The sequence below is a fragment of the Mycobacterium sp. NGS68 genome, from assembly GCF_059812195.1.
In genome coordinates this window covers 1-57,671 of sequence record NZ_JCALCE010000025.1, presented here as the reverse complement: position 1 = coordinate 57,671, position 57,671 = coordinate 1, and the positions used below count along the sequence as shown (strand labels likewise).

At 69.4% G+C, this 57,671-nt stretch carries 32 protein-coding genes (1 of these 32 running past the window's edge); 16 read left to right on the top strand and 16 right to left on the bottom strand.

Translation table 11 applies throughout. The annotated features are described in order from the left end of the window. The 7 genes in view from AC5Y5V_RS23210 to AC5Y5V_RS23180 are tightly spaced (at most 27 nt apart) and all read left to right on the top strand, a layout consistent with a single transcriptional unit that may run on beyond the window. A protein-coding gene (locus tag AC5Y5V_RS23210; protein ID WP_499940268.1) for a type I polyketide synthase crosses the window boundary here: on the top strand, positions 1 to 1,369 show its 3' portion. Its footprint begins 5,162 nt before the window's first position; only the last 1,369 of its 6,531 coding nucleotides appear in the window; its start codon lies beyond the left edge, outside the window; its stop codon occupies positions 1,367 to 1,369. Further along, on the top strand, positions 1,366 to 6,777 hold the full coding sequence (locus tag AC5Y5V_RS23205; RefSeq protein WP_499940267.1) for a type I polyketide synthase: 5,412 nt from the start codon (positions 1,366 to 1,368) through the stop codon (positions 6,775 to 6,777). Before AC5Y5V_RS23210 ends, AC5Y5V_RS23205 begins: the two co-directional genes overlap by 4 nt. A 27-nt stretch (positions 6,778 to 6,804) precedes the next feature. Then, on the top strand, positions 6,805 to 11,214 hold the full coding sequence (locus tag AC5Y5V_RS23200) for a type I polyketide synthase (protein WP_499940266.1): 4,410 nt from the start codon (positions 6,805 to 6,807) through the stop codon (positions 11,212 to 11,214). 10 nt (positions 11,215 to 11,224) lie between these two features. Further along, a complete protein-coding gene (locus AC5Y5V_RS23195) occupies positions 11,225 to 12,220 on the top strand; it encodes an ATP-binding cassette domain-containing protein (RefSeq protein ID WP_499940265.1) in 996 nt (331 codons plus the stop codon). Continuing rightward, entirely contained in the window at positions 12,220 to 13,068 is an 849-nt protein-coding gene (locus AC5Y5V_RS23190; protein WP_499940264.1) for an ABC transporter permease, read from the top strand. The genes AC5Y5V_RS23195 and AC5Y5V_RS23190 overlap by 1 nt, the downstream gene beginning before the upstream one ends. Positions 13,069 to 13,072: 4 nt before the next feature. Then, a complete protein-coding gene (locus AC5Y5V_RS23185) occupies positions 13,073 to 13,906 on the top strand; it encodes an ABC transporter permease (protein WP_499940263.1) in 834 nt (277 codons plus the stop codon). Between the two features lie 24 nt (positions 13,907 to 13,930). Beyond that, positions 13,931 to 15,181 (top strand): phthiocerol/phthiodiolone dimycocerosyl transferase, encoded by a 1,251-nt coding sequence (locus AC5Y5V_RS23180; protein ID WP_499940262.1) that lies wholly within the window; start codon positions 13,931 to 13,933, stop codon positions 15,179 to 15,181. Between the two features lie 352 nt (positions 15,182 to 15,533). Here the strand turns inward: AC5Y5V_RS23180 and AC5Y5V_RS23175 are convergent, their stop codons facing one another. Next, entirely contained in the window at positions 15,534 to 16,730 is a 1,197-nt protein-coding gene (locus AC5Y5V_RS23175; protein ID WP_499940261.1) for an HNH endonuclease signature motif containing protein, read from the bottom strand. Positions 16,731 to 17,133: 403 nt separating this feature from the next. Beyond that, positions 17,134 to 23,391, bottom strand: a complete 6,258-nt coding sequence (gene pks2 / locus AC5Y5V_RS23170; RefSeq protein WP_499940260.1) for a sulfolipid-1 biosynthesis phthioceranic/hydroxyphthioceranic acid synthase — start codon at positions 23,389 to 23,391, stop codon at positions 17,134 to 17,136. A gap of 318 nt (positions 23,392 to 23,709) precedes the next feature. On the opposite strand from pks2, the gene AC5Y5V_RS23165 reads away from it, so the two are divergent. The 3 genes from AC5Y5V_RS23165 (at position 23,710) to AC5Y5V_RS23155 (ending at position 28,389) form a co-directional block, all read left to right on the top strand. Further along, complete coding sequence (locus AC5Y5V_RS23165) at positions 23,710 to 25,458, top strand: AMP-binding protein (RefSeq protein ID WP_499940259.1); 1,749 nt, start codon at positions 23,710 to 23,712, stop codon at positions 25,456 to 25,458. An 80-nt stretch (positions 25,459 to 25,538) separates the two neighbouring features. Further along, entirely contained in the window at positions 25,539 to 28,100 is a 2,562-nt protein-coding gene (locus AC5Y5V_RS23160; protein ID WP_499940258.1) for an MMPL family transporter, read from the top strand. A 4-nt stretch (positions 28,101 to 28,104) separates the two neighbouring features. Next, positions 28,105 to 28,389, top strand: a complete 285-nt coding sequence (locus AC5Y5V_RS23155; protein ID WP_499940257.1) for a hypothetical protein — start codon at positions 28,105 to 28,107, stop codon at positions 28,387 to 28,389. A 116-nt stretch (positions 28,390 to 28,505) separates the two neighbouring features. Here the strand turns inward: AC5Y5V_RS23155 and AC5Y5V_RS23150 are convergent, their stop codons facing one another. From AC5Y5V_RS23150 to AC5Y5V_RS23125, 6 genes are all read right to left on the bottom strand, one after another. Further along, the gene (locus AC5Y5V_RS23150) at positions 28,506 to 29,201 is read right to left on the bottom strand and encodes an LppX_LprAFG lipoprotein (RefSeq protein WP_499940256.1); all 696 of its coding nucleotides are present in this window, start codon (positions 29,199 to 29,201) and stop codon (positions 28,506 to 28,508) included. 64 nt (positions 29,202 to 29,265) lie between these two features. After that, on the bottom strand, positions 29,266 to 35,577 hold the full coding sequence (locus tag AC5Y5V_RS23145; RefSeq protein ID WP_499940255.1) for a type I polyketide synthase: 6,312 nt from the start codon (positions 35,575 to 35,577) through the stop codon (positions 29,266 to 29,268). A 16-nt stretch (positions 35,578 to 35,593) separates the two neighbouring features. Continuing rightward, entirely contained in the window at positions 35,594 to 37,666 is a 2,073-nt protein-coding gene (locus AC5Y5V_RS23140; RefSeq protein ID WP_499940254.1) for a p-hydroxybenzoic acid--AMP ligase FadD22, read from the bottom strand. 69 nt (positions 37,667 to 37,735) lie between these two features. After that, a complete protein-coding gene (locus tag AC5Y5V_RS23135) occupies positions 37,736 to 38,368 on the bottom strand; it encodes a chorismate--pyruvate lyase family protein (RefSeq protein WP_499940253.1) in 633 nt (210 codons plus the stop codon). An 82-nt stretch (positions 38,369 to 38,450) separates the two neighbouring features. Further along, on the bottom strand, positions 38,451 to 40,259 hold the full coding sequence (locus tag AC5Y5V_RS23130; protein WP_499940283.1) for an AMP-binding protein: 1,809 nt from the start codon (positions 40,257 to 40,259) through the stop codon (positions 38,451 to 38,453). 635 nt (positions 40,260 to 40,894) lie between these two features. Next, positions 40,895 to 42,160, bottom strand: a complete 1,266-nt coding sequence (locus AC5Y5V_RS23125) for a glycosyltransferase (RefSeq protein ID WP_499940252.1) — start codon at positions 42,158 to 42,160, stop codon at positions 40,895 to 40,897. A 147-nt stretch (positions 42,161 to 42,307) separates the two neighbouring features. Here AC5Y5V_RS23125 and AC5Y5V_RS23120 point away from each other — a divergent pair, with 147 nt between their 5' ends. Beyond that, complete coding sequence (locus AC5Y5V_RS23120) at positions 42,308 to 43,111, top strand: TylF/MycF/NovP-related O-methyltransferase (RefSeq protein ID WP_499940251.1); 804 nt, start codon at positions 42,308 to 42,310, stop codon at positions 43,109 to 43,111. Between the two features lie 12 nt (positions 43,112 to 43,123). Here AC5Y5V_RS23120 and AC5Y5V_RS23115 read toward each other — a convergent pair whose 3' ends face one another. Further along, complete coding sequence (locus AC5Y5V_RS23115; protein ID WP_499940250.1) at positions 43,124 to 44,269, bottom strand: LLM class flavin-dependent oxidoreductase; 1,146 nt, start codon at positions 44,267 to 44,269, stop codon at positions 43,124 to 43,126. A gap of 139 nt (positions 44,270 to 44,408) precedes the next feature. On the opposite strand from AC5Y5V_RS23115, the gene AC5Y5V_RS23110 reads away from it, so the two are divergent. The 4 genes from AC5Y5V_RS23110 to purU all read left to right on the top strand — a co-directional run bounded on the left by AC5Y5V_RS23110 (position 44,409) and on the right by purU (position 48,872). After that, positions 44,409 to 45,221, top strand: a complete 813-nt coding sequence (locus tag AC5Y5V_RS23110) for a phthiotriol/phenolphthiotriol dimycocerosates methyltransferase (RefSeq protein ID WP_499940249.1) — start codon at positions 44,409 to 44,411, stop codon at positions 45,219 to 45,221. An 8-nt stretch (positions 45,222 to 45,229) separates the two neighbouring features. Then, positions 45,230 to 46,486, top strand: a complete 1,257-nt coding sequence (locus AC5Y5V_RS23105) for a saccharopine dehydrogenase family protein (RefSeq protein ID WP_499940248.1) — start codon at positions 45,230 to 45,232, stop codon at positions 46,484 to 46,486. Between the two features lie 32 nt (positions 46,487 to 46,518). After that, positions 46,519 to 47,703 (top strand): permease, encoded by a 1,185-nt coding sequence (locus AC5Y5V_RS23100; protein WP_499940247.1) that lies wholly within the window; start codon positions 46,519 to 46,521, stop codon positions 47,701 to 47,703. A 272-nt stretch (positions 47,704 to 47,975) separates the two neighbouring features. Then, positions 47,976 to 48,872, top strand: a complete 897-nt coding sequence (gene purU, locus AC5Y5V_RS23095) for a formyltetrahydrofolate deformylase (protein ID WP_499940246.1) — start codon at positions 47,976 to 47,978, stop codon at positions 48,870 to 48,872. Positions 48,873 to 49,020: 148 nt separating this feature from the next. Here the strand turns inward: purU and coaD are convergent, their stop codons facing one another. From coaD to AC5Y5V_RS23065, 6 genes are all read right to left on the bottom strand, one after another. Beyond that, positions 49,021 to 49,503, bottom strand: coding sequence for a pantetheine-phosphate adenylyltransferase (coaD, locus tag AC5Y5V_RS23090; protein WP_499940245.1), 483 nt, complete (start codon positions 49,501 to 49,503; stop codon positions 49,021 to 49,023). A gap of 24 nt (positions 49,504 to 49,527) precedes the next feature. Then, entirely contained in the window at positions 49,528 to 50,082 is a 555-nt protein-coding gene (rsmD, locus tag AC5Y5V_RS23085) for a 16S rRNA (guanine(966)-N(2))-methyltransferase RsmD (protein ID WP_499940282.1), read from the bottom strand. Then, positions 50,079 to 53,462, bottom strand: coding sequence for a pyruvate carboxylase (locus AC5Y5V_RS23080; RefSeq protein ID WP_499940244.1), 3,384 nt, complete (start codon positions 53,460 to 53,462; stop codon positions 50,079 to 50,081). Before AC5Y5V_RS23080 ends, rsmD begins: the two co-directional genes overlap by 4 nt. Before the next feature lie 14 nt (positions 53,463 to 53,476). Continuing rightward, the gene (locus AC5Y5V_RS23075; protein ID WP_499940243.1) at positions 53,477 to 54,085 is read right to left on the bottom strand and encodes a vitamin K epoxide reductase family protein; all 609 of its coding nucleotides are present in this window, start codon (positions 54,083 to 54,085) and stop codon (positions 53,477 to 53,479) included. Continuing rightward, positions 54,082 to 54,864: a DsbA family protein gene (locus tag AC5Y5V_RS23070; protein ID WP_499940242.1), complete on the bottom strand. Its 783-nt coding sequence runs from the start codon at positions 54,862 to 54,864 to the stop codon at positions 54,082 to 54,084. Before AC5Y5V_RS23070 ends, AC5Y5V_RS23075 begins: the two co-directional genes overlap by 4 nt. Positions 54,865 to 54,941: 77 nt before the next feature. Continuing rightward, on the bottom strand, positions 54,942 to 56,060 hold the full coding sequence (locus AC5Y5V_RS23065; protein ID WP_499940241.1) for an alpha/beta hydrolase: 1,119 nt from the start codon (positions 56,058 to 56,060) through the stop codon (positions 54,942 to 54,944). A 218-nt stretch (positions 56,061 to 56,278) separates the two neighbouring features. Here AC5Y5V_RS23065 and AC5Y5V_RS23060 point away from each other — a divergent pair, with 218 nt between their 5' ends. Further along, complete coding sequence (locus tag AC5Y5V_RS23060) at positions 56,279 to 57,124, top strand: aldo/keto reductase (protein WP_499940281.1); 846 nt, start codon at positions 56,279 to 56,281, stop codon at positions 57,122 to 57,124. Here AC5Y5V_RS23060 and AC5Y5V_RS23055 read toward each other — a convergent pair. Further along, positions 57,121 to 57,671: HNH endonuclease family protein (locus AC5Y5V_RS23055; RefSeq protein ID WP_499940240.1), on the bottom strand; the 551-nt coding region annotated here is incomplete at its 5' end. The genes AC5Y5V_RS23060 and AC5Y5V_RS23055 overlap by 4 nt on opposite strands.

The window sequence follows — 57,671 nt, the reverse complement described above, 5'->3', positions numbered from 1 at the left end:
GCTGCAACACATCCTGGGCCACGTCGCCGACGGCAAGCTCGAGGTGCTGCCCGTCACCGAGTTCAGCCTGCACGACGCGGCCGACGCGTTCCGGCTGATGGCGTCGGGCAAGCACACCGGCAAGATCGTGGTCTCGATACCGGATTCCGGCAGCATCGAGGCGATCGCCGCGCCGCCGCCGCAGCCGCTGGTGAGCCGCGACGGCGGCTACCTGATCGTCGGCGGCATGGGCGGCCTCGGCTTCGTGATCGCCCGCTGGCTGGCCGAACAGGGCGCGGGACTGATTGTCCTGAACGGACGTTCGGCACCCGAGGCCGACGTGGCGGCCGCCATCGCCGACCTCAACGCGGCGGGCCACCGCATCGAGGTCGTCACCGGCGACATCGCCGAGCCCGGCACGGCCGAGGCGCTGGTGCGGGCCGTCGACGACGCCGGCTTCCGGCTGGCCGGTGTCCTGCACAGCGCGATGGTGCTGGCCGACGAGATCGTGCTGAACATGACGGAATCCGCCGCCCGGCGCGTGTTCGCGCCGAAGGTCGCCGGCAGCTGGCGACTGCACCAGGCCACCGCCGCGCGGGACGTCGACTGGTGGCTCACGTTCTCCTCGGCGTCCGCGCTGCTCGGTACGCCGGGGCAGGGCGCCTACGCGGCCGCGAACTCGTGGGTGGACGGCCTTGTCGCGCACCGGCGTTCGGCGGGCCTGCCCGCCGTCGGGATCAACTGGGGCCCGTGGGCCGAGGTCGGGCGGGCGCAGTTCTTCAAGGATCTCGGCGTCGCCCTGATCTCCGTCGAGGACGGTCTGGCCGCGATGCAGACGGTGCTGGCCGCGGACCGGGGCCGCACCGGCGTGCTCACCCTCGACGCCCGGCAGTGGTTCCAGTCCTTCCCCGCGGTGGCCGGATCGTCGCTGTTCGCGAAGCTGCATGACGCCGCCGCGCTGAAGGCGGGGGCTCGGCGTGGCGGCGGCAAGATCCGGGCGCAGCTGGACGCCCTCGAACCGGCCGAACGGCCCGGACACTTGGCGGCGGCGATCGCCGACGAGATCCGCGGCGTGCTGCGCTCGAGCGATCCCATCGACCACAACCGGCCGCTGGAGACGCTCGGTCTCGACTCGCTGATGGGCCTCGAACTGCGAAACCGGCTGGAAGCCAGCCTGGACATCACCCTGCCGGTGGCGCTGGTGTGGGCATACCCCACGATCAGTGATCTCGCGACCGCGCTGTGCGAGCGGATGGACTACGCGACGCCGGCGACCGTGCAGGAGGCGGCCGAAGATTCCGAGCCCGAGCTGTCGGACGAGGAGATGGACCTGCTGTCCGACCTGGTAGACGCCAGCGAGCTGGAAGCCGCGACGAGGGGCGAGTCATGACAAGTCTGGCGGAGCGCGCGGCGCAGCTGTCGCCGAACGCGCGGGCGGCGCTCGCCCGCGAGCTGGTCCGGGCGGGCACGGCCTTCCCGACCGACATCTCGGAGCCGATCGCGGTGGTCGGCATCGGGTGCCGCTTCCCGGGGAATGTCACTGGGCCGGAAAGCTTTTGGCAACTGCTGGTCGACGGCGTGGACACCATCGCCGAGGTGCCGCCGGACCGCTGGGACGCCGACGCGTACTACGACCCGGACCCGGCCGCGTCGGGGCGGATGACCACCAAGTGGGGCGGGTTCCTCACCGACGTCGACGCGTTCGACGCCGACTTCTTCGGCATCACGCCGCGCGAGGCGGTGGCGATGGACCCGCAGCACCGGATGCTGCTCGAAGTCGCCTGGGAGGCCCTCGAACACGCGGGCATCCCGCCGGATTCGTTGAGCGGCACGCGAACCGCCGTGATGGCGGGGTTGTCATCGTGGGACTACACGATCGTCAACATCGAGCGCATGGCCGACATCGATGCCTACCTGAGCACCGGAACCCCGCACTGCGCGGCCGTGGGGCGGATCTCCTACCTGCTGGGGCTGCGCGGTCCGGCCGTCGCCGTGGACACCGCCTGCTCGTCGTCGCTGGTGGCGATTCACTTGGCGTGTCAGAGCCTGCGGCTGCGGGAGAGCGACGTGGCCCTGGCCGGCGGGGTGCAGCTCACGCTGTCGCCGTTCACCGCCATCGCGCTGTCCAAGTGGTCGGCCCTGTCGCCGACCGGGCGCTGCAACAGCTTCGACGCCAACGCCGACGGCTTCGTGCGCGGCGAAGGCTGCGGCGTGGTGGTGCTCAAGCGGCTGGCCGACGCGGTCCGCGACCAGGACCGGGTGCTCGCCGTGGTCCGCGGTTCGGCGACCAACCAGGACGGCCGGTCCAACGGCATGACCGCCCCGAACGCGCTGGCGCAGCGCGACGTGATCACCACCGCCCTCAAGCTCGCCGACGTGACCCCCGACAGCGTGAACTACGTCGAAACACACGGCACCGGAACCATTTTGGGTGACCCCATCGAGTTCGAGTCGCTGGCCGCGACGTACGGTCGCGGCGAAGGTTCGTGCGCCCTGGGCTCCGTCAAGACCAACATCGGCCACTTGGAGGCCGCCGCCGGCGTCGCCGGATTCATCAAGACGGTGCTGGCCGTCGAGCGCGGGCGCGTCCCGCGCAACCTGCACTTCAACCGGTGGAACCCGGCGATCGACGCGTCGGGGACGCGGCTGTTCGTGCCCACCGAGAGCGGCGCATGGCCGGCCGGCACGGGTCCGCGCCGGGGAGCCGTGTCGTCGTTCGGGCTCAGCGGGACCAACGCGCACCTGGTGATCGAGCAGGCCCCCGACGTGACCGCGCCGGCACCCGTCGGGACGCAGCCCGTTTCGGTCCTCACGGTGTCGGGCAAGACCGCGGCGCGGGTGGCGTCGGCCGCCGCGGCGCTGGCGGACTGGCTGTCCGGGCCGGGCGCGGGCACCCCGCTCGCCGACGTCGCGCACACGCTGAACCGGCACCGCACCCGGCACCCCAAGTTCGCCACCGTCGTCGCGCGCGACCGCGCCGAGGCGGTCGCCGGTCTGCGCGCGCTGGCGGCCGGACAGCCTTGCGTCGGCGTGGTGGGTTGCGACCAGCACGCCAGCGCGCCCGGCCGCGTCTTCGTGTATTCCGGTCAGGGATCACAGTGGGCGGGGATGGGGCGGCAGTTGCTGGCCGACGAGCCCGCATTCGCCAAGGCGGTGGCCGAGCTGGAGCCGATCTTCGTTGCCCAGACCGGCTTTTCGCTGCAGCAGACGCTGCTCGACGGCGACGAGGTGGTGGGCATCGACCGCATCCAGCCGGTGCTGGTCGGGATGCAGCTGGCGCTGACGGAGCTGTGGCGCTCCTACGGCGTAACGCCGGACGCCGTGATCGGGCATTCGATGGGCGAGGTCGCGGCCGCGGTGGTGGCCGGCGCGCTGACCCCCGAGCAGGGCCTGCGGGTGATCGCCACCCGGTCGCGGCTGATGGCCAGGCTGTCGGGGCAGGGCGCGATGGCCCTGCTGGAGCTGGACGTCGAGACTGCCGAGGCGCTGCTCGCCGACTACCCGGACGTGACGCTGGCGGTGCACGCCTCCCCGCGCCAGTCGGTGATCGCGGGGCCGCCGGAGGCGGTGGACGCGGTGATCGCGGCGGTGGCGGCGCAGAACCGGCTGGCGCGCCGCGTCGAGGTCGACGTCGCCTCGCATCACCCGATCATCGACCCGATACTGCCCGAGTTGCGCAGCGCGCTGGCGGATTTGACTCCGCAGCCGCCGAGCATCCCGATCATCAGCACCACACTCCCCCGCGCCGACGAGCACCCGCGGCCGGTCATGGACGCCGACTACTGGTCGGCCAACCTGCGCAACCCGGTGCGCTTCCACCAGGCCGTCGCCCAAGCGGGAGGCGCGAACCACACGTTCGTCGAAATCAGCCCGCACCCCGTGCTCACCCACGCCATCACCGACACGCTCGGCGAGGGCAGTCACCTGGTCACCCATACCGTTTTGGGCGCGATGAACCGCGACGCCGACCAGACCCTGTTCTTCCACGCCCAGCTCGCCACCGTCGGCGCCGGCGCGTCCGACGCCACCGTCGGCCGCCTGGTGGACCTGCCGCCCGCACCGTGGCAACACAGCAGGTTCTGGGTCGCGGACCGCTCGGCGATCGCCCAGCTGACCTCCGGCCACCCGCTGCTCGGCGCGCACATCGAAACGCCCACCGGAGCGCATGTCTGGCAGTCCGACGTCGGCACGGACGTCAGTCCCTGGCTGGCCGATCACAAGGTGTTCGGTCAGGCCATCATGCCGGCCGCCGGGTTCGCCGAGATCGCTCTGGCGGCGGCCACCGAGGCGCTGGGCGGAACCGTCTCGATCCACCAGCTCGAGGTCGAGCAGATGCTGCCGCTGGACGGCCACACCCAGCTGACCACGCAGCTGATCCGCGGGGCGGACGGCAAGAGCCACATCGAAATCTATTCCCGCACGGCCACCGGCGAATTCACCCGGCACGCCACCGCGCGGGCGGAGCAGACCCAGCAGGCCGCGCCGGGCCGCGACGACGCCGGGCGCGCTTCCGGCGGCCAAACCGTGTCGCCGGCCGACTTCTACGCCCTGCTGCGGCAGACGGGACAGCACCACGGCCCCGCCTTCGCGGGCCTGACCCGCATCACCCGGCTGCCCGACGGTTCCGCCGAAACCGAGATCACGGTTCCCGACGAGGTTCCCCGGCATCCCGCGTACCGGCTGCACCCCGTCGTGCTGGACAGCGCCATGCAGAGCGTGGGCGCCGCGATACCCGACGACGAGGTCGCCGGTTCGACCGAAACCAGCTACCTGCCAGTCTCGTTCGAGTCCGTCCGGGTGTACCGCGAGATCGGCCGGCACCTGACGTGCCGCGCCCGCCTGACGAACCTCGACGGCGGCGCCGGCAAGCTGGGCAAGGTCGTGCTGGTCGACGACTCCGGCTCGGTCGCGGCCGAGGTCGACGGCATCTATCTGCGCCGCGTCGAACGCCGCGCGGTGCCACTGCCGCTGGCGCAGAAGGTCTTCGACGCCGAATGGGTCGAGAACCCGATCACGGCAGCGGATTCGGCGGCGGCCCCGGAAGCCGCACCCGGAAGTTGGCTGGTGCTCACCGATCCGGCGCTGGGCGCGTCGGGCAAGGCGGGGGCCGACGAGTTCGCGCAGCGGTGGCGCTCACCGCAACGTCCGGTGCACACCGCCGACCTGCACAACGAGTCGGCGATGCTGGCGGCGTTCGCCGAAACGGCGGGCGACCCGGACCATCCCCCCGCCGGCCTGGTGGTCTTCGTCGGCGGTGCCTCGACCGGACTCGACGACGGGCTTTCGGCCGCGCGCGACACGGTGTGGTCGATCGCGACCGTCGTGCGCGCGGTGGTCGGCACGTGGCACGGTCGATCGCCGCGGCTGTGGCTGGTCACCCGGGGCGGGCTCGCGGTGACCGACGACGAGCCGGTGACCCCGGCGACGGCCGCCCTGAAGGGCCTCGTTCGCGTCCTCGCCTTCGAGCACCCGGACCTGCGCGCGACACTGCTGGATCTGGATGCGGCGCAAGACACCTTCGCCGCACTGACCGCCGAACTGCACGACACCGGCGGCGACGACGTCATCGCGCGCCGCGGTGAGCGGCGGTTCGTCGAACGCCTGGCGCACGCCAACCTCGACACCGGCAAGCACAACCCCGTGGTCCGCCAGGGCGCGTCCTACATCGTCACCGGTGGTCTCGGCGGCCTCGGCCTGGTGGTCGCCAAATGGCTGGTGGACCGCGGAGCCGGCCGGGTGGTCCTCAACGGCCGCAGCGAGCCCAACGACGACGCGCGCAAGGTGCTGACCGAGTTGGAAACGCGCGCCGAAATCGTCGTCGTCGCAGGCGATGTGGCCGCGCCCGGGGTTGCCGACCGGCTCATCGAGGCCGCCGGGCAAACCGACCTGCGCGGAATCGTGCACGGCGCGGCCGTCATCGAAGACAGCCTGGTGTTCTCCATGACCAAGGAGAACCTGGACCGGGTGTGGGCCCCCAAGGCCGCCGGCGCGCTGCGGATGCACCACGCCAGCACCGGCTGCGAGCTGGACTGGTGGCTCGGATTCTCCTCCGTCGCTTCGCTGTTGGGCTCCCCCGGGCAGGGGGCTTACGCCTGCGCCAGCGCGTGGCTCGACGCACTGGTCGCGTGGCGGCGGGCCGCCGGCCTGCCCGCGGCGGCGATCAACTGGGGACCGTGGTCTGAGGTGGGCGTCGCCCAGGCCCTGGTGGGCAGCGTGCTCGACACCATCACGCCGGCCGAGGGCATCGAGGCGCTCGACACGCTGCTGGCCGCCGACCGCGGCCTGACCGGCGTGGCGCGGCTGCGTGCCGACCGGGCGCTGGTCGCCTTCCCCGAGATCCGCGGCATCGGCTACTTCACCCGGGTGGTCGAGGAGCTGGACACCGCGGGCGACCTCGGCGACTGGGCCGGCCCCGACGCGCTGCGGGACCTGGACCCCGCGGAGGCGCAGCGCCTGGTGACCGAGCGGATGTGCGCGCGCATCGCCGCGGTGATGGGCTACGCCGACCGATCGGCCGTCGACGCGGGCATGCCCCTGACCGAGCTGGGCCTGGATTCCCTGATGGCCGTGCGGATCCGCAACGGCGCGCGGGCCGACTTCGGGGTGGAGCCGCCGGTGACGCTGATCCTGCAGGGCGCCTCCCTGCGGGACCTGACGGCCGACCTCATGAGTCAACTCGGGCTCTCGAGTCCCGACGAGGGCACACAGAAGACAGACAGTGTTCGCGACCGGGCGCAGCAGCGCGCCGCGGCGCGCCAGGGCGCAGCGATGCGGCGCCGACCCAGACCTCCTACCTAGACCTGAAGTACCGAGAGGACAAGACCAGTGAGCATCCCCGACAACGCGATCGCGGTGGTCGGCATGGCCGGCAAATTCCCCGGCGCCAACGACGTTTCGACCTTTTGGAGCAATCTTCGGCGCGGCAAGGAATCCATCGTCACCCTGTCCGAGCAGCAGCTGCGCGACAACGGGGTCAGCGAGCAAACCTTGGCCAACCCGGCGTACGTGCGCCGCGCGCCGCTGCTCGACGCGATCGACGAGTTCGACGCCGAGTTCTTCGGCTTCCCTCCGCTGGCGGCCCAGGTGCTGGACCCGCAACACCGGTTGTTCCTGCAGTGCGCGTGGCACGCGCTCGAGGACGCCGGCTGCGACCCGGCGCGCTTCGACGGCTCGATCGGCGTATACGGAACCAGCTCTCCCAGTGGCTATCTGCTGCACAACCTGCTGTCGCACCGCGACCCGAACGCCGTGCTGGCCGAGGGCCTGAACTTCGACCAGTTCAGCCTGTTCCTGCAGAACGACAAGGACTTCCTGGCCACCCGGATATCGCACGCGTTCAACCTGCGCGGGCCGAGCATCGCGGTGCAGACCGCCTGCTCGTCCTCGCTGGTCGCGGTCCACCTGGCCTGCCTGAGCCTGCTGTCCGGCGAATGCGACATGGCGCTGGCCGGCGGGTCGTCGCTGTGCGTCCCCCATCACGTCGGCTACTTCGTCTCACCCGGATCGATGGTGTCCGCCGTCGGCCACTGCCGGCCCTTCGACGTGCGCGCCGACGGGACGGTCTTCGGTAGCGGCGTCGCGATGCTGGCCCTCAAGCCCCTGCAGGCCGCGCTCGACGCCGGGGACCGCGTGCACGCCGTGATCCGCGGATCGGCGATCAACAACGACGGTTCGGCGAAAATGGGCTACGCGGCGCCCAATCCGGCCGCGCAGGCCGACGTCATCGCGGAGGCCCACGCGGTGGCCGGCGTCGACGCCTCGACCATCAGCTACGTCGAATGCCACGGGACGGGCACCGCGCTGGGCGACCCGATCGAAATCCAGGGCCTCCGAGCGGCATTCGAGGTCTCCGACACGCCCCGTCCCGGCCCGTGCGTGCTGGGCTCGGTGAAGGCGAACATCGGCCACCTGGAGGTCGCCGCCGGCGTCGCCGGCCTGGTCAAGACGATCCTGTGCCTGAAGAACAGGGCCCTGCCCGGCACCCTGCACTACACCAGCCCCAACCCCGAACTGCGGCTGGACCAAAGCCCCTTCGTCGTGCAGAGCAAATACAGCCAATGGGAGTGGGACGGTGTGCTTCGCGCCGGCGTGAGCTCGTTCGGCGTCGGCGGCACCAACGCGCACGTCGTCGTCGAGGAGGCGCCCGCTCATGCACCCGAGCCCGCCCCGGCCGGCCCGCAGGTGCTGCTGCTCTCGGCGCAAACCGCTGCGGCACTGGCGGACTCGCGGGCCGCGCTGGCCAACGCGCTGGAGCGCTCCGACGGCCCGAAGCTGTCCGACGTCGCGCACACCCTGACCCGGCGCCGCAAGCACAAGGTCACGCTGGCCGCCGTCGTGCACGACCGCGAGCACGCGGCCACGGTGCTGCGGGCCGCCGAGCACGACAACGTGTTCGTCGGTGAATCGGCCGACTCCGAGTCAGCCACGGAACGTGTCGTGTTCATGTTCCCCGGCCAGGGGGCCCAGCACGTCGGCATGGCCAAGGGGCTCTACGACAGCGAGCCCGTCTTCACCGAGCACTTCGACGCTTGCGCCGCCGGCTTCCGCGAGGCGATGGGTGTCGATCTGCACAGCGAGATCTTCGGTGGCAACGCCGCGGATCTGGAGCGCATCGACCGCTCGCAGCCGGCGCTGTTCACGGTGGAATACGCGCTCGCGCAACTGGTCGACAGCTACGGGGTGCGCGCCGGGGCGTACATCGGCTACAGCACCGGCGAGTACATCGCGGCCACCCTGGCCGGCGTGTTCGATCTCGACACCGCGATCAAGACGGTGTCGTTGCGGGCCCGCCTGATGCACGAGTCGCCGCCCGGCGCCATGGTCGCGGTCGCGGTGGGCCCGGACGACGTCGCGCAGTACCTGTCGGGCGGTGTCGAGTTGTCCGCGGTGAACGACGCCGGCAACTGCGTGGTCGCCGGCCCCAAGGACGAGATCCGCGCGTTCAGCCAGCGGCTGACCGAGGCGGGCATCCCGGTGCGGCGCGTGCGCGCCACGCACGCGTTCCACACCAGCTCGATGGAACCGATGCTGGCCGAGTTCAAGGAGTTCCTGTCCGGCCAGCAGTTGAAGACCCCGCGCACCCGGCTGCTGAGCAACCTGACCGGGACCTGGCTGACCGACGAGCAGGTGACCGACCCGGAAACCTGGACGCGGCAGATCAGTTCGACGATCCGGTTCGCCGACGAACTCGACGTGGCACTCGCCGAGCCCGGCCGCATCCTGGTCGAGGTCGGACCCGGCGGCAGCCTGAGCGGCTCCGCGATCCGGCACGCGAAATGGCCCAACGGCCACCGCGCGGTCCGGCTGATGCGCCACCCGATCCAGAACGCCGACGACCGCGACACGTTCCTGCGCGCCCTCGGTGAGCTGTGGTCGGCGGGGGTCGAGGTGGACTGGGCGCCGCGGCGCGCCGCGCACCCGCAGCTGGTTTCCCTGCCCGGTTATCCGTTTGCCCGCCAAAAGCATTGGGTCGAACCCAAGCAACGGGTCTGGTCCGCCATCCCCGCCACGACCAACGGCTCACACGTCGGCGCCGCGGCCGGTTCCGCTCCCGCCGCCGGCGCGGCCGGCACCGGTGAGTCGCAGACCGAGGCCACCCTGCACCGCATCTGGACCCAGTGCCTCGGTGTGCCCGAGGTGGATCGCACCGCCAATTTCTTTGACATGGGCGGTGATTCGCTGATGGCGATCAGCATCGCGATGAGCGCGGCGAACGAGGGCCTCTCCATCAGCCCGCAGGACCTCTACGAACACCCCACCCTGGCTTCGCTGTCGCGCGCCGTCGACGCTTCGTTCGCGTCCAGCGGGTTGGCCAAAGCCCCGGAGGCCGAGGCACATCCGGCGGTGCCGCCCAACATCGCCTACTTCCTCGACCGGGGGTTGCGCGACACCGCCCGCTGGCGTGTTCCGCTGATCCTGCGCCTGGACCCGACGGTGGGCGCCGACGACATTCGTGCGGTGCTCACGGCGGTCACCAACCACCACGACGCGCTGCGCCTGCGGCTTGTCGACAACGCCGGCCTGCCCGAGCAGCACATCGAACCGCCGGGCGAGTTCACCCGGCTTTCCACCGCGACGCTGCCCGACGACGGCACCGACGAGCGGGCCGCGGTGTCGCGGATCCTGGCCGAACTGATTGCCGAGCAAGGTGATTCGGCACTGGCCGCGGTACACATCACCGGCGCCGCGGGCGGTCCGCAGTACCTGGGCCTCGCGCTGCACGAGATCGTCACCGACGACGCGACGCGCCAGATTCTGGGGACGGACCTCATCACCGCGTTCGGGCAGCGGCTGGCTGACCAGGAGATCACGCTGGAATCGGTCACCACCGGGTGGCGGGACTGGTCGCTGCGCGCCGCGGCCCTCGCGACCCACCCGGCGGCCCTGGACAGCCGCGCCTACTGGGTCGAGAACGCCAACAAGGTGACGCTGTGGCTGGCTTCGGACGCACCCGACGCCGGCACGCAGCCGCCGACCGCCGACGATCTGACGCGGCTGACGGCGCCGCTGACCGCCGAGCAGACATCGGAGCTCGACGACGCCCGGCGCAGGTTCCGGCGCTCGATCCAGGAGATCCTGCTGGCCGGGCTCGGCCGGGCCATCGCGCAGACGGTCGGCGACGGTGTGGTCGCCGTCGAACTCGAGGGCGAGGGCCGCTCGGTGCTGCGGCCCGACGTCGACGTGCGCCGGACCGTGGGCTGGTTCACGACGTACTACCCGATCCCGCTGGACTGCGTGAAAGGGCAGGGGGCGGCTGCGATTCGGCAGCTGGACGCCGTGCATGACACCCTCAAGTCCGTTCCGCACTACGGCATCGGGTACGGCCTGCTGCGCTACCTCTACGCGCCGACCGGCCGCGTGCTGGGCGCCCAGCGCACACCCGACATCCACTTCCGGTATGCGGGCGTGATCCCGGAAGTGCCGGCCGTCGATGCTCCGGTACAGTTCGACTCCGACATGACGACGCCGGTGCGCGAACCGCTGCCCGGGCTGGGCCATCCGATCGAGCTCCGGGCGTACCGGACCGGCGGCGCACTGCACCTCGACTGGTGGTACGACACCCGCCGGATACCGCAGGCGACGGCCGAGGCTTTGGCGCGCAACTTCCCGGCCGCCCTCAGCGAGCTGATCCAGGAGGGCATCGCGGCCGAGCAGGAGGAGCAGGACGCCAGCGAAATGGTTGGGGCACACGAGGCCGGCGCCCTGGTGGATCTGTCGAGCCTGGACGCCGGCTGAGGGGGAACTGATGACTAACGACGACATGGCGGTGCGCGTACGCGGGATCCGCAAGGCGTACGGCGGCAAGGTGCTGGCCCTCGACGACGTGAGCTTCGACGTCGGGCGCGGCGAGGTGATCGGCCTGCTCGGGCCCAACGGGGCCGGCAAGACGACGATGGTGGACATCCTGTCGACGCTGACCCGGCCGGACAGCGGCAAAGCGACCGTCGCCGGCTACGACGTGGTGTCCCAGGCGGCCGGCGTGCGCCGCTCGATCATGGTCACCGGCCAGCAGGTGGCCGTCGACGACATGCTGTCCGGCGAGCAGAACCTGGTGATGTTCGGCCGCCTGTACGGGCTGGACAAGTCCGACGCCCGCAAGCGGGCGGACGAACTGCTGCAGCAATTCGACCTGGTGCACGCCGGCAAGCGGCGGGTGAGCACGTACTCCGGCGGCATGCGGCGCCGGATCGACATCGCGTGCGGCCTGGTGGTCCAGCCGCAGGTGGCGTTCCTGGACGAGCCCACGACGGGCCTGGATCCCCGCAGCCGGCAAGCCATTTGGGATCTGGTGGGCAGCTTCAAGAAGCTGGGCATCGCCACGCTGCTGACCACGCAGTACCTCGAGGAGGCCGACGCCCTCAGCGACCGGATCATCCTGATCGATCACGGAAAGATCATCGCGGAGGGCACCGCGAACGAGCTCAAGCACCGCGCCGGCGACACGTTCTGCGAGATCGTGCCGCGCAATGTGCAGGATCTGGACGCCATCGTCGTAGCGCTCGGCTCGCTGCTGCCGGACCAGACCCGGGCCATGCTGACCGCCGAATCGGACCGGATCGCGATGCCCGCGCCCGACGGGACGAGGACCCTCATCGAGGCCGCGCAACGGATCGACGAGGCGCGGATCGAGCTCGCCGACATCGCGCTGCGCCGGCCGTCGCTGGATGACGTATTCCTGTCCCTGACAGCGGATCCCAGCGAGGCGCACGCGTTGAGCCATGTGGCTTCCGGGGCGGTGTGATGAGTGTTCCGACCGTAACCCTGGGCTTCGACCCGACCCTGAAGAAACCCCGCCCGTCGGCGATCAGGCAATGGTGGGTGCTCACCACCCGGTTCATCCTGCCGACGCTGCGCAACGGCGAACTGATCACCGCGATCGGCGCGTCGGTGGCCTTCACGGCGGGCATCTACATCCCGTTCTCCATCGCCTGGAACCGTTTCGTGGGCGGCGGCAGCTCGGGCGTCGCCAGCAATATCGGGCAGTACATCACGCCGCTGGTCATCCTGCAGGCCGTCGCGTTCGCCGCCATCTCGTCGGCGTTCCGGGCGGCGATCGATTCGCAACAGGGCGTCAACCGGCGGTTCAGGTCCATGCCGATGCCCCAGTTGACGCCGGTGTTCGCCCGCGTCTCGGCCAGCGTGTACCGCTGCTCGATCGGCCTGGTGTCTTCGCTGATCTGCGGTTACGTGATCGGGTTCCGGTTTCACCGGGGAGCGATCTACATCGTCGGTTTCTGCCTGCTGGTGCTCGTGATCGGGGCGGTGCTGTCCTTCGCCGCGGACCTGCTGGGCACCGCCACCAAGAACCCCGACGCGATGCTGCCGTTGCTGACCCTGCCGATTCTGACCTTCGGGCTGCTGTCGGTCGGCCTGATGCCGCTGCGGCTGTTTCCGCTGTGGGTCCACCCGTTCGTCCGCAACCAGCCCATCTCCCAGTTTGTGATCGCGCTGCGCGCGCTGGCCGGGGACACCATCAAACGGGTCACGCCGGTGTCGTGGCCCGTGATGATGCCGACGCTGGCATGGATGGCCGCCGTCGTGGTGATCCTGATTCCCACCTCCTACTACGTCTTGTCCAGGCGGTCCTGATCCCATGGCTACCCAAACGACCGTTGCAGAAGTCGGGCTGGCGCCCGCGGCCGCGCAGTACCCGGAGAATTCGATGCGGGTGCTCGTTTCGTCAACCCTGTTGCAGACCAGGCGGATCCTGACGCGATGGGCGCGTGACTTCGTCACCGTCATCGAGGCCCTGATCTTTCCGATCCTGTTCCTGCTGGTGCTCAAGATCGTCCTCGGCAGCCTGATCTACGCGATGACCCACGACAACGCGATGTACAGCATCGTGCCGCTGATCGCGCTTGGCGCTTCGATCACCGGCTCGACGTTCGTGGCGATCGACCTGATGCGCGAGCGCACCAGCGGGCTGCTGTCGCGGCTGTGGGTGATGCCGGTGCACCGGGCGTCGGGCCTGCTGGCCCGGGTCCTCGCGGACGCGGTCAGGATCTTTTTCAGCACCCTCGTGATGCTGGGCGCGGGCGTCGTGCTGGGCTTCCGGTTCCGACAGGGCTTCGTCGCGGCCCTGATGTGGCTCAGCGTTCCGGTGATACTGGGCGTCGCCTTCGCCATCAGCGTCACCACCGTGGCCCTGCACATCGGGCAGGTGCTGGTGGTCGAGGCCGTCGAGGTCGGACAGGCGATGCTCATCTTCTTCTCCACCGGGCTGCTGCCGCTGGACCAGTACCCCACCTGGATTCAGCCGGTGGTGCAGTATCAGCCCGTGAGCTACGCCGTCGCGGCGATGCGCGGATTGTCCACGGGCGGGCCGGTACTGATGCCGTACCTGGCGACCGTGGGATGGGCCGTGTTCATCTGCGTCACGTCGGCCGTCCCCCTGGCCCTCGGCTACCGGCGGGCCTGCACGCACTGATCTCGAAAAGGCGGGAGTCTCCAAGTGTTTCCCGGATCCACGATCCGAAAGCTGTCACACAGCGAGGAAGTCTTCGCGCAGTACGAGGTCTTCACCTCGATGACCATCGAACTGCGCGGCGTCGTCGACGTCGACGCCCTGTGCGAGGCCTTCGACGCCCTGGTTGAGGCGCACCCGGTGCTGGCCAGTCATCTGGAGCCGGCCGCCGACGGCGGCTTTCACCTCGTCGCCGACGACCTGCTGCACTCCGGAATCCAGGTCGTCGACAATAGGGCCGGCGCCAACGGGGCCGCCGCGATCAAGCTCGATCAGAGTGCGTCGCTGTTGAATATGCGGCTGACGCTCGGCGAGGGCGTCTCCCACCTGACCGTCTTCCTGCACCACAGCATCGCCGACGGCCACCACGGCGCGGGCCTGCTGGAGGAGATGTTCACCCGCTACACCGAAGTCGTCACCAACGGCGACCCCGGCCCGATCAACCCGGAGCCCGCGCCCGCGCCGCTGGAGGTCGTGCTGGAGAGCCGAGGCATCAAGCGGATGGGCGTGACCGGCGTCGAGCGGTTCATGCCGGTGATGTTCGCCTATGACCTGCCCCCTTCTGTGAAGCCGACCCTGATCGCGAATCCCGGTTCGCCCCAGGGTGTTCCGGTGACCCGAGTACGGCTCACCGAGGAGGAAACGGCCGACCTGGTGCAGTTCTGCCAGGACAATCGGGTCAGCGTCAACACCGTGGTGGCCGGCGCAATCCTGATGACCGAGTGGCAGTTTCGGGAGACCCCGCATGTGCCGATCCCCTACGCCTATCCCGTCGACCTGCGGTATTTCCTCAACCCGCCGGTGCGCCCCACCGAGAGCACCAACCTGGTCGGGGTGGCGACCTACCTCGCCGAGATCGGACCGGACACCGACATCGTCGAGTTGGCCACCGATATCGGTGCGACCTTCCGCGCCGACCTGACCAACGGCCTGATCCAGCAGTCGGCGCTGAACTTCGGCGTGGCCTTCGAGGGGACGCCGCCCGGGTTGCCGCCGCTGGTGTTCTGCACCGACGTCAGCGCGTTTCACATCCCGACGCCCGAGGGCATGCAACTCGGCGAATTCCAAGGCCAGTTCTACTGTTCCATCACCGTGCCGCTGGACTTCTACGGCTGCGGGATCCAGGACGGGCGAATGGTCATCGAGCACCATGGCCACATCCCGGCGGAAAAGGTGCTCGAGGCGATACGTTCGCTGCTGTGCACCATTCCGTCGGACTACGCGTGGGACATGGAGTGAGCTAACTGGGCTGCCCGTTTGTCCGCCTATGCGCGACAGCTCCTCGCGAGGTTTCCTCGCGGCGTTGCACTCGCCGGAGCTAGTGGCTACCTCCGCCGCCGCCCCCATCACCACAACCTCCTCCGCCACAGCCGCTTCCCCCGTCCCGACGAGAGTGGCGGTCACGGTCGCCGGGATTCCACTGGTTGAGCCGTTTCAACCTCTGCCCCCGACGGCGCGCGATGATGGCCAGCACACACCAACCGACGACGAAAAGCGCCGCAACAATCCACCAGGCCGGGGACGCGGAATTGGAAAGCGCGCTATACATGCGCTTAGGCTAGCGCCTTGCGGATCGCGCGATCGAGATACGCTATGTCCCGGTCTTTTTGGGTTCGTAGGGTGTGTACCACCACCAGTCGGCGCGTTCGCCCAGCGGGCCGTTCCAGGGTGGGACATCGGGTGGGGGTGTGTTGGGTGGTCGGGCCAGCGACCGGTTGTCCAGGGTGCGGCCGTCGCTGTCGGTGACGCTCAGATCCTCGGCGGTCCCGGAGATCGTGATGCCGCCGCGGTGATGCAGCCGGTGGTGATACGGGCACAGCAGCACCAGATTGGTCAACTCCGTCGGCCCGCCGTCCTCCCAGTGGGTGAGGTGGTGGGCGTGCAGGCCGCGGGTGGCCCCACAGCCGGGCACCGCACACGTGGGATGGCGGTGCTCGAGGGCGCGGCGCAGCCGGCGGCTGATCTGGCGGGTCTCCCGACCCGCCCCGATCGGCACCCCGTCGCGTTCAAACCACGCCTCAAAGGTGGCATCACAAGTCAGGTACTGCCGTTCGGCGTCGGTCAGCAGCGGCCCCAAGTGCAGGGCGGCGGCACGGGCGGCGACGTCGAGGTGCACCACCACCGTGGTGTGCGCGCTGTGCGGGCGCCGGGCGGCATCGGCGTCCCAGCCGGCCTCCACCAACCGCAGAAACGCATCCACTGTGGACGGGATCGGGGGCCGCTGCTCCTCGCTACTCTCAGCGTGGTCGCGTGTCCACTGCGCGATCAGCGCATCCCGATGCGAGGCCAGCGCGGCATCAAACCTCGCCGCCTCCAACCGGCCCAACGTGATCCGGTAACAACTGCCCGCCTCGGTGCCGGTCTTGCGGAACGAGGCCTCCGGCGCCGGGCGCGGTTCCGGCTCGGGGCGGGGCTCCAGCTTGACCGCGGTGCGCAACTGGTTGACCGTGGCCACCGCCGCCAGCTCCGCATAATGCTCATCGGAACCCGCACCCGCCCCGGCGGCGATCACCCCCACCTGATCCAGCGACAACCGGCCCGCCGCCATCGCCTCGGCACACAACGGGAACTCCCCGATCCGGCCCGCGACCGTGGTCACCGTGGCCGCCGTCGACGACGACAAACCCAGCCGCCAGGCCACCAACGCCTTCACCGACCGCGCCCCGGTCAGCCCGCACAACCCGTCACGCTCAATCTCAGCCACCCGCGCCACAATCTGGGCGTCAATCGCGTTACGCTGACCCGCCAACTCCGCGAGCTCCTCGAACAACACCTCCAAACGATCCATCGGCCTGTTCGCCGGCACAGGCGCAAGAGGCATGGGCGGAAACGACGACATAACCCCATCAAAGCAGCGGGGTACGACAAGTTACGGCTATGCGATCCACATCGGGAAAACCCAAGACAGGTCGCAGGAAAGTTGCCCTATGATTCTGTCCACCTATCAGCGACAACCCTTGTGCGGCACAAGATTTTTCGCTGAGAGGTGGACTGAACGACCCCGCCGCGCACACTCGCCGAGAGTGCGCTCACGGCGACCGATTCCACCGTTCAGGACGCAGGCTCCAGGCCACCACACAGACTCGACTCCCAGATCCCTCCGGGGACCGTAATGGCCACCGGGCGCTCGGGGCAGGCCGACCTAATCCCGCCCCGCAGGGTGCCCGCCCAGGCCGACAACCCGCGAGCACTCAGGCCGGAGCGCCCGCCGCCTCCTCGACCAGCGTGTCCGACAGGTGCTGCGCCAGGGCGCGGGCGGTGTTGTGGCTCGCGATGATCTTGGGCGACAAGCGGATCCCGGTCTCGGTCTCGATGTGGGTACGCATCTCGAGCATGCCCAGCGAGTCCAGGCCGTACTCGACGAACGGCCGGTCGGCGTCGACGGTGCGGCGCAGAATCACGCCGGCCTGCTCGGCGATCAGGCGCCGCAACCGGGCGGGCCACTCGTCTTGCGGCAAGGCAGTCAGCTCGGTGCGGAATTTGCTTGGGCCCCTGGTGCTTTGCCCCGTCGATGCGAACATCTCGCCCCACGGGCTGCGACGGACCAGGTCGGCCAGCCAGGGCGCCCCGAGGATCGGGATGTACCCCGTGTAGGTGCGGTCGTGGCGCAGCAGCGTCTCGAAGGCGTACGCACCTTCGTCGGGGTCGATCATGATCTCGCCACCCTCGGCCAGGAACGTCGCGCGGCCGACCTCGCCCCACGCGCCCCACGCGATCGCGGTGACGGGCAGACCCTGAGCGCGCCGCCACTGGGCAAACGCGTCCACCCAGCTGTTGGCCGCGGCGTAGGCGCCCTGCCCGGGCGAGCCCAGCAGCGCCGCGCCCGAGGAGAACAGGCACAGCCAGTCCAGCGGCTGGCCGGCCGTGGCCCGGTGCAGGTTCCACGATCCGAACACCTTGGGCGACCAGTCGCGGTCGATCAGCTCGTCGGTGATGTTGGTCAGCGTCGCGTCCTCGACGACGGCCGCGGAGTGCAGCACGCCGCGCAGCGGCAACCCGGTGGCGGTCGCTGCGCTCACCAACCGGTCCCCGGTCTCGGCGTCGGCGATGTTGCCGCACTCCACCACGACGTCGGTGCCGGCCTTGCGCAGCCGATCGATGGCCTGCCGGGCCCTCGGGTTGGGCTGTGAGCGGGCGGTCAGCACGATCCGGCCGCAACCGGCCGCCGCCATCTTCTCGGCGAAGAACAGGCCCAGGCCACCCAGGCCACCGGTGATGATGTAGGCACCGTCGGAGCGGAACACCGGCGCCTGCTCCGGCGGCACCGCCACGCTGCGACCGCCGCTGCGCGGTATGTCGAGCACGAGCTTGCCGGTGTGCTCGGCGTTGCTCATCGCCCGAATGGCGTTGGCGGCGTCGGTCAGCGGGTAATGCGTGCACTGCGGCGCGGTCAGCACGCCCTCGGCGGCCAGCTTGAACACCGTGGACAGCAACTCGCGGATCCGCTCGGGCTGGATGACGGTCATCAGCGCGAGGTCCACGTAGTAGAACGTCAGGCCGCGCCGGAACGGGTACAGCCCCAGCCGGGTGTTGCCGTACACGTCGGCCTTGCCGATCTCGACGAACTTGCCGCCGAAGGCCAGCAGTTCCAGGCCGGTGCGCTGGGCGGCGCCGGTCAGCGAGTTCAACACGATGTCCACGCCGTAGCCGTCGGTGTCGGCGCGGATCTGTTCGCCGAACTCGACGCTGCGCGAGTCGTAGACATGCTCAATCCCCATGTCGCGCAGCATCTGCCGCTTGGCCGGGTTGCCGGCCGTCGCGAAGATCTCCGCTCCCGCCGCGCGTGCGATCGAGATGGCCGCCTGCCCCACACCGCCGGTCGCGGAGTGGATCAGCACCTTGTCACCGGCCTTGATCCCGGCCAGGTCGTTCAGCCCGTACCAGGCCGTGGCATGCGCGGTGGCAGACGAGATCGCCTGCTCGTCGGTCAGCGCCGACGGCAGCGTGATGGCCAGGTTGGCATCGCACGTCAAGAACGTTCGCCAGCAGCCGCCCTCGGAGAAGCCGCCGACGCGGTCGCCCACCTGGTGGCCCTCGACACCCTCACCGACCGCGGTCACCACACCCACGAAGTCCATGCCGAGCTGCGGCTTGCGGTCGTCGATGATGGGGAACTTGCCGAACGCGATGAGGACGTCGGCGAAGTTGATCGTGGACATGCTGATGGCGACCTCGATCTGCCCGGGCCCGGGCGGAACGCGATCGGCCGCAACGAGTTCCAGCGACTGCAGGTCACCCGGATTGCGGATGGCCAGCCGCAGGCCGTCGTGCTCGGGGTCCAGCACCGCGGTGCGACGCTCCTCGTGGCCCAGCGGGCTGGGGCACAGGCGCGCCACGTACCACTCGCCGTTACGCCACGCGGTCTCGTCCTCCTCCGAGCCGCACAGCAGCTGCTGGGTCAGCTGCTCGACTTCGGTGTGCTCGTCGACGTCGACCTGGGTGGTGCGCAGCAGCGGGTGTTCGCTGCCGATCACGCGCAGCAGGCCACGCAGCCCGGCCTGCTCCAGGTTCGCCTCGTCCTCCGGACGCACCAGCTGTGCCTGCCGCGTGACGACGAACAGCCTGGGCAGCTCGCCTTCCAGCTCGGCCAGTTCACGGGTGATCCGCACCAGATGGCGGACCTGCTCGCGGCCCGACACCAGGCTTTGCTCGTCCGGATCACCAACGCGCGGTCCGCAGAGGATCACCACACCGGCGAAGGTCCTGTTACGCAGCTGGCTGACCAACGGTTCGAGATCGGCTTCCCGCGGCAGCGGCAGGGTGGCGCATTCCGCGCCTTGAGATTTCAGCGCGTCCGTCAGCGTCGAGGTCAGCAGGTCCGCGCCATCGGAGGTGTCGATCAGCAGCCACGACCCGGCGTCCTCGGACACCTCGGGCAGCGGCCGCTGCTGCCATTCCAGGGTCAGCAGGCGTTCGCTGAGCAGCTTGTCCAGCTCACCACCTTCGGCGGTTCCGGTGCCCATGTGCAACCCGCGCACGGCCAGCAGAACGGCCCCGTTCTCGTCCAGCAGGTCGAGGTCGGCCTCGCCGCCGGTGCCCTCGATCTTCGTCAGCCGCGTGTAGCAGTAGCGGGCGTTGCGGGCCGGTCCGTAGGAACGTAGCTGGCGCACGCCCAGCGGCAACAGCAGGCCGCCACCGGCGTCAGCGGGAACGCCGGCACCCACCGACTGGAAGCAGGCGTCCAGCAGCGCCGGGTGGACGCTGTAGGCACCCTGCTGGAACCGGATCGACGCGGGCAGCGCGACCTCGGCCAGCACCGTGCCGGCGCCGGTCTCCGTGGTGCGCGCGGTGGCCAGGCCGGCGAAGGCCGGGCCCAGCTGCACGCCGCGCTCGGAGAACGATTCCCGCATCCCGGCCCCGTCCACGCTGACCGGATGCGCCGCGAGCAGGGCGGCGATGTCGTATGCGCGTGGCGCCGAGTCGCTTTCGGCCTCGTGCAGCGTCGCGGTCGCGTGCTGCGCGTTCTCGCCGTCCTGGTTGGACGCCACCGCGAAGTTGACGACGCCGGGTGCATCCACGGACGCGACGGCGTCGATCGGGGTCTGCTCGTCGAGCAGCAGCATCTGCTCGAAGACGACGTCGCGCACCTCGGATGCCGCGCCGAAGACCTCCGCGGCCGCCGACAGCGCCATCTCACAGTAGGCGGCGCCGGGCAGGGCGGCGACGTTGTGCACCTGGTGATCGCCCAGCCACGGCAGCGCGTCGGTGCCGACGTCGGTCTGCCAGACGTGGCGCTCCGGCTCCTCGATCAGCCGCACGTGCGCGCCCAGCAGCGGGTGCACGGCGATGGTGGTGGCACCCTGCGCCTTCTGGTCCTGCCCCTCGCCGTCGATGAACAGGCGGGGGTGCGTCCACGCCGGCAGCGGCGCGTCCACCAGTCGTCCGGTGGGATACAGCAGCGAAAAGTCCACCGCCGCACCGGCACTGTGCACGTCGGTGAGCAGGCCGCGCAGCCCGTATGGCAGCGGCTGCTCGCGGCGCATGCCGGCGATTGCGGCCACCGTCATGTCCAGGCTGCGGGCCGTCTGCTCGACGGCGCGGGTCAGCAACGGGTGCGGCGACAGCTCGGCGAAGACGCGGAAGCCGTCCTCCAGCGCGGCTTGCACCGCCGCCGAGAACTGCACGGTGTGCCGCAGGTTGTCCACCCAGTAGCTGCCGTCGCAGACGGGGCGCTCGCGCGGGTCGAACAGCGTCGCCGAGTAGTACGGGACCTTGGGCGCCATCGGCTCGAGATCGGCGAGGGCCGCGGCCAAGTCGTCGAGGATCGGGTCGACCTGCGGCGAGTGCGACGCCACGTCGACGGCCACCTCGCGCGCCATCACCTCGCGCTGCTCCCAGCGTGCGACGAGATCGCGCACGGTCTCGGTCGCGCCGCCGATCACCGTCGACTCCGGCGAGGCCACCACCGCCACCGCCACGTCTTCGATTCCGCGCGACCGCAGTTCCGAATTCACCTGCTTGGCAGGCAGTTCCACCGATGCCATGGCGCCGGAACCGGAGATCCGCAGCATCAGCTTGGAGCGGCGGCAGATGACGCGCGCGCCGTCTTCCAGCGACAGTGCCCCGGCGACGACGGCCGCCGCCGACTCACCCAGCGAGTGCCCCACGACCGCGCCCGGGCGCACCCCGTAGGTCTTCTCCATGGTCGCCGCCAGCGCGACCTGCATCGCGAAGATGGTCGGCTGCACCTTGTCGATGCCGGTCACGGTCTCCGGCGCCGTCATGGCCTCGGTCACCGAAAAGCCCGATTCGGCGGCGATCACCGGCTCCAGCGCGGCGATGGTGGCGGCGAACTCCGGCTCGTTCTTGAGCAGGTCCGCGCCCATCGCGGCCCACTGCGAACCCTGTCCCGAAAAGACCCAGACCGGTCCGCGGTCACCCTGGCCCACCGCGGCGTCGTACGGCAATTCGCCGTCCGCGACCGCCCGCAGACCCTCGATCAGCTCGGCCGCCGTCGCGGCCACCACCGCGGTGCGCACAGTCCGGTGGGAGCGCCGCCGCGCCAGCGTATAGGCGAGGTCCGGGAGGTCGATCGAGTCGGCGCGCGCCTGGACCCAGTCGGCCAGCCGCTGCGCGGTCGTGCGCAGCCCGTCGGTGGAGGTGGACGACAACGTGAACAGCAGCGGGCCGGCGCTCGCGGGAGCTTGCGCGTCGGTACCCGCCGGCGGCATCTCCAGAATCGCGTGCACGTTGGTTCCGGACATACCGAACGAGGACACCGCGACCCGCCGCGGCGCGTCGCTGCCATTAGGCCACTGCGTAACCTCTTGCGGAACAAAGAGTTCCGTCTCGATGTCGGCAAGTTCTTCGGGCAGCCGGTTGAAGTGCAGCAACGGCGGCACCAGCCCGTGCCGCATCGACATGATCGCCTTGATCAGCCCCACCGCGCCGGCGGCGGACTCGCTGTGGCCCATGTTGCTCTTCGCCGAGCCGAGCGCGCAGGGGCTGCCCGCCCCGTACACCCGCGTCAGGCTGCGGTATTCGATCGGGTCGCCGACCGGGGTGCCGGTGCCGTGCGCCTCGACGGCGCCGATCGTCTCGGGCCCCACACCGGCCGCCTGAAGCGCCGCACGGTAGACGGCGACCTGCGCGTCCTCCGACGGCATGGTCAGCGTCTCGGTGCGACCGTCCTGGTTGGTGGCCGTGCCGCGGATGACGGCGAGGATCCGGTTGCCGTCGCGCAGGGCGTCCGGCAGCCGCTTGAGCAGCACCAGCGCCACACCTTCGGAACGCACGAACCCGTCGGCGTCGGCGTCGAAGGAATGGCAGCGACCGGTCGACGAGAGCATGCCCTGCGCGGAGGTCGCCACGCTGCCGTCGGGCTCCAGCAGCACCGCGGCGCCACCGGCCAGGGCGAGGTCGCTCTCGCCGTCGTGCAGGCTGCGGCAGGCCAGGTGTACGGCCATGAGGCCCGACGAGCAGGCGGTGTCGAAGGTCATCGCCGGACCGTGCAGGCCCAGGGCGTAGGAGATCCGTCCGGACGCCACGCTGTTGTTCAGGCCGGTCACGACGTACGGGCTGGCCAGGCCGCCCGAGCCCTTGGTGAGCACCAGGTAGTCCTCGTGCGTCAGCCCGGTGTAGACGGCGGTCGCGGAACCGGCCAGCGTCGCAGGGTCCAGGCCGGCGTGCTCGATCGCCTCCCACGCGGTCTCCAGCAGCAACCGGTGCTGCGGGTCGATCGAGGTCGCCTCCCGCTCGCTGATGCCGAAGAACTCCGCGTCGAAGCCGGCGACGTCGTCGAGGAAGCCACCCCAGCGCGACACCGTCCGCCCGGGAACGCCGGGTTCGGGGTCGTAGTAGTCGTCGGCGTCCCAGCGGTCCGAGGGGATCTCGGTGACCAGGTCCTCGCCGCGTACCAGCGACTCCCACAGTTTGTCGGGAGAGTCGATCCCCCCGGGTAGCCGGCAGCCCATGCCGATGACCGCAACGGGAGTGACACGTGTGTCCATCGCTCTATTAACCTCGTCTCAGCTCAACCGGTGTTATCGGACGACTTGACCGAATTTTTCAATCGGGCAACGAAAGGCCTCAGTGCCTTTTTCACAGCCCCCAATCCGAGTGCACTCGGATCTCGCCAACAGGCAGCTTAGACGCCGCCATCCGGCACCGCGGCAAAAGCGCGAATTTCGCCCCCAAAAGTGCCTGAAAAGTACGGCTGAGCTGGCGCAATACGTCCTCGCGGCGGCGGCTATAGGGCGCCGTCCGGCTGCCCGTTCATTCCACGAAGGCGGGGACAACCCTCGAATGAGGCCGGTAACGTGATGCCCATGAATGTGCGTTCCCTCCCCTCCGTGCTGCGCGCGACGGCCCGTCTGCAGCCCAACGACACGGTGTTCACGTTTCTCGATTTCGAGCAGGACTGGGCCGCCGGGGTCGCACTGGAGGTGAGCTGGCTGCAGCTGTACCGACGCACACTCAACGTTGCGCGCGAGCTGAGTTCCGTCGGTTCACCGGGTGACCGCGTGGTGATACTGGCCCCGCAGGGCCTGGAGTACATCTACGCGTTCATGGGCGCGCTGCAGGCCGGCTTTGTCGCCGTTCCCCTCGCGGTTCCGCAGGGCGGCGCCGCGGACGAACGTGTGACCTCGGTGCTGCGCGACGCCACACCGGTCGCCGTCCTCACCACTTCGGCGGTGATAAGCGATGTCGTGCAACACGTTACGGCGCAGCCCGGCGGATCCGCCCCCGCCATCATCGAGCTGGATCGACTGGAGCTCGACGCCCCGACCGGATCCGGTGGCGGTGGCGCCGAGAACCATCCGCCCCTGGCGTATCTGCAATACACGTCGGGCTCCACCCGCACGCCGGCCGGCGTCATGCTCACGCATCAGAACCTCAAGACCAACGTCGAACAGCTGATGGGCGGCTTCTTCGCGGATGCGGAAGGCATTGCGCCACATGACCTTACGATCGTGTCGTGGTTGCCGTTCTATCACGACATGGGATTGGTGCAGGGGGTATGCGCGCCAATCCTGCTGGGAATTCCGGCGGTACTCACCAGCCCCATGTCCTTCCTGCAGCGCCCGGCCCGGTGGATCGAGATGCTGGCCCGCAACACCAGCGCATTCAGCGCGGCACCCAACTTCGCGTTCGACCTGGCGACCCGCAAAGTGTCCGACGACGACATGGCCGGGCTGGATCTCGGCCGGGTACACACCATCCTCAGCGGCAGCGAGCGGGTGCAGCCCGCGACGATCAAGCGGTTCGCCGACCGCTACGCCCGGTTCAACCTGGCGGACAAGGCCATTCGGCCCGCGTACGGGCTCGCCGAGGCGGTCGTGTACGTGTCCAACAGCGAGCCGACCCAGCCCCCCGAGCTCATCGAATTCGACTCCGAGAAGCTGGCCGACGGCCGCGCCGAGAAGTGCGCGCCCGGCGCCGGCACACCGCTGGTCAGCTACCTGCTGCCGCACTCACCCATAGTGCGGATCGTCGATGCCGACACCCGCACGCAATGCCCGGACGGCACGGTCGGTGAAATCTGGGTGCACGGCGGAAACGTCGCCACCGGCTATTGGCAGCGGCCCGAGGAGAGCGAGCGCACGTTCGGCGCGACGATCGCCAACCCGTCGGAGGGCACACCCGAAGGTCCTTGGCTGCGAACGGGAGACTCCGGTTTCGCCGCCGACGGCAAGATGTTCATCATCGGCCGGATCAAGGATCTGCTGATTGTCTACGGGCGCAACCATTCCCCCGACGACATCGAGGCGACCATCCAGGAGATCACCCGAAGCCGTTGCGCGGCAATATCGGTCCCTGACGATCGGAGCACCGAGAAACTGGTCGCCATCATCGAACTGAAGAAGCCGGGCGAGACGGACGAGGAGGCGCGCGAGCGGCTCGGCGCCATCAAGCGGGAAGTCACCTCGGCGCTGTCGAATTCGCACGGGCTGAGCGTCGCCGACCTGGTGCTGGTGGCGCCCGGTTCGATCCCGACCACCACCAGCGGCAAGGTCAGGCGGCGGGCATGCGTCGAGCAGTACCGGCAGGATCAGTTCGCCCGCCTGGACGTCTAGCCTGACCCCGCCCTAGCAGAATTTGGTACATCCGTTTGAAAACGTCTTCCCCGGACGCTCCGATCAGTACGATCGCGAGTGTGCCCGCCGACGATAACCCTAGGTCATCGCGGCTTGTCACCGTCCTGATCGCCATCGCCTGGATTGCGGTGGCGGTGATCGCGAACCTGATCTTCGCGCTGGCGCCGGCGAAACCGACCGGCTCGGCGCTGCTGCCGACGCAGCACGCCCAGCCGAGTGCCGGCCGGACCGCCAAGGCATTCCCGGGCACCGGCACCAATGCCGTCGCCTACCTGGTGCTGGAGGGCCGCGGCGCGTTGGGGTCGGACGAACAGCAGTACTACGACACCGCCGTGACCGCCCTGCGCGCCGACACCAAGCACGTGGGGTCCGTCCTGGACTGGTGGTCGGATCCGCTGACGGCGCCGATGGGAACCGGCCGCGAGGGCCGGTCCGCAACCGCGCTGGTGTGGCTGGTGGGCGAGGCCGGGTCCACGCAGGCGCGTGACTCGCTGGAAGCCGCCCGGGCGGTGGTGCGCAAGCTGCCGCCGGAGGCCGGCGTCAGCGTCCGCATCACGGTGCCGGCGACCACCAACGAGCAACCCCTGCACCTGAGCGCCTGGCAAGGGGCGGCCATCGCGGCCACCGTCGCGGCCATGGCTGCCCTGCTACTGCTGCGGGCACGGCGATCGGGGAAGGCCGTCGGGATCATGCTGCTGACGGCCGGGCTCTCCGTCGCGGTGGCGTGGCCGCTGACCGGACTGGTCGTCGGACACCTCGGCGCGACCGCGTTCACGGTGTTCGCCGCAACGCTGGCCGCTGTCCTGACGATCGGCATGATCACCGCATCGACCGTGCTGCTCGGCCGGTCCCGCCACCCGCTGACCGCGCTGGCGCTGCCCGGGACGTGTACCGCGCTGCTCACCGGCCCGCTGCTGCTCGCGCGGACCCCCGCGCTGCACGGCGTGGGCACGGCCGTGCTGGGTGTCGTTGTGGCACTTGCGGCTTCGTTGACACTGTTGCCCGCGCTCGGCAGGGGCCTGCCCGCCGTGCCGGGCCCCGACACCGCCGGGCCGTCGTCGCGACCGGGATTGTCGCGCCCGGGCCTGTCCAAGCCCGTCGTCGTCACCGCAGTGGTGCTCGCGCTCTGCGCGCTGCCCGTCGTCGGGATGCGCTGGGGACTCGCCGAGAACCCGCCGGTCACGAAGGCCGCGCAGGTCTACCCGGGTAATCCGCTGCCCGACGTGGTGCTCGTGGAGTCCGACCACGACCTTCGGGATCCGGGCGGGCTGATCGCCATCGACCAGGTCAGCCGCCGCCTGATGGAGCTTCCGGGAGTCCGCAAGGTGCAGTCGGCGGCATGGCCGGGCGGGGTTCCGTGGAGCGACAATTCGCTGACCGCCGCGATGGGCCGGCTCAGCGATCAGCTGGACCGCGGGGCCGGGTCGTTCGTGCCGCAGGTGAATGCGATCAAGTCGCTGGGGCAGATCGTCGACCAGATGAACGGCGCGGTCAACCAGCTGGACAAGAGTATGAGCGTCGCGCTGGCGGGGGCGAACGAGATCCAGCAGAACATGGACGCCCTGCTCTCCCCGGTGCGGCAGATCAGAAGCGTGACGGGCGACGTGTCGCGCTACATGGAGCCGGTGCGCGGCTGGATGGGCAGCGTCGAAAACTGTCCCGCCGATGTGGTGTGTTCCTCCATCGGCAAGGTCATGACGCAGGTCGACCGGGTAGTGGCCGAGGTGACGACGCTGACCAACAGCGCGGACCGCATCGGCGCCGTCACGCATCGGACCATCGGCGCATTCGACTCCGCGCCACGCGTGATGGCCGACATGAAGTCGGCGCTGGCCAAGCTGTCGACCTTTGTGCCCAACCTGGAAACCACCATCCAGAACACGCTCCCGCAGATCGTGCAGGTGTCGACGTTCCTGAAAAGCGTCGCCACCGACTTCGCCAACACCGGCGAGGGCGGCTTCTACATGTCCCGGAAGTCGATCGCCGACCCCACCTACCAGCACGTCCGGCAGACGATGTTCTCGCCCGACGGGACGACGACGCGGCTGTTCGTCTACTCCGACGGGAACACCCTGAACCTGGGCTCCGCGGCGCGCCCGCAGGAACTTACGGCCGCCGCGGGCAGGGCAATGAAGTACGGCAGCCTGGTCGACAGCAAGATCACCGTCGCCGGCGCCGCGCAGGTGGCCTCCACCGTCCGCGGCGCCGACGCCCACGACGCCGTGTTGCTGGCCGTCATGCTGCTCGCGGTGGTGGGCCTGATCGCCCTGTGGCGCGGCGCGGCCGGCGGCGTCGTGGTCGGCCTGACGCTGTTGGCGTCGTATCTGGCCGCGCTGGGCATCTCGAGCGCGCTGTGGCAGGGGCTGCTCGGGCACGAGCTGCAGGCCGCGGTACCGCTGGTGTCGTTCGCGGTCCTCGCAGCCTGCGGCGTGCCGTATCTGATCGACAGGACACTGGCGCCGCTCGCGGTGCTCGGGGCAGTCTTCGGTGCGGGGCTGCTACTGGTTTCGGGGGTTTCGGTCAGCGCCGCCAGTCAGCTCGGCACGGTGCTGGTGATGGGGTCCCTGGTGCTGGCCTCAGTCGCGCGCGTGTGGCTGCCGGCTGCGCCGCAGCGGTCTTGAAAACGTGGACAACGAGCTTGACGCCGAGATGCGCCTTCACATGGCGGACCCGTTCCCGGACTCCGTCGAGAAGGGCGAGGACTACGGCGAGGTCGACGCGGTCCTGATCGGCCCCGACATCTGGGGCTGGGCCCTGACGGCACGCGACTCCACGTTGTCTGACGTGCACAGGGCACGGTTGCTGCACAAGTCGCAGGAGTTGAGTCGATCGATCGATGCGTTCCCGCCGGACGCGCAGCCGTACTACCTCCGCATCCTTCGCATCGCGGAACTCGCGCTCGAACGATGACGCCGAACGTGTTCTGAGGGTTGATATTTGGCGATTATTTCACCCTCAAGGCACGGTGGCGCAGCGGATTGAAGTCGATTGCCGGAGTTCGGCAAAACCCGTGTGTCAGACAGGCGCTAGTCGACGGTGACGGGCTCGTTCCACTTGGACATCGTGACCTGAACGGTCCCGCCGCCGAGGTCCACAGTCGCCCGCACCAGCCGGTGCGAGCCGTCGTTGGCGATCCAGATCGTCGCCGGCCGCGGGCTGCGTGCGCCCGGGTCCAGCTGCTTGACGCTGTCCGTCGGCAGGATCCCGGAGATCTTGTTCGTGTTGATGCCGTCGATGACCTCGGTGCCCTGCGCCTGCAGCTTGGTGACGCCGTCCAGCAACTTCGTCACACCGTTGATGGGGTCGATCAGGCGGGTGGCGGACAGGTCGGTGACGTTGCCCAGGTTGGTCCAGTCGTCAAACAGCTTCACCGAGATGTTGTCGTCCTTGACGCGGAACGGGACGCCCGACTGGCCCTGGTAGGTGCAGTCGCCCTTGGCGGCCAGCGGCTTGGCCCGCATGTCGACGTTGGCGCCGGTGATGCCGAGCATGCTGTCGACCTGGCCGGTCGTCGCCATGTTCAGGTGCACGCTGTTCAGGGCCTTCGTCGCGTCCAGCGACTGCCTGATGTCGGTCTTCAGTGGCGAGTCCGGCTCGGACGTGGCCGGGCTGTTCCCGCTGGATTCTGGTGGCGCAGAAGAGCATCCGGTCAGCCACAGCGCCAGGCACACACCCAGCAGCACCAGGACGGCGGTGCGCACCGTCGACTTACGATCATTCATTAATTCCCACCTCGATGATGTGCGTCGCGCATCTGCCCGACGTTAGCCGCTGAGAGAAAGCCGCTCAGGAGAGGACGGCCACCTTCTCCTCCTCGGGTTCGGCGGCCGGCGCCTTTCCGTTAGTGGACTCGGCTTGCTTGCCGCCCGGCAGCTGCTGGGCCACGTAGCCGGCGACGGCCGCGGCCGTCGGGTGATCGAAGATCAGCGTCGGCGGCAAGGTCAGCCCGGTGGCCGTCTTCAGGCGGTTGCGCAGTTCGACGGCGGTCAGCGAATCGAAGCCCAGGTCGCCGAATTCGGCCTCGGCGTCGATGTCCTCGGGTGACGGCCGCCCCAGCACCGCCGCGGCCTGCGTGCACACCAGGCCCACCAGCAGCTCGCGCTGCTCGTCCGGGCTCAGCCCCGACAACCGTTGGGCCAGCGCCGACTTCGACTGCGCGGCATCGCCGGCGTCCTCAATCTGGCGTCGGCGCGGACGGCGCGCCAGCCCGGCGAACAACGGCGGCAACCCGCCGCTGCGGGCCAGGTTGTCGATCGCGCCCCGGTCCAGGAGGGTCGCCACCATCAGCGGATGATCGATCGTCAGCGCGGCGTCGAGCAGGTCCAGCGCCTGCGCGGGGTTCATCGGGGCGAGCCCGCTGCGGCTCATCCGGGCCAGGTCGCGGCTGCTCAGATGCGCGGTCATGCCACCCGGCTGCTCCCACATGCCCCACGCCAGCGAGATCCCGGCCAGCCCCGCGGCCTGCCGGTAAGCGGCGAGGCCGTCCAGGAACGAGTTCGCCGCCGAGTAGTTACCCTGCCCCGGCGAGCCCACCGTGGCCGCGATCGAGGAGCACAGCGCGAACATCGCCAGGTCCAGGTCGCGGGTGGCCTCGTGCAGGTTCCACGCCGCGTCCACCTTGGCCCGCAGCACCGTGTCGACGCGCTCCGGCGTCAACGACATGATGATCGTGTCGTCGAGCACGCCGGCGGCATGGATCACGCCGCGCACCGGCGGAAACTCCTGCGCCAGTTGGGCAAACAGCCCGCGCACGGCGTCGCGGTCGGCCACGTCGCAGGCCACCACCTGCACCCGGGCGCCGGACTGCGTCAGCTCGGCGGCCAGTTCGGCGGCGCCCTCGGCGCGGTCACCGCGGCGGCTGGCCAGCACCAGATTGCGCACCCCGTACGCGTCGACCATGTGCCGGGCCAGCACGGCGCCGACCGCCCCGGTGGCGCCGGTGATCAACACCGTGCCGTCGGAAAGCCCGTCGGACAGCGCCGACGGCAGGGTCAGGATCACCTTGCCGATGTGGCGGGCCTGGCTGATGAACCGGAACGCCGCCGTCGCGCAGCGCACGTCCCAGGTGGTCACCGGCAGCCGGTGCAGCACGCCGGTGTCGAACAGCTCCTTCACCTCGCACAGCATCTCGTGCATGCGCACGGGTCCGGCCTCGGACAGGTCGAACGCCCGGTACCACACGCCCGGGTAGTTGGCGGCGATCTTCTGCGCGTCGCGGATGTCGGTCTTGCCCATCTCGAGGAAGCGGCCGCCGCGTACCAGCAAACGCAGCGAGGCGTCCACGAAGTCGCCGGCCAGCGAGTCGAGCACCACGTCGACGCCGCGGCCATCGGTGACCGCCAGGAACTTCGACTCGAAGTCCAGCGTCCGGGAGTCGCCGATGTGGTCGTCGTCAAATCCCATGGCACGCAGGGTGTCCCACTTGCCGCGGCTAGCGGTGACGAAGATTTCGACGCCCCAGTGCCGGGCCAGCTGCACCGCGGCCATGCCCACCCCGCCGGTGCCGGCGTGGATCAGCACCGATTCGCCGGCCTTGATCTGCGCCAGGTCCCGCAACCCGAACAGCGCGGTCAAGAACACCACCGGCACGGCCGCGGCCTGGGCGAACGACCAACCCTGCGGCATCGGGGCGATCAGCTGCTCGGGCACCACGGCCAGCGGCCCCGCCCCGCCGAGGAATCCCATCACCTTGTCGCCGACGGCCACGCCGGTCACCTCGGGACCGGTCTCGATCACCACACCGGCGCCTTCCGCGCCGAGCGGCGGGGCCTCGCCCGGATACATGCCCAACGCCGCGACGACGTCGCGGAAGTTGACCCCGACGGCGGCCACGGACACCCGCACCTCGCCCGCCTGCAGCGGCGCCGTTGCCTCCGGGCACGGCGCCAACACCAGGTCCTCCAGCGTGCCGCCACCGCCGGCGACCAGGCGCCAGGCCGACTCGCCGGCCGGCACCGCCAGCAGCGGCGCGGCCGGTGCCAGCCGCGCGGAATGCACGGTGCCGCCGCGCACCACCAGCTGGGTCTCCTCGGCGGTGGCCAGCGCCGCCACGTCCACCGCCGCGTCGGCGTCGACCAACACGATGCGGCCCGGGTTTTCGGCCTGCGCCGAGCGCACCAGACCCCACACCGCCGCGGCGGCCAGGTCGGAAACGCCCTCGCCGGGCAGCGCGACGGCGCCGTGGGTCAGCACCACCAACGTGCCCGACGAGTCACCGCCGAGCCAGCTCTGCAACACGTCCAGCGCGGCATGCGTGGCCGCATAGACCAACTCGACCGTGTCTTCCCCTTCTTGGCCGGCCTGGCCCGCCCGGCCGTACTCCCAGACCACCACGTCGCCCTCTTTGCCGGCGCTGTGGTCCGCCCAGCTCACCGCACTGGACTCGGCGTTATCGTCACCACTCTTCTGCCCCAACGATATTGGCGACCAGGCCACCTCCAGCGGACCCTGCTCGGGGGTGCCGCCGGCCGCCGCGACCGCGGCGCGCAGCTGCTCGGCGCTCATCGCCCGGGTGACCAGTGCACCCACCGTCAGCACCGGCAGTCCGGAGGCGTCGGCGACGTCGATCGCGATCGCGTCCGCGCCCGCCGACGTCAGGCGGGCCCGCACCCGGCCCGCGCCGCCGGCATGCAGCGATACCCCGCGCCAGCAGAACGGCAGCTTGGTCTCGCCGGTGTCGATCGCCAGGCCCAGGGCGTGCAGCACGGAGTCCAGCACCGCCGGGTGCATGCCGAGCCCGTCGACGGCGACGCCGGTGGGGGCGACGACCTCGGCGAACAGCTCAGACTCGCGCCGCCAAATCCCCACCAACCCCCGAAACGCCGGGCCGTACGCGTAGCCGCGCTCGGCCAGTTGCGCATAGCCCTCGGAGATGTCGACGCTTTCAGCGCCCTCCGGCGGCCACACCGACAGGTCCGCCGGCGGGGCTTGCGGCGCTTCCTGCCCGAGCGTGCCCTCGGCGTTCAGCAGCCATCCCCCGTCGGACGCCTCGGAGCTCAAGGCCCGCGAATACACCGACACCGTCCGGCGTCCCTCGTCCGCGGGCGGACCCACCACGACCTGCACCTGCACGCCGATGCCCGGGTGCAGCACCAGCGGTGCGGCCAGCACCAGTTCCTCGATGACCGCGCACCCGGCCTCGTCGGCGGCGCGGATAACCAGCTCCACGAAGCCCGCGCCGGGGAACAGCACGACACCGCCGATGGCGTGATCGACCAGCCACGGCTGGTCCGCCAGCGACAGCCGGCCCGTCAGCACCACCCCGTCGGAATCCGGCCGCTCGACGACCGCGCCCAGCAGCGCGTGCTCCGTCGCGTTCAGACCCAGGCCGGCCGCATCGGCGGACCCGTTCTCACCCGGGTTCTCCCAGAACCGCCGACGCTGAAAGGCATACGTGGGCAAGCTAACCCGTCGTCCACCCGAACCGGCGAACACCGCCGGCCACTCCACCGGCACGCCGGTGGCGAACAGCTGACCGAACCCGCTGAGCACCGCCGCGACCTCGGGGCGGTCCTTGCCCAGCGTCGACACCACGACCGCCTCTTCAGGGGCCAGCGACTGCTCGATGGAGCTCGTCAACCCGCTGCCTGGACCGACCTCGACGAAGTGGGTCGCCCCGAGCGTCTGCAACTGTCGCGCGCTGTCGGCGAACCGCACCGCGCGTCGAATGTGCTCCACCCAATACCGCGGCGAGCCGTAATCGCCCGCGCCGCTTACCAATTCGCCGGTGACGTTCGACACCAACCCGATCTGCGGCGCCCGCGCCTCGATCCCGGCGGCGATCCCGGCGAACTCCTCGAGCATCGGCTCCATCAACGGCGAGTGGAACGCATGCGAGACGGCCAGGCGGTGTACGCGCCGGCCCTGTGCGGCGAACTTGTCCGCGATCGCGGCGACCGCGTCCTGCGCGCCCGAGATCGTTAGGGACTTGGGCGCATTGATCGCGGCAATCCCGACGCCCTCCGTCAGCGCCGGCAGCACCTCGTCCTCCGAGGCGGCCACCGCGAACATCGCGCCGCCCGCGGGCAGCGCCTGCATCAACCGGCCGCGCGCGACCACCAACGCGGCCGCGTCGGCCAGCGTCAGCACGCCGGCCACGTGGGCCGCCGACAGCTCGCCGACCGAGTGGCCCATCACGAAGTCCGGCTGCAGGCCCCACTGCCGCAGCACCGCGAACAACGCCACCTCGATCGCGAACAGCGCCGGCTGGGCAAACTCGGTGCTGTCCAGCAGCTCGGCGTCGTCTCCCCAAACCACCTGGCGCAGCGGCACTCGCAGATGCCGGTCCAGCTCGTCGGCCACCGCGTCGAACGCCTCGGCAAACACGGGCAACGTGTCGTGCAGCTCGCGGCCCATCCCGATGCGCTGCGAGCCCTGACCGGGGAACACTACGGCGACCTTGCCCACCGTGCCCACCTGACCGACCACGGCGCCCGCGCCCGGGTCGCCGTCGGCCAGCCCGGCCAGTCCGGTCAGCAGTGCCTGCCGGTCGGCGCCGACGACCACCGCCCGGTGCTCGAACACCGACCGGCCCGCCAGCGAAAAGCCGACGTCGACGGGATTCAGCTCGGGGGCGGCCTCGACGTGGGCCAGCAGGCGACCGGCCTGCCCGGCCAGCGCCTCGGCCGTCTTCGCCGAGATCACCCACGGCACCACCGGCAAACCCGCCGCCGCCGGGGCCTGCGCCGTCGAGTCTTGCAAGGGGGCTTCTTCCAAGATCACGTGCGCGTTGGTGCCGCTGATCCCGAACGAGGACACCCCGGCCCGGCGCGGACGCCCCGGCTCCGGCCAGTCCCGGCTCTCGGTCAGCACGGACACCGCGCCGCTTTCCCAGTCCACCCGCGGCGTCGGCTCGTCGACGTGCAGCGACGCCGGCATCCGGCCGTGCCGCATCGCCTCGATCACCTTGATCACGCCGGCGACACCGGCGGCGGCCTGGGTGTGGCCCATGTTCGACTTGATCGAACCCACGAACAGCGGCCGCTCCGACGGCCGGCCCTGGCCGTAGGTGGCCAGCAGCGCCGCCGCCTCGATCGGGTCGCCCAGCGTGGTGGCCGTCCCGTGCGCCTCGACCACGTCCACGTCCGCCGACGTCAGGCCGGCATTGGCCAGCGCCGACCGGATCACCCGCTGCTGGGCCTGCCCGTTGGGCGCGGTCAGCCCGTTGGACGCGCCGTCCTGGTTGATCGCGCTGCCGCGCACCACCGCCAGCACCGTGTGCCCCAACCGCTGCGCATCCGACAGCCGCTCGAGCACCACCACGCCGGCGCCCTCGCCCCAGCCGGTCCCGTCGGCGGCGCCGGCAAACGCCTTGCAGCGTCCGTCGGCGGCGAGGCCGCGCTGCCGGCTGAACCCGACGAAGATCGACGGCAAGCCCATCACCGTCACCCCGCCGGCCAGCGCCAGATCGCACTCGCCGGACCGCAACGCCCCCATCGCCCAGTGGATCGCCACCAACGACGAGGAGCACGCCGTGTCCACCGAGACGGCCGGACCTTCCAGTCCCAACACGTAGGACACCCGTCCCGAGGCCACGCTAATCGACGTGCCGGTCAGGCCATAGCCCTGCAGCCCGCCGGTGTCTCGGTTGCCGTAGCTGGCCGCGAAGATTCCGGTGAACACCCCGGTGGCCGATCCGCGCAACGAGAGCGGGTCAATTCCCGCGTGCTCCAACGCTTCCCAGGAAACCTCCAGCATCAGCCGCTGCTGCGGGTCCATCGCCAGCACCTCGCTGGGAGCGATGCCGAAGAACCCCGCGTCGAAGCCGGTCGCGTCGTCCAGGAAGCCGCCGGACCGCGTGTAGGTTTTGCCCTCCGCGTCGGGATCCGGGTCGTACAGCCCGTCGACGTCCCAGCCGCGGTCCGTCGGGAAGTCGGTCACCAGGTCGCGGCCCTCGGAGACGACCTCCCACAACTCCTCGGCGGAGCCCACGCCGCCGGGGAAGCGGCAGCCGATCCCCACGATGGCCACCGGTTCGGCCGCGCGCTGTTCGTATTCCCGCAGCCGCGCGCGGGCCTCGTCGAGCTCTACAGCAACCTTTTTCAGGTAGCGGAACAGCTTCTCGCGCTCTTCGTCGGCGCCCTCAACGCTCACGGTCATAGCCAGGTGCTCCTCTTCATGACTCACCAAATTCAGAATCGATCAGCCGGAAAATCTCGTCGGGGGTCGAGGCCGCCTGCAGCCGGTTGCTCAGACCGTCCTCGTTGTCGGTGATGGTGCCGAGCAGGGCACGCAGGCGTTCGACCACGCGCTGCCGCTCGGTGGGCCCGGCGGCCAGCGCCAGGTCCTCGACACGCATGAGCTCCTCGTCGAGCGTCGGCTGGCGCCGGCCCGCCCCGGACAGTTCGGCCTCCAGGAACTGCGCCAGCCCGGAGATCGAGCCGAAGTCCCAGCCGATCGTCTCGGGCAGCCGCAGGCCGGTCAGCGCCGCCAACCGGTTGCACAGCGTGACGGTCATCTGCGAGTCGAACCCCAGCTCCGAGAAGGCGAGGTCGCGGTTGACCGCCTTGGGGTCGGGCTCCCCCAGCATCTGCGCGGCCTCGGCGCACACAGCGTCCGACACCAGCCGGTGGCGTTCCTGCTGCAGGATGGCCAGCCGCTCCTTGAGCGTCACCGAGCCGTTGGTATCGGGCGCGGCGTCGGCCGGCCGTTCGGCGGGCTGCGGCGTGGCATCGGAAAGTGGTTCAGTCAACGGAAGTTCCCAAATCGGTGTCGTCGGACTCTCCATGCGAAGCGTGCCGCGCAACAGTTTCCCGTTCGCGGTGCGGGGTAGCCGCTCGACGACCGCGAAGCGGTGCGGCACCTTGAATGCGGACAGCCGGCTCAGCAGTCGCCGGTGAATGCCGTGCAGCGCCGAATCGCCGATGCGCGCCCCACCCGCCGGAACCATGAACGCCTGCAGCGTCGATGCGCCGGTGGACTCCCGCACCCCGACGACGGCGGCCTCGGCCACCACGCCGTCCTCGATGATGACGCGCTCGATTTCGCGTGGATTCACGTTGACCCCGCCGACGATTTCGGTGTCATCCGCGCGGCATCGGTAGGTGACCCAACCCTCGTCGTCGACGCACACCCGGTCCCGCGTGTCGAGCCAGCCCTCGCGTCCCGGCGGAGGGTCCGGCCAGTTCCAGTAGCCCGCCGCGATCGACGAGCCGCGGACCCACAGGTCGCCCTCCGTCCCGGGTTCGGCCGACGTGCCGTCGGGTGCCACGACGCGTATCTCGTAGGGCGGCAGCACCTTTCCCAGCGTTCCCACCCGCCATTCGTCGACGCTGTTCGAGACGAACGTCTGCCCGACCTCGGTGGACCCGATGCCGTCGAGGATGGGGATACCGCCGAAGAACTCCATAATCCGTTCGGCGAGACCGATTTCCAGGGCTTCACCGGCCGATACCAGGCAGCGCAGCGAACGGAACGAATCGGGAGAACAGGTGTCGACGACCCGGGCGAAGAAATTCGGGACGCCGTAGAGCACCGACGGCTCGAACTTGGCGCTCAGTGTGGCGGCGACCTCCGGACTGACCGGCGCCGGGTTGAGGACCGCGGCACCGCCGGTCGCCAGCGGAAACCACACGGTGTTGCCCAGCCCGTAGGCGAAATACATGCGCGCACTGCACAAGCCGACGTCGGCGGAGGTCAGGCGTAACGCGTTGCCGCACATCGCCTCGACGTACGTCAGCGGGTCGCCGTGCCGGTGGATCGCCGCCTTCGGCGGACCCGTGGTGCCCGACGTGTACGTGGCGTAGGCGAAATCGCTGCCGCTCAACGGTTCGTAGTCGCCGGGTTCGGTGTGCCCGGCTTCGGCGAAGAGTTCGGCGGCCTCGACCACCCCGGACGGCGCAAATCGCTCGCGCAGCGAACCCGACGTGACGACGAGCGCCGGCTCGGTGTCGCGCTCCTGAAAGGCGTGGTCGTCGCGGTGCAGGTCGGGGTTCGCCAGAAACGCCATGATGCCGCGACCGAGGCACGCCAGCAGAAGCTGCACCAGCTCCGGCGAATCCGGCAGACACAGCAGGACGCGATCGCCCTTGGCCAGGCCGCGGTTGCTCAACACCCGTCCCAGGCGCGCGGCGCCGTCGTGAATTTGGCCGTGTGTCACCGGGTCTGGCGCATAGTATGCGGGCCGGTCGGTCCAGCCCGCATCCGATGCCCGCTCAGCGAGTAGCCCCGCAAGATTCTCGTTCCCCATGATTAAACGACCGCTACGCGCGGGATCCTCGGGGACTGGAATGTGTCCTGGACTGTATCGTCGCCATGGTTAAGGAGTGCTGGGGATTCGATCACGAAAAACAAATCGATCTCCGCTCCTTCGGTCGAGTTCCTTGGCACGCCTGCGACGCTCGAGCTCGTCGCTGGGCGCGTCTTCGAATACGTTGCGAAGGAAGTACTCGGTGATGATCATGACGGGCATGCCGCCGGCGATGTTGCGGTACCGGCGGGCGATAATTCCCTTACGCGACTTGTGATATCCGTCCAGCTCCAGCCAATCCGGTGACCCACCCGACCAGACCCTGGCCTCCTCCTTGAAGATCTCGATGCGGCTCGCGGCCATGATCTCGCCGATGGGGCGATCGGTCTCCAGCAACGTCGTCGTGATTGCCGGCGGCAACAGGTCGACGGCGACCAACGATTCCGCGGCGATGTAGGGGATTCCCGAGTTCTTGCCTTTGAGCAGGATGTCGCGCCGCAGCACCCGGCCGATCGACAAGTGCTTCAGCTCGGCAATTTTGGACGTGTCCTCGTGAATCTGCTGCTTGACGACCTCGACGACGATCTCCTCGTTGGCGAGCACGCTGAGGATGCGGGTGAGGGTGCCATTGGTCGCGACGAGGATTCGTAGGTCCCGATTCAGCTTCCCGATTCGTTCCACCGACAACACGCTCTCAGTCATGACCCAACCCCCAGGCTGAAGCAGGCGGCGGGAGGATCGACCACCCCGCGTCGGCGCCGGCTTCGCTGATAGACCCCCGCCGTCATGCCGGAACATCCAAACGGGTGAATTCCTTTGCCAGGTAGCGCTCGACACAGCTGGAGCGCCGGACCTTGCCGCTGGTGGTGACCGGGATCGAGCCCGGCGCCACCATCACGACGTCCGAGACACGTACCCGGTGCGACGTGGATATCGCCGCGGTGACTTCACGTTTGATGCTGCGGAAGTTTTCGGTCACCTCTTCGTCGGTGCGGCCCCGCCGGGTCAGCTCGACGATGACGACGAGCTGCTCGGTGCGCTCGTCGGGCACCGAGATCGCCACCACCCGTCCTGCGGTGATCTCCTGGATCGTCGCCTCGATGTCGTCCGGGTAGTGGTTGGAGCCGTCCACGACCAGCAGATCCTTGATGCGGCCCGTGATGTACAGCTCGTCTTCGAAGATGACACCGAGGTCGCCGGTGCGCAGCCACGGCCCCACCGACGTGCCGGGTGACGGGTCGACGAGCATCCCGCCGAACGTCCGCTCGGTGCTTTCGGGGTTGCGCCAATAGCCGTGCGCGACGTTGTCGCCCTGCACCCAGATCTCGCCGACGGTTCCCGCCGGCGCCTCCGTCCGGGCCTCCGGGTCGACGATGCGCAGCGTCGATGCCCGCGGCGAGCCGTAGCTGACCAGCACGGCGCCCTCGGCCGCGTCGTCCTCGCAGCGCTTGGCCCGCCCGGCCGACAGGTGCTGGTAGTCGAATCGGACGCTCTTGGGCGCCCGACCCGGCCCGGCGGTGGCCACGTAGACCATCGCCTCGGCGAGGCCGTAGGACGGCCGGACCGCCGTCTCGTCGAGGTTGTACGGGGCGAAGCGGTCGCAGAAGCGCCGCAGCGTCGCGGGGTTCACCCGTTCGGCGCCGCTGGCGAGCGCCCGCACGTGGCCGAGATCGAGCCCTTCCATGTCGGCGTCCGACGTCCGGCGCACCGCCAATTCGAAACCGAAGTTCGGCGCGCTGGAAATCTGCCCGCGGTGCTTGCCCATCAATTGCATCCACCGGGCGGGCCGCTGCAGAAAAGCCATCGGGCTCATCAACACCGCGGTGTCCTGATTGATCATCGGGAGCAGGATGCCCAGCACCAACCCCATGTCGTGGTAGAACGGCAGCCACGACACCGGGGTGGTCGGAATCTTCTCGGTTTCCCCGAGGTAGTCCGACATCAGCTGGATGGTGTTGGTGATGACGTTCTTGTGTGACACCACCACGCCGGCCGGCGAGCGCGTCGATCCCGACGTGTACTGCAGGTATGCGGTGCTGGAATGCGGGTATGTGGTCGCGCCGGCCGCACGCGGTGAATCCAGGTCCAGCGTGTCCACCGCCACGATCTCCGGCTCCGGCTGCCGCGTGCCGGCGCACGCGTGCGGCGCGTATTCGCTGACCGCGTTGAGGGCTGACGAAGTGGTGAGAATGGCGCTCGGCGAGCAGTCGCGCAATGCGGCGGAAATGCGCTCGTCGTGAATCCCGAACGCAGGCACCGGAAGCGGAACCGCGATGAGACCGGCCTGCAGGACGCCCAGAAAAGAAATGACGTATTCAAGCCCCTGGGGGGCCAGTATCGCGACGCGGTCACCGTTCGCGGCGGTGATCCTGAGTTCGTCCGCGATGATCATCGCCCGCCGGTAGACCTGCCACCACGTGAGCGTTTCGGTGAAGCCCTTGGGATCCACGTCGAAGTCGACAAACCGGTACGCCGCGCGGTTGGGGAACGACGTGGCCGACTTGTGCAGCAGGTCGGTGAGCGACGACTCGCTGACCGCGAATCGTGCCGCGATGCCGTTCGATGATTGCGCCGCTTGTCCATCCCCACCCATGGCCGGTGCCGGTGGCGCGCCCACCTCACCTCCAGGCTGAACTGACAACGCGTTTGATTGCATGAATACCCTTCACTGTTGACGGGTTGTAGAGTACGGGCGTTTGGCGTCCGTGTCAGAGGAATAACAAACAGCGTTGGGGCAGACCGCATCTTGCTCGCACAACGGGCTTGTGGACGGCCGTCAACTGTGCTCGACCTCACCCCCGTCGCGCAACTTTACGGCGGCGTAAAGGACATTCGCCACGACCCCGACGGCCTGCCGAAAGGCTTCCGAAAGCGTGTTGTGCGGCCGCTCAGCATGGGGACCGGCCGCCACACACCCGCTGCTCGGCGACAAAAGTCCTGGTCAGCCCGTTCTGCCCGAATCGGGTAACACGAGGACCGCATCCGTGCGACAATGCGACCGTAGTTCGCAATACCTCGATCGGCCGTCCGGTTGGATCTGCGCTCGCGTGCGGTTGTCCCGCACGCATCGCGACAAAACCGTTGCGGTGGAAAGCAATGCGGCTTTCTCAGCCTTTTCCGGGGCTACTTAAACGCGCGCCGAGCCCAAACCGCCATGCGCGCAGGGGATCTGCCTGTACGTGCGGCCATCCGGTTGCGAAATTGGGCGCCCCGGAGCCGATTTGAGGACTATCCGCTGGATTCGCCGACGGCTTGGAGCAGCCCGTCGGCGCTTTCCTCGTCGGAGGCCAGGCCGAGCGCGCTCGCCACATGCTGCGGGAATTGCGCGTAGCCGCGCTCGAAGGCCGCCGCGAGCCGCTGTGCGGCCTGGCGGTATCCGGGCTGACCGATCGCGCGCTGCACGGCCGCCGCCACCGCGCGGCTCTTGATCCGCTCGGTGCGCAGCAGGATGCCCGCGCCGGCCCGTTCGATGGCCTCCATGTTCATGTGCTGGTCCAGGTTGGTGGCCAGCCCGATCACCGGCACCCCGGCCACCAGGCCCTGCTGCGTCGTCATGCTGCCGCCGTTGCAGATCACCACCGCCGAGCGGGCTGCCGCCGCGACGCCCGGCAGGTAGTCGGCCACGAAGGCGTTTGGTGGGATGTTGGTCAGGTCGCTGCGGTCCGCGGTGGCCGCGATCACCGTCACCGGCAGGTCTGCCAGCGCGTCCAGCACCACTTGCAGCAGGCTGCGGCCGCCCGAGGTGCCCAGCGTGGCGTAGACGATCGGCTTGTCGGTCGGCAACGCATCCCACCACGGCGGCAGGTCGACGGCGGGTGACCACAGCACCGGGCCGAGGTACTGGTGGTTCGGCGGCCGGTCATACGTCGGGACCTGCTCCGGCGCGTCGGCGTAGAGCGTGTAGTCCCCGTCGGTGAACATGCGGCAGATGTTCGAGCCCAGGCTCGGCAATCCGTGCAGGCGGCGGACCCGGTTGAGCGGCAGGCAGTACAGGGCGAAGATCAGCGGACGGTACACGCGGAACCCGATGCCGGTCAGCTTCACGCCGAAATACCGCGTCCACAGCACGTCGGGCACCGGAAAGCGGCGCCGCGCATACGGGCTCCAGTAGGCGTTGGCGATCGCGATGCAGGGGATGCCGGCCAGCCGCGCGCTGACGGACAACGACCAGCGGTCGTCGCCGACGACCAGGTCCGGCGCGACCTCGGCCAGCACCCGGCGGTCGTCCTCGACGTACTCCTGCAGCATCTTGGTGTTGTAGAACGGCCGGCCCTGCGCCAGCTTGGCGTCCAGCTCGTCGGTGGGGATGGTCCGGATCGGGTGGTGCGGAAACGGCATCGGGCCCAGCAGCCGGTTGTAGCGCGGGTCGCAGGCGAAGTGCACCTCGTAGCGGCTCGGGTCCAACGACTGCGCCAGCACGAAGGGCCGCGCAACGTGGGCCAGGCTCACCGCTTCGGCGATGAACAGAATCCGTATCCTGCGGGACGGGTGCACGCGTCGAATCCTGCATCAAAAGCGTCGCGCCCATACTCGTTTTGAGCGGGCCGGTCGACGGAAAAGCCCGAAACGCCGTGACGGCGTCGCCGGGGGTCTACGCTCATCGCCGGAAGTACTGGCTGGTAGATAGGGGCCGTTTTGACCGTGACCGATCGCGATGCGCGATCCGCGTACCTCGACGAGATCCGGCGCAAACTGACCAGATACGGGATGCCCGAGCAGATGCCCGATCGATGGCCGCTGCGCCGACGCCTTTTCCTCAAGACACTCAACACCTTTCAGCCCCTGTTGACGCGGGGCGTGACTGGTTCGCGCAAGCGCGAACTGGGCCTGGACTGGCCGGCGGACGCCGAGACGATGATCGGCATGAAGCGCCTCACCAGCCTGCAGGAGTGCGTGGAGACGGTGCTGACCGACGACGTCCCGGGTGACCTGGTCGAATGCGGGGTGTGGCGCGGCGGGGCGAGCATCCTGATGCGCGCGGTCTTGCAGGCCTACGGCGACGAGACGCGACGCGTCTGGCTGGCCGACTCGTTCGAGGGTCTGCCGCGGCCCGACACCAAGAATTTCAAAGCGGACAAGTGGATGCGGTTCTTCGTCAGCTCGCCGATCCTGGCGGTCTCCCAGGACGAGGTCAAGGCGAATTTCGAGCGCTACGGCCTGCTCGACGACCGGGTCCGCTTCCTGCCCGGCTGGTTCAAGGACACCCTGCACGACGCCCCGATCGAGAGCATCGCCGTGTTGCGCCTCGACGGCGACCTCTACGAATCCACGATCCAGGCGCTGGAGGCGCTCTACCCGCGCCTGTCCCCCGGCGGCTACTGCATCATCGACGACTACGTGCTCGGCTGCTGTGAGCAGGCCGTCAGCGACTACCGCACGAAGCACGGCATCACCGAGGAGATCGTCGACATCGACGGCACCGGCGCCCTGTGGCGCAAGGCCTGAACCCGTTGGGGATTAAAGCTTTCGCAACCCTTTGAGGACCTTGGCGTGCGGCAGGCTCGCCGCCACAGTCTTGGTGATCTTCGGGTTGACCAGGCTGCCGTTGATGATCAGCAGGTACCGCAGGCCGTGATCGCGCCATTCGGCGATCTGGCCGAGGACGTCGTCGGGCGTCCCGCTGAACACGACCTCCTTCATCAGGGCGCGCGGGACCTTGGACGTGTAGGACAGCACGTCCTCCTTGCTCATGGTTTGCGGGATCACGTCCACGACACCGGCGAAATCGGCGCCAAGCGGGTGTTCGACGCCGTGGCGCGCCCAGTCCGTCGCGGGTATCCCGAGCGCCGTGGTCTTCACGATGACCGAGTCCAGCGCCTCGTCCACGTCGTCCTGATTCAGGCCGGTGACCACGCCGCGGACCGCCGAGGCGGTGATGGACATCGGGTCGCGACCGGCGTCGGACGCGGCGGTGCGCACCGCTTCCAGCGAGCGACTGTAGTCGCTGGGCCGGACCGTGGTGATCGGGATCCAGGCGTCGGCGTAGCGGCCGGTGGCCCGCAGCGTGCGCGGGCCGTGGGACGCGACCCAGATCTCCGGCCACTTGCCCTTGAACGGCGGCAGATCGAACAGGGCGTCGTGCAGCGGAAAGAACGGCGAGTCGCGTTTGACCAACTGCCCGTTCGAGTTCCACAGCGCGCGAATGGTGGCCAACGCTTCCTCGAACCGGGCCACCGGCCGGGTCCAGTCGACGCCGTAGGGTTCGTTGCCTTCGCGCTCCCCCACGCCGATGCCCAGGATGGCCCGCCCGCGCGACAGCAGATGCAACGTCGCGGCTGCCTGAGCCGTGACCGCGGGGTTGCGGCGACCGGCGTCGGTGACGCAGACCCCGAGGCGCAGCCGGCTGATCTTGTTGCGCGCGGCGAGGTTGCCCAGCATCGTCCACGGCTCGAAGTTGGCGTCGATCTTGGGCACGAATCTGGCTGCGATGCCGAGGTATTCGGGCGTCGCGATCGAGCGCGGTACCAGCGCGTTCAGATGGTCGCCAACCCAATACGAGTCGGCACCCACCGAGGCCGCGAACAGCGAACTCGCCCGCGGCGCCAGGATCGGCGGAAAACGGGTGTGCACGAGCGCATCGACGAAACCGAAGGGGATTCCCATGCTCAGTGCCCGCAAGCCGGGCCGCAGATCAACGTCATGGTAGGGAAAGCTACCTCAGGCGGTGGTGGCTGCCCGTCGGCTTTCTCGAATTTCCTCGAACGCGATCGTCGGCGTTTGGTGTCTGCCATACTCCTTGCCCATGGCCTTCAGTCCGGCACATCGCCTCATCGCCCGTGTGGGTAGCACCGCGACCTACAAACGAGTCTGGAAGTACTGGTATCCGCTGATGACGCGGGGGCTCGGGGACGACGAAGTCGTGTTCATCAACTGGTCCTACGAGGAAGACCCGCCGATGGACCTGCCGCTCGAGTTGGCCGACGAGCCCAACCGATTCGGCATCAACCTGTATCACCGCACGGCGACGCAGGAGGACATCACCGGCAAGAAGGTGCTCGAGGTCAGCTGCGGGCACGGCGGGGGCGCGTCGTACCTGATGCGCACCTTGAAGCCGGCCTCCTATACCGCGCTGGACCTCAACCCGCGCGGCATCGCGTTCTGCCAGAAGACGCACCACCTGCCGGGTCTGGACTTCGTGCAGGGCGACGCCGAGAACCTGCCCTTCGACGACGAATCGTTCGACGTGTTGCTCAACGTCGAAGCCTCCCACTGCTATCCGCACTTTTCGCGCTTCCTCAAGGAGGTGGTGCGGGTGCTGCGTCCGGGCGGGTACTTCCTCTACACCGACCTGCGCCCCAACGTGCGGATCGCCGAGTGGGAGGCCGACCTGGCCGCGTGCCCGCTGCGGCAGCTCTCGCAGCAGGAAATCAACGAGGGGATTCTGCGCGGCATCGAGAAGAACTCGGCCAAATCGAAGGATTTGATCAAGCGCCACATGCGCGGACCGCTGAGCATCGTGGGCCGCGAATTCCTCGGCCAGCAGGGCACAGTCATCAACGGCTACATGCAGAGCGGGGACATCTCCTACCGGAGATACTCCTTCGTCAAGGACTGAGCGCCCGTATGAGCGGCCTGGACCGCGAGCTCGACATAGTCGTCTACGGCGCCACCGGGTTCTCCGGCAAGCTGACGGCCCAATACCTGGCCCGCGCGGGCGCCGCGGCCCGCATCGGGCTGGCCGGGCGTTCCGGCGAGCGATTGTCGGCGGTGCGGGCTGAACTGGGGCCGGCCGCGCGGGATTGGCCGCTGGTGATCGCCGACGCGTCGGAGCCGTCGAGCCTGGATGCGATGGCCGCCCGCACCCAGGTGATCCTGACGACCGTCGGGCCCTACACCCGCTACGGGTTGCCGCTGGTTGCCGCCTGTGCCAGGGCCGGAACGGATTACGCGGACCTGACCGGTGAGCTGATGTTCGTGCGCAACAGCATCGACCAGTACCACAAGCAGGCGATCGACACCGGTGCCCGGATTGTGGTCTCGTGCGGATTCGATTCGGTTCCTTCAGATTTGAGTGTCTATCTGCTGTATCGCCAGGCCGTCGAGGACGGCACCGGCGAACTCTGCGACACCGACCTGGTGCTGCGCGCGTTCTCCCAGCTCGGCGTCTCCGGCGGCTCGGTGGGAACGTACCTGGAAGGCATGCGCGGCGCGTCCAGCGACCCCGAGGCCCACCGGCTGGTCAAGGACCCCTACACGCTGAGCCCGGACCGGAGCGCGGAGCCCGAACTCGGCCCGCAGCGCGACTTTTCCCGACGCCGTGGGCGCGATCTGGCACCCGAGCTCACCGGCTACTGGACCGGCGCGTTCGTGCAGGGGCCCTACAATGCGCGAATCGTCCGCCGCAGCAATGCCTTAATGGACTTTGCCTACGGTCGCCGGTTCCGCTACTCCGAGACGATGAGCCTGGGCAAGTCGGTTGCCGCGCCGGTGGCCGCCGCGCTCGCCACGGGCGCCATCGCCGCCGGCATCGGCCTGGGCAACCGCTACGCCAGCCGGCTGCCGCAACGCCTGGTGAATCGCATCCCCCCGAAATCGGGCGCCGGTCCGGGCCAGAAGACCAGGGACCGCGGGCATTACCGGTTCGAGACGTACACCACCACGACTACCGGCGCCCGCTATATGGCGACCTTCGCGCAGCGCGTCGACGCCTACCAGGCGACGGCGGTGCAGCTGGGCGAGAGCGGCCTGGCGCTGGCGCTCGACCGTGATCGGCTCTCCGACCTGCGCGGCGTGCTCACCCCCGCCGCGGCGATGGGCGATGCGCTGCTGGCGCGCCTTCCGGGCGCCGGGGTGTCGATCGACGTGGCGCGGTTAAATTGACACATACCCCATAGGGGTATATTGTGAGCGGGATGACGGACCGAGCGCTGCGAGCCGTCGGCCACGCGTTGGCGCTGACCGGTTCGATGACGTGGGAAATACTGTGGGCGCTGATCCTGGGCTTCGCTTTGTCGGCGGTGGTCCAGGCCGTCGTGCGCCGATCGACGATCGTCAGCCTGATGGGCGACGACCGGCCCCGCACCCTCGCGGTCGCAGCCGGGCTGGGGGCGGCGTCGTCGTCGTGCTCCTACGCCGCCGTCGCACTGGCGCGATCCCTGTTCCGCAAGGGCGCCAACTTCACCGCCGCAATGGCTTTCGAGATCGGCTCCACCAACCTCGTGGTGGAGCTGGGCATCATCCTGGCCCTGCTGATGGGCTGGCAGTTCACCGCCGCCGAATTCCTCGGCGGCCCACTGATGATCATCGTGCTGGCCCTGCTGTTCCGGCTGTTCGTGCGTGCCCGGCTCATCGACGCCGCCCGCGAGCAGGCGGACAAGGGCATCGCCGGCTCGATGGAAGGCCATGCGGCCATGGACATGTCCGTCGGCGGCGACGGCTCTTTCGTGCGGCGGCTCTTTTCGCCGCGGGGCTTCACCTCTGTCTCGCACGTGTTCGTCATGGAGTGGCTTGCGATCCTGCGCGACCTGATCATCGGGCTGTTCATCGCCGGCGCCATCGCGGCGTGGGTTCCCGAAACGTTCTGGCAGGAATTCTTTTTGGCCGATCACCCGGGCTGGTCGGCGATCTGGGGACCGATCGTGGGGCCGTTGGTGGCTATCGCGTCGTTCGTCTGCTCGATCGGCAACGTGCCGCTGGCCGCGGTGCTGTGGAACGGCGGCATCAGCTTCGGCGGCGTCATCGCGTTCATCTTCGCCGACCTGCTGATCCTGCCGATCCTCAACATCTACCGTAAGTACTACGGCACGAAGATGATGCTGACGCTGCTCGGCACCTTCTACGTGTCGATGGTCGTCGCCGGCTACCTCGTCGAACTCATCTTCGGCACAGCGCATCTCATTCCACACGAGCGCAACGCGATGATCATGTCCGCGGGGATTTCGTGGAATTACACCACCTGGCTCAACATCGCGTTTCTGCTCTTCGCGGCGCTGCTGGTCGTTCGGTTTTTCACGTCGGGCGGGCTACCGATGCTGCGCATGATGGGCGGCTCGCCCGCCGCCGAGCCCGATCAGCACTCGCATCACGAACACCACTAGTATCCTGGCCGCGCCGAGCGGCCGCGAATCGCAGGCCTGAGGGCGCTTTTCCCGCGAATTTGGGCGCGCCTGCGGTGGGTGGTGCAGGGTATTCGCGCGAGCGGCCTCAAATTGCAGGTCTGCTCGTGAGCGGCCGCAAATTGCAGGCTATTGCGCTAGTTTGGCGCACTTTTGGGGCCGCTCGCACTCGCCGGGCCACACGCTCACGGGACTGGCGGCCAAGGGTAACCTGACGCCTTGATAGGGGACTGATAGGGGACTGAAAGGGGACCATGACCGAAAACTTCCCGCTGCGCCCCAGTGGCCCACCACCCCCAGCCGACATCGGCAGGCTGCTGTTGCGCTGCGATGACCGCCACGGCATCATCGCCGCCGTCAGCGCATTCCTGGCCGGGGCGGGCGCCAACATCATCTCCCTCGATCAGCACTCGACCGCGCCAGAGGGCGGAACATTTCTGCAGCGCGCCATCTTTCACCTGCCCGGCCTGACGGCGGCCATCGACGACCTGGACCGCGAGTTCGGCAGCAGCCTCGCAGAAGAATTCGGCATCGACTACCGGTTCACCGAGGCCGCGCGGCCCAAGCGGGTCGCGATCATGGCGTCCAAGGAGGACCACTGCCTGTTAGATCTGTTGTGGCGCAACCGTCGCGGCGAGCTGGAGATGTCGGTCGCCATGGTGATCGCCAACCATCCCCACCTGGCCGAGCACGTCCGCCCGTTCGGTGTGCCGTTCATCCACATCCCCGCTACTCGCGACACCCGCGCCGAGGCCGAGCAGCGTCAGCTGCAATTGCTGCGCGGCAACGTCGATCTGGTTGTCCTGGCACGCTACATGCAGGTTTTGACGCAGGACTTCCTCGACGCCGTCGGCTGTCCCCTGATCAACATCCACCACTCCTTCCTGCCGGCCTTCACCGGCGCGTCGCCCTATAAGCGGGCGCGCGAGCGCGGCGTCAAGCTGGTGGGCGCGACCGCCCACTACGTCACCGAAATGCTCGACGAGGGCCCGATCATCGAACAGGACGTGGTCCGTGTGGACCACAACCACACCGTCGACGACCTGGTGCGCGTCGGCGCCGACGTCGAACGCGCCGTGCTGTCCCGCGCGGTGCTCTGGCACTGCCAGGACCGCGTCATCGTGCACGACAACCAGACCGTCGTCTTCTGACTCCTGGCGTTCTGCCGCTTCGCGCAACGTGCGCGGACGGCGAGTCTGCGGTGATGGCATCGAGCCTGCGTCCTGGGTGTGGTCGACGCCGAAATCGGCGCCCTGAGCGCAGGATCGGCGAGAGGCGTGGGGCGACGCGGAGCGGGGATCAGTCCGCGCGGGAAAGCCGCTCGCGCAGGCGACGGTTCACCGCCTCGGGCAGCAGCTCGGTCACATCACCGCCGAGCATCGCGACCTCCTTGGCCAGCGACGACGACACGAACGAATACCGCGGCGCGGTCGCGACGAAAAACGTGTCGACGCCGGCGACGTGCCTGTTCATCTGCGCCATCTGCAGCTCGTACTCGAAGTCGGTGCCGGTGCGCAGACCCTTGACGATCGCCGTCATCCCCCGGCTCCGGACGAAGTCGACCACCAGACCCTGACCGGCCTCCACCCGCAGGTTGGGCAGGTGCGCCGTCGACTCCTCGATCATCGCGATCCGCTCATCGAGGTCGAACATGCCCTTCTTGGCGGGGTTGACCAGGATCGCCACCAGGACGTCGTCGAACTGGGCGCAGGCGCGTTCGAACACGTCGATATGGCCCAACGTCACCGGGTCGAAGGACCCCGGGCATACCGCGCCGCTCATGAACGACCACGCTATCAGCGCGGCTCAGCCCACCTCGGCCAACTCCAGGCGGGTGTCGCCGTACACCCGCGACGGCCACGGGCTCCAGCCCGCCGGCCAGGTCAGTGCCGCCCCGCCCGCCCCGCGCTCCACGACCGCGACGGTCCCGTCGCGCACCCAGCCGTGTGCGTCCAGTGCCAGAAGGACGGCGTCCACGTCAGCGGAGTCCACCTCGTAGGGCGGGTCGGCCAGCACCAGATCCACCGGCGCCGCCGCGCCGCGGGCGAGGACGGCGCCCACCGCACCGCGGCGCAGCGTCGCACCGGGCAGGCCCACGGTCTCGATGTTGCGGGCGATGACGGCCGCGGCACGCGGGTCCGATTCCACGAACAGCACCGAGGCCGCCCCGCGGGACAATGCCTCCAGACCGAGCGCACCGGAGCCGGCGTAGAGGTCCAGCACCGCAAGGCCGGCCAGATCCAGGCGCGCGGTCAGGACATTGAACAGCGCCTCGCGCACCCGATCCGTGGTGGGCCGGGTCCCCCGCGGCGGCACCGCGAGGCGCCGGCCCCCGGCAACGCCGCCGACGATTCGGGTCAGCTCAGCACCACCAGCAGGTCTCCGCCCTCCACCTGCGCGGCGTCCGACAGCGCAACCCGTTCCACGACACCGTCTTTGGGCGCGGTGATCGGGGCCTCCATCTTCATCGCCTCGATGGTTGCGACGGTCTGCCCGGCGGTCACGTTGTCGCCCTCGGCCACGGATACGGTGACCACGCCGTCGAACGGCGCGGCGATGTGCCCGGGGTTGCCGCGATCGGCCTTCTCGGCGGCCGCGACCGCGCTGGCGATGCTGCGATCCCGCACCAGCACCGGCCGCAGCTGGCCGTTGATGATGCACATCACCGTGCGCATGCCGCGCTCGTCGGGCTCGGAGATGGCCTCCAGACCGATCAACAGCTCGACGCCGCGCTCCAGCGTGACGCGGTGCTCCTCGCCCTGCCGCAGACCGTAGAAGAACTGGTTGGCCGACAGTTGTGAGGTGTCGCCGTAGTTTTCCCGGTGCTCCTCGAATTCCTTTGTCGGGCCGGGGAACAGCAGCCGATTCAGGGTGGCCTGCCGCTTGGGTCCGCCCGTGTTCAGGGCGGCCTCGTCGTCGGGCGTCAGCTCCTGGGTGGGCCTGGCGGGCGCGCGGCCGGCCAGCGCCGACGTGCGCAGCGGCTCGGGCCACCCGCCGGCCGGGTCGCCCAGTTCACCGCGCAGGAACCCGATCACCGACTCCGGAATATCGAATCGACCTGGCTCGGCGGCGAATTCGTCCGCGTCGGCCCCCGCGCCGACCAGCGCCAGCGCCAGGTCGCCGACCACCTTCGACGATGGCGTGACCTTGATCAGCCGGCCCAGCACCCGGTCGGCGCCGGCGTAGGCATCCTCGATCTCCTCGAACCGGTCGCCCAGACCCAGCGCGATCGCCTGCTGCCGCAGGTTCGACAGCTGACCCCCGGGAATCTCGTGGTGGTACACCCGCCCCGTCGGCCCGGGCAACCCGGATTCGAAGGGCGCGTACACCTTTCGCAGCGCCTCCCAGTAGGGCTCGAGCGCGCAGACCGCCGCCAGCGACAGGCCGGTGTCGTAGTCGGTGTGCGCGGCGGCGGCGACGATCGAGCTCAGCGCGGGCTGGCTGGTGGTGCCGGCCATCGGGGCGGCGGCGCCGTCGACGGCGCTGGCCCCGGCCTGCCACGCGGCGACGTAGCTGGCCAGCTGGCCGCCCGGCGTGTCGTGGGTGTGCACGTGCACCGGCAGTTCGAAGCGGCTGCGCAGCGCGCTTACCAGCCGCGTGGCCGCCGGCGGCCGCAACAGCCCGGCCATGTCCTTGATGCCCAGCACGTGGGCGCCGGCGTCCACGATCTGCTCGGCCAGCTTCAGGTAGTAGTCCAGGGTGTAGAGGTTTTCCTCCGGGTCGGACAGGTCGCCGGTGTAGCACATCGCGACTTCGGCTATCGCGGAACCGGTTTCGCGCACAGCGTCGATCGCCGGGCGCATCGCCTCGATGTTGTTCAGGGCGTCGAAGATGCGGAAGATGTCGATGCCGGTGGCCGTCGCCTCCGCGACGAACGCCGACGTGACCAGCTCCGGATAGGGCGTGTAGCCGACCGTGTTGCGGCCCCGCAGCAACATCTGCAGGCAGATGTTGGGTATCGCCTCACGCAGCGCGGCCAGCCGCTCCCACGGGTCCTCCTTGAGGAATCGCAGCGCGACGTCGTAGGTCGCGCCGCCCCAGCACTCCACCGACAGCAGCTGCGGGACCGTGCGCGCGAGATACGGCGCCACCATCATCAGCCCGCTGGTCCGCACCCGCGTGGCCAGCAGCGACTGGTGTGCGTCACGGAACGTGGTGTCGGTGACCCCCACCGCCGGCGACTCCCGCATCCAGCGCGCGAAGCCGTCGGGCCCGAGCTCCATCAGCCGCTGTTTGGACCCGGCCGGCGGCGGCGCCTCCAAGTCGATATCGGGCAGCTTGTCGTGCGGGTACGCCTTCGACGGCCGGGCGCCGTGCGGCTGGTTGACGGTGACATCGGCCAGATAGTTGAGGATCTTGGTGCCGCGGTCGGCGGACCCGCGCGCGGTCAGCAGCTGCGGTCGCTCGTCGATGAACGACGTGGTGATGCGGCCGGCCCGGAAGTCCGGGTCGTCCAGAACCGCCTGCAGGAAGGGGATATTCGTCGACACGCCGCGGATCCGGAACTCCGCTATCGCCCGGCGCGCCCGCGCCACCGCGCTGTCGAAGTCGCGGCCCCGGCACGTCAGCTTGACCAGCATGGAGTCGAAGTGCGCGCTGATCTCCGCGCCCAGGTTGGTGCTGCCGTCCAGGCGGATGCCGGCGCCGCCGGGGGTGCGCAGCGCGCTGATCCGGCCGGTGTCGGGCCGAAAGCCGTTGGCGGGGTCCTCGGTGGTGATCCGGCACTGCAGCGCAGCGCCGTGCGGGGCGATGTCCTGCTGGCGCAGCCCCAGATCGTCGAGCGACTCCCCCGACGCGATCCGCAGCTGGCTGGACACCAGGTCGACGTCGGTGATCTCCTCGGTGACTGTGTGCTCGACCTGGATGCGCGGGTTCATCTCGATGAACACGTACTCGCCGTCTTCGGACAGCAGAAACTCCACGGTTCCGGCGCAGCTGTAGCCGATGTGACGAGCGAAAGCGACGGCGTCCGAACACATTTTGTCGCGCAGCTCGGGACTGAGATTGGGTGCCGGCGCCAACTCGATGACCTTCTGGTGGCGACGCTGCACGCTGCAGTCACGTTCGTAGAGGTGGATCACGTTGCCGTGGGTGTCGGCCAGGATCTGCACCTCGATGTGGCGCGGGTGCAGCACCGCCTGCTCGAGATAGACCGTCGAATCCCCGAACGCGGACTCGGCCTCCCGGCTGGCCGCCTCGATCGCGTCGGGCAGGGCGTCGATGTCGCCGACGCGCCGCATGCCCCGGCCGCCGCCTCCGGCAACGGCCTTGACGAACAACGGAAATCGCATCTCCGACGCCGCCGCCACCAGCTCGTCGACCGCACTCGACGGCGCCGAGGACATCAGCACCGGCAGCCCCGCCTCACGCGCCGCGGCGATGGCCCGGGACTTGTTGCCGGTCAGCTTGAGCACGTCGGCGCTGGGCCCGACGAACGTGATGCCGCCGGCCGCGCAGGCGGCCGCCAATTCCGGGTTCTCCGACAGGAAGCCGTACCCGGGGTAGATGGCGTCGGCTCCTGCGCGGCGGGCGGTTTCGACGATTTCGTCGACGGACAGGTAGGCGCGCACCGGGTGCCCGGTGTCGCCGATCTGGTAGGACTCGTCGGCCTTGAGCCGGTGCTGGGAGTTGCGGTCCTCGTACGGGTAGACGGCCACCGTGCCGATGCCCAGCTCGTAGGCCGCGCGGAAGGCGCGGATCGCAATCTCCCCGCGATTGGCCACCAGCACCTTGGAGATCATCTGTGGCCCCTTGCTTAGAGAAGTGTCGACCAATAGTTCCAGAATTGCACCATGATCAACAGGAACACCGCGGTGAACCACAGGGTGGCCAGCGACCAGCGCCACTGGTAGAGCACCCGGGCCGGCGTGCTACCACCGGTCTCCAGCGCCGGACGCGCCAGGATGGCGGCCAGCACCACCACCAGCGAGACGGTGAACACCCACACCACCATGCAGTACGGGCACAGCGCCCCGATCCGATACAGGCTCTGGTAGATCAGCCAGTGCACGAACCCGGCGCCGACCAGCGTCCCGACCAGCAGCCCGACCCAATACCATTTCGGCAGAGCAACTTTGGACACCGCCAGCACCCCGGTGACCAGCACCACCGTGAACGCGACGATGCCCAGCAGCGAGTTGGGGAAGCCCAGCACGGACGCCTGCGGTGTGGTCATGACCGACCCGCACGAGACCAGCGGGCTGAAGTTGCACGACGGCTTGTAGGCCGGGTTGATGAGCAGCTCGATCTTCTCGATCGTCAGCAACATCGCGCACACCAGGCCGATCACGCCGGCGACCAGCACGAACCACGCGCTGGCCGCGGGCACCCCGGTGCGGGGTGCGGCAGGCTCCGCGGAGGTCACGCCGCCGGAGGCGCGGCAGCCGCGTCGATGCCCGGCACGTCGCCCACGATGCTCTTGATCTTGGCGACCAGGTCCTGCGGCGACTGCGGCGAGAAGTCCTCCCCGTTGACCTTGATCGTCGGCGTGGCGTAGATCTTGACCAGTCCGGCCTCGGCGGCGACCTTGTCGGCGTACTTGCCACTCTTGATGCAGTCGGCGACCTTGGACCCGGGACCGACGTCGACGCCCGCGAGGCGCGCCCGCTCGACCAGCCAGTTGTTGTCGGGGAAGTCCGGACCCTTCTCGGAGGGCTGGGTGTTCGGGCTGAACAGCTCGCTGTGGAACTTGCGGAACAGATCCTTGGACTCGTCGGCGACACACAGTGCCGCGCCGCCGGCCCGCGATGAATAGTTGTGGGTCATCGGCCTGTCGAGGATGGCCAGCATGGAGTAGTCGGCCGCGATGGCGCCGATGTCGATCAGCTTGGACACCGTCGGGCCGTATTCCGCCTCCCACGCGGCGCAGTTCGGGCACAGGAAGTCCTCGTAGAGGGTGACGACGGCCTTCGGGTCGGTGCTGCCCGGCTTGGTGACGAGCTTGCTGGACGTGATCCGCACCGTGTCGCCCGGCCCGGTGACGGCGGGTGACTTGTTGTCATGGTTCTTTGTCACGATGTAGAACACGAGCGCGACCGCGAACAGGACGACGACCGCGGTGCCGCCGATCTGGATCAGCCGGCCGAGTTTGCCGTCGGGGTTCTTCAGGTCCGGTCGCGAGGGACGCTTCGATTTGTCGGCCACAGGTTTGCTGATCCTTCGGTGTCGGCTTGTCCCGACCGCAATCGCGCGGCGGCGCCTCTAGAGTACCGGCGGCCCGGTCAGACCCGGGTCAGGTGCGCGCGCAGCGCGGAGATCAGCTCGTTGGTGGCCTCGGCGCTGCCGCCGCCGAGCGGGAACAGGTTGGCGAACCCATGCGTCAGCGAGCCCAGATAACGCAGGTCCACCGGCGTCCCGGCGGCCCGCAGGACCTCGGCGTAGCTCTCGCCCTCGTCGCGCAGGGGGTCGAAGCCGGCCACCGCGATCAGCGCCGGCGGCAGCCCGGCGTGCGAGGGCGCCAACAGCGGCGAGATCCGCGGGTCGGCCGGATCGATGTCCGTGCCACGCAGGTACTGCGCATGGAACCAGTCCATGTCCCGCTTGGTCAGCAGGAAGCCGGTGGCGAAGAGGCTCATCGACCGCGTGTGGGCGGTGAAATCGGTTCGCGGGTAGAGCAGCCACTGCAACACCGGCGCGGGCGCTCCCGCGTCGCGCGCCCGCAGGCATACCACCGCCGCCAGGTTGCCGCCCGCGCTGTCGCCCCCGACCGCCACCTGACCGGCGATAGCGCCGAGTTCCTCGGCGTGGGCGTGGGCCCACTCGAAGGCCGCGTAGGCGTCTTCGACCGCGGCCGGGGCCGAATGCTCGGGCGCCAACCGATAGTCGATCGACAGCACGTGCACGCCGGCGTCGCGGCAGGTCAACCGGCACAGCGCGTCGTGGGTGTCCAGGTCGCCGATGGTCCAGCCGCCGCCGTGGTAGAAGACCAGCAGCGGCGCCGCCGCGTCGCCGGCCGGGAGGTAGTGCCGCGCGCCGATCGGACCGGCCGGGCCCGGTACGGACAGGTCGCGGACGTCGACGTGCACCTGCGGGCCGGGAAGTTCCAGGATGGTCTCGCGCATCTGGGCGCGGGACGCGGGCACGTCGTCGTCCACGGCCAGGCCGTCGATGCCGGCGAGGCGCAGGCCGGCGAGCATCAGCTGCAGCGTGGGGTCCAGGGTGTTGCCGTCGACGATCACCGATCGGCCGCCCGACAGCACCCGCTTCGCCGGGGCCGGGATCCAGGGAATCACCTTCGCCCCGACCGTCGCGACGCGACCCTGCAGGCGGCTCGTCCACCCCAGGGGTGCACCCTTTGCCCCAAGATTGAGAGCCGGCGCGCTCGGCAGACTCTTTGTCATGGCTGCTCCCTGTTCGGTCCTCCGCCCTGCGACCAACTGTACGTGGTGAGCAAACCGACGAATGCTGCCGGACACCCGCGCGGGCGTTGCTTAGGTGGCATATTCAACTCGGTAAGATCGTGTTTTCCAAGTCGGTCCACCCCCTCACGGATTGCGATGACGGAACCCGGCTTGGTCCAAACCCAAGTACCTTCAATTCCACAGGCAGGTGAATGACGTTGACTGGCGAGTCGGGCGCCACCGTCCCTTCCATATCCCTCAACGACGAGCAGACGATGCCGGTGCTCGGCCTCGGCGTGGCGGACCTGTCCGACGATGAGACCGAACGCGCGGTGACCGCGGCGCTGGAAATCGGCTGCCGGCTCATCGACACTGCCGCCGTCTACGGCAACGAAGCCGCCGTCGGGCGCGCGATCGCGGCCTCCGGGATTCCCAGGGCGGAGCTGTTCGTCACCACCAAGCTGGCCACCGCGGATCAGGGCTTCACCAGCGCGCAGAATGCCTGCCCGGCCAGCCTGGAGCGGCTCGGCCTGGAGTATGTGGACCTGTACCTGGTGCACTGGCCGGCGCCGTCGCTGGGCCAGTACGTCGACTCCTTCGGCGGCCTCATCCAGTGCCAGGCGCAGGGGCTGACCCGCTCGATCGGCGTCTCCAACTTCACCGACGAGCATCTGGAGATGGTCATCGACCTCACCTTCGTCACGCCGGCGGTGAACCAGATCGAGCTGCACCCGCTGCTGAACCAGGCCGAGATGCGCAAGACGAACGCGCAGCACAACATCGTCACGCAGTCCTACACCCCGCTGGTCCTGGGCCGGTTGATGGACAACCCGACGGTGACCTCGGTCGCCGAGCAGTACGGCAAGACGCCCGCGCAGGTGCTGCTGCGGTGGAACCTGCAGCTGGGCAACGCGGTCATCTTCCGATCGGGCAAGCCCGAGCACATCGCCACGAACTTCGACGTCTTCGACTTCGAGTTGACCGCCGACCACATGGACGCGATCAACGGCCTCAACGACGGCACCCGGGTGCGCCCGGACCCCGAGACCTACGACGGAAGCTAACCCGTCGGGCAGGTGGCCGCGGCACCGCGCAGCACGTCGGCCGACGCCTGATCCACCGGCAACTGGTAGCCGCGCAGCACGGCGATGAACTGCATGGCGTACTGGCACGCGAACGCGCCGTTGGGCGGCATCCAATGCGCCGGCGGCGAATCGCCCTTGTCCTGGTTGGTGTGGCCCTCGACGGCCAGCAGGTTGGCCGGGTCGTTGGCGAAGCGCAGCCGCTGCGGCGCCGGCCACCCGTAGGCGCCCATGTCCCACGCGTACGCGAGCGGGACGATGTGGTCGATCTGCACCGATTCGCCGACCTTGGGGCCGCGCTGGAACACGACGACGAGGTTGGTGTACGGGTCGTGCAGGATGCCGGTGGCCACCGCGGCCGGGCACCGCTTGGTAATCACATACGTCTTGGCGACCAGGTCGCGGTCGAGGATGTCGTCGCGGGTATCGCAGCCGTTGTGTCCGCCGGGGGCGTCGTTGTCGTCGTCCCAGGCGTCGCCGAAGGCCAACCTGCGGTAGTCGTAGCGGTGTTGCCGCTGCGGTATGACGA

Bases quoted from the DNA above. Each gene is read 5' to 3' on its own strand.
- AC5Y5V_RS23205 (WP_499940267.1), top strand. From the start codon at position 1,366: ATGACAAGTCTGGCGGAGCGCGCGGCGCAGCTGTCGCCGAACGCGCGG.
- AC5Y5V_RS23195 (WP_499940265.1), top strand. From the start codon at position 11,225: ATGACTAACGACGACATGGCGGTGCGCGTACGCGGGATCCGCAAGGCG.
- AC5Y5V_RS23190 (WP_499940264.1), top strand. From the start codon at position 12,220: ATGAGTGTTCCGACCGTAACCCTGGGCTTCGACCCGACCCTGAAGAAA.
- AC5Y5V_RS23185 (WP_499940263.1), top strand. From the start codon at position 13,073: ATGGCTACCCAAACGACCGTTGCAGAAGTCGGGCTGGCGCCCGCGGCC.
- AC5Y5V_RS23175 (WP_499940261.1), bottom strand. From the start codon at position 16,730: ATGGATCGTTTGGAGGTGTTGTTCGAGGAGCTCGCGGAGTTGGCGGGT.
- pks2 (WP_499940260.1), bottom strand. From the start codon at position 23,391: ATGGACACACGTGTCACTCCCGTTGCGGTCATCGGCATGGGCTGCCGG.
- AC5Y5V_RS23165 (WP_499940259.1), top strand. From the start codon at position 23,710: ATGAATGTGCGTTCCCTCCCCTCCGTGCTGCGCGCGACGGCCCGTCTG.
- AC5Y5V_RS23150 (WP_499940256.1), bottom strand. From the start codon at position 29,201: ATGAATGATCGTAAGTCGACGGTGCGCACCGCCGTCCTGGTGCTGCTG.
- AC5Y5V_RS23145 (WP_499940255.1), bottom strand. From the start codon at position 35,577: ATGACCGTGAGCGTTGAGGGCGCCGACGAAGAGCGCGAGAAGCTGTTC.
- AC5Y5V_RS23140 (WP_499940254.1), bottom strand. From the start codon at position 37,666: ATGGGGAACGAGAATCTTGCGGGGCTACTCGCTGAGCGGGCATCGGAT.
- AC5Y5V_RS23135 (WP_499940253.1), bottom strand. From the start codon at position 38,368: ATGACTGAGAGCGTGTTGTCGGTGGAACGAATCGGGAAGCTGAATCGG.
- AC5Y5V_RS23130 (WP_499940283.1), bottom strand. From the start codon at position 40,259: ATGGGTGGGGATGGACAAGCGGCGCAATCATCGAACGGCATCGCGGCA.
- AC5Y5V_RS23115 (WP_499940250.1), bottom strand. From the start codon at position 44,269: ATGGGAATCCCCTTCGGTTTCGTCGATGCGCTCGTGCACACCCGTTTT.
- AC5Y5V_RS23110 (WP_499940249.1), top strand. From the start codon at position 44,409: ATGGCCTTCAGTCCGGCACATCGCCTCATCGCCCGTGTGGGTAGCACC.
- AC5Y5V_RS23105 (WP_499940248.1), top strand. From the start codon at position 45,230: ATGAGCGGCCTGGACCGCGAGCTCGACATAGTCGTCTACGGCGCCACC.
- AC5Y5V_RS23100 (WP_499940247.1), top strand. From the start codon at position 46,519: ATGACGGACCGAGCGCTGCGAGCCGTCGGCCACGCGTTGGCGCTGACC.
- purU (WP_499940246.1), top strand. From the start codon at position 47,976: ATGACCGAAAACTTCCCGCTGCGCCCCAGTGGCCCACCACCCCCAGCC.
- coaD (WP_499940245.1), bottom strand. From the start codon at position 49,503: ATGAGCGGCGCGGTATGCCCGGGGTCCTTCGACCCGGTGACGTTGGGC.
- AC5Y5V_RS23080 (WP_499940244.1), bottom strand. From the start codon at position 53,462: ATGATCTCCAAGGTGCTGGTGGCCAATCGCGGGGAGATTGCGATCCGC.
- AC5Y5V_RS23065 (WP_499940241.1), bottom strand. From the start codon at position 56,060: ATGACAAAGAGTCTGCCGAGCGCGCCGGCTCTCAATCTTGGGGCAAAG.